Below are 56038 nucleotides of genomic sequence, written 5' to 3' on the forward strand. Positions count from 1 at the left end.
CGACCATTGGCCGGGCTGCTTGCTATGTGAGGTGCTGATGAGCGGACGCAGCGAGCGGGTGTGAGTTAGCGGGGCTCACGCAGCAGATTGGTGAGGGCGCTCGGCAGTTCGGGATAGCTGAAGTGAAAACCGGCCTGTTGCAGCCTTGCTGGTATCACCTTTTGTCCGGTCAGCAGCAGATCTGCCGCTTCCCCCATCACCAGTTGCAGCAGGGGGGCGGGCACGAAAAAGATGTGCGGGCGGTGCAGCGTGGTGGCAAGGGTTTGGCTGAACTCCCGGTTGCTGACCGGATGGGGCGCAGTGCCGTTGAAGATGCCGCTGCACTCTTCGTGATCCAGCAAGAACAGCATGGCGCGCACCAGATCCTGCACATGGATCCAGCTCATCATCTGGCTGCCCGATCCCATGGGGCCGCCGAGTCCGAGTCGGTAGGGGGGGAGCATTTTGGGCAGGGCGCCGCCATCCATGCCAAGCACCAGTCCGATCCGCACGATACAGACCCGGGTTTGGCGGCTCTGGGCCTCTTGCGCCAGGGTCTCCCACTGCTGGCAGAGCTGGTGAGTAAACTCGTCGTTGGGGGAGCGGCACTGCTCATCGAGGGTTTCGGTGCCCTGTCTGCCATACCAGCCGATAGCGGAGGCGTTGATCAGCACCTTGGGCGGCGTGCTGGATAGCTTGATGAGATCCACCAGCTGCTCGGTCAGTAGCCAGCGGCTATCGCAGAGCAGCTGTTTGCGCGACTCGCTCCAGCGTCCGGCGGCGATGGGTTCACCGGCCAGATTGATCACTGCGTCCACGTCATTGAGGTCATCAAGCCGGTCGAGGTTATCCAATACCTTGATATCGTGACCGAGCAGGGAGTAAGCACGGCTCCCCTGCCTGCTCAATACCACGACCTCGTGATTGACCTTGAGATGGGCAACCAGCTTGCGGCCGATAAAGCCGGTTCCTCCGGTAATAAGAATCTTCATCGCTGCATGCTCCTGCTGCCGTTTGCTCAACTTTAATGGTGTGGCTTCCCTTCAACAAGTGAGACGTGCTTCGGGAGTTTTCTGTTTGACGTTTGTTAACTCTATCCTCTTCTTACGACATATTGTTGAACAATAGTTTGAATTGATTGATTTTTGTTGTGTGGATATTTGTTGAACAATCGCTATTATGGCGACCCTTTTCGCCTGTCCACAGAGGCTGTCACCCATTATCCGAGCATCAAAGAGGCCGCCATGCCATTTCGTCGTTTGAAACTTCGCCAGCTTTACTCGAGGATTCTGGTTGCGCTGCTGATGGGGGGCGGGATCCTGCTGCTGGGGGTTATTGCCGTTATCTGGCAGACCGTGACGGAGACAGAGCGTGATGCCGATTCACGGTTGCAGCATGCCCGGATGATGTTTGATCGCTCCATCGGTCATGCCCGGCAGGCGGCCATCAATGTGGAGGGGATGCTTGGTCACTCCTGCAAGGAGGCGGCACAACTGCTGCGCGAGCAGGTGGCCACGGTGCCCGATGTCCGTTCCGCCAATCTGGCTGTCGGCAGCCACATCTACTGCACATCGCTCTATGGTGACTACGATGGCCCCTTCAATCCCGACCGCTATGTGGATGGCAGGTTGCAACTGCTGCCTGGCAATGAGGTCACACCGGATCGCCCCTTGATCGTGCTGCGTCATGAAACTGACAAGGGGAGTGTGCTGATCGGTGTAGATGGCTACTACCTGCGCAATACCCTGGAGATCTCCAGCAAGAACTCCCCGATGGCTCTGGTGGTGGGGCAGAGGGCTCTGTTTGGCTCAGGTCAGGTCGGGGCGGCGCCCTCTCCGACAGAAGAGGGTTATATTGCCCTCGCTTCGGCCGATTTCCCCTATCAGGTCGTCACCCGGGTCACGGTGCATGACTACTGGAGCCACGCATGGCGCTACTCCAGATATACCTTGTTCCTCTCTCCGCTGCTGGCACTGCTGATTGGATTCGGCACCTTCAGGCTGATGGGGCGTAGCAGCTCACCAGCGGAAGAGCTCAAGCGGGCGTTGATCGAGGAGGAGTTTATCCCCTATCTGCAGCCGGTGGTCTCCGGTGAGGATGAGCAGTGGCGTGGCTGTGAGGTGCTGATGCGCTGGCAGCATCCCAAGCAGGGGATGATCTCGCCGGATCGCTTTATTCCGCTGGCGGAAGATAGCGGGCTGATCGTGCCCATGACCAGCCTGTTGATGGCCCAGGTGCGCGACCACTTCTCCCCTTATGCCCGCAAGCTGCCGGCCAAGTTCCATTTTTGCTTCAATATCAGCGCCAAACACTTTCAGGATCTCGACCTGTTGGCTGACTGCAAGGCCTTTCTCGACGCGTTTAAGGACAATCCCGTTGATTTGGGGCTGGAGCTGACCGAGCGTGAACTGCTGGTAGCTGATGAGACAACCGCTCAGATGTTTGCCGAACTGCGCCAACTGGGCGTCTTAATCTCTATCGATGACTTTGGCACCGGTCACTCCAGTCTCACCTATCTGCAACAGTTTCAGGTCGATGCACTCAAGATTGATCGGAGCTTTGTAGAGATGATCGGCACGGATGCACTCTCCAGCCATATCGTTGAAAACGTGATTGATCTGGCGAAGCGACTTGAATTGATCCTGATCGCGGAGGGGGTCGAGAAGCAGTCGCAGGCGGACTACCTGCGGGCGCGCCACGTTGACTATCTGCAAGGGTATCGTTACAGCCGCCCCATCCCGATGAAGCAGTTTTGCAAGACCTTGTTTGGCTGAACGGTTGAATGGGGAGCATAAAAAAACCAGCGATCGCTCGCTGGTTTTTTGTTGGTACGGTTTGGCTTGGGCGATCAGAGCATGCGCTGGAGGGCGCGGGCCAAGCGTTTGACCCCCTCTTCAATGGTCGCTTCATCGACGCAGGAGAAGCTCAGGCGCAGGGTGTTCTTGATCTCGGGGCGCACGTAGAAGGGGGCACCGGGTACGAAGGCCACCTTCTCCTTGATCGCCTCGTCAAACAGCGCCATGGCACTGATGTGGGCTGGCAGAGTCAGCCAGAGGAACATGCCCCCTTCCGGTCGGGTGTAGCTGACGCCGGGCGGGCAGTGACGGGCCAAAGCGGCCTCCATGGCAGCGCGCTGGCGGCCATAGACCTCCTTGATCTTCTCCAAGTGAGCGTCGAGGGAGTTGTCGGTCAGGAAGCGGTGCAGCACCTGCTGGCTGAAGGCGTTGCTGTGCAGATCGGTCGCCTGCTTGGCGATGGTCACCTTCTTGCGCAGCCACTCCGGCATCACCATCCAGCCCAGACGGAAGGCAGGCACCACGGTTTTCGAGAAAGAGCCGAGCAGCACGGTATTGTTTGGCGCCAGCTTGGCAATCGGGGGGAGATGCTCCCCTTCGAAGCGCAGCTCGCCGTAGGGATCATCTTCCACCATCAACAGCTCGTGGCTGATCAGCCGCTCCGCCAGTGCCTCGCGGTTGGAGCGGCTGTAGGAGACACCGCTCGGGTTCTGGAAGTTGGGCACGCCGTAGAGCAGCTTGGCATTGGAGCCGCTTGCCAGCAGCGCATCCAGCGCTGCCAGGTCCAGTCCCTCTTCTTCCAGGGTGATCGGCTTGAAGGTGGGCTGGTAGACAGAAAAAGCCTGAATGGCGCCAAGGTAACCCGGCTCTTCGATGATGAGATCCTGACCCTCGTCGATCAGCACCTTGCCCAGCAGATCCAGCGCCTGCTGGGAGCCGCTGGTGATGAGGATGTTGTCCGGATTGATCTGCATGCCGTGGCGGGCCAGATAGCGGTCGGCAATATACTGGCGCAGCGGGGCGAAGCCCTCGGTCGCCGCATATTGCAGGGCGGCAGCCCCCTGTTCGCGCAGTACATCCTGACAGGCCTGATCGATCGCCTTGACCGGAAACAGGTGAGGATTGGGCAGACCACCGGCGAAGGAGATGATCTCCGGATTGGCGGCAACTTTGAGGATTTCACGGATAAAGGAAGGCTCGACCTTCTCGAAGCGCTGGGCAAAAAACGGCTGCATAGACAATTCTCTCGGCATGTGGGCGGTCGCTCCATTCGACCGCCAGGTTATCCGTTTGTATCAGATTTCAGAAATGAGGCAATGATTGTCACAAAAATCGCCAAAAAAGGGCTGGAACGACTCTACTGCGGATTATATTGGACGGTTAGTCGGTATGGTGATGCCACTGAGGGAGCTGGGAAGTGGATGGCCGGAATATTTGTTGCGCGAAACACTTGCGCCTTGGGCCTATCTTGGGATAATTCGCTCCCCTGTTTTCGCGGGTCGATGAAATGCCGAGCCGCGAGCGGTCCCGCTCGGGATCGGACACAAGATGTATTACCCGGATTGATGAAATAACGAGACCATTATGCCTGTGACCCAAGATGTATTTAACGAAGACGGCAAGTTCATGCGCAAGATCCGCAGCTTTGTCCGTCGCGAAGGCCGCCTGACCAAAGGGCAGGAGAAGGCCCTGGAAGAGCTCTGGCCGGTCATGGGCATCGATTTCGAGCCAAAGCAGCTCGATCTGGTCGCACTGTTTGGCCGTGAAGCACCTGTGGTGCTGGAGATCGGCTTTGGCATGGGCGCCTCTCTGGTAGAGATGGCCAAGAATGCCCCCGAGAAGAACTTCATCGGCATTGAAGTACACTCCCCGGGCGTGGGTGCCTGTCTGGGTACCGCTCAGGAAGCGGGCGTCACCAATCTGAAGGTGATCTGCCACGATGCGGTCGAGGTGCTGGAGCACATGATCCCGAACGGTTCACTCTCCTGCCTGCAGCTCTTCTTCCCGGATCCCTGGCACAAGAGCCGTCACCACAAGCGCCGCATCGTACAGCCTGCGTTTGCCCAGGATATTCGCCTGAAGCTGGCCATCGGTGGCGTGTTCCACATGGCGACCGACTGGGAAAACTATGCCGAGCATATGCTGGAAGTGATGAGCGCCGCCGAGGGTTACGAGAATACCTCTGCCACCGGCAACTGGGTGCCTCGTCCGGACTGGCGTCCGCTGACCAAATTTGAACAACGTGGCCACCGTCTCGGCCACGGGGTTTGGGATCTGATTTTCAAGCGTGTCAGCTAAGCTGGCACGTCAACACACCTAGCGTATCAACTAACTTGAGGAGCTATCATGGCCAATCGTAGCCGCCGCCTGCGCAAGAAACTGCGCGTCGATGAATTCCAGGAAATGGGTTTCGACATCAGTTTCAACTTCCCGGTCGGCACTGCCGAAGAGACCATCGATGCGGTAGTCGATGCGATGATCGATGAGGTTGTTGAACCCCGTAAACTGGCTTTTGCCGGCTCCGGTCACCTGGCCTGGGAAGGGATGATCTGCACCCAGCAACTGGGCAAGTGTACCGAAGAAGACCGCGCTGCCGTCAAATCTTGGCTGGAAGGCAAGGGGATGGAAGCCGTGGTCGTTACCGAGCTGTTCGACCTCTGGTACGGTGAACCGGCCTGATACAAGGCTGCCGCATCTGGCGCCTTGTTGTGGGTAACTGAAAAATCCCGCCGCTGGCGGGATTTTTGTCAGTGGGGATGGGATCTCCACCGCTGTTTTAGTCATGGAATCGCTTATTGCTTATGGTGTTGTCATCCGAATTACTGGCCAGCATCCTTGAAGAGGTGCGCCCGTTGCTGGGACAAGGCAAGGTGGCCGACTACATTCCGGCACTGGCTCAGGTGCCTGCCGATCGGCTGGGTATCGCAGTCTGTACCGTCGAGGGGGAGCTGTTCACCGCCGGTGACGCTTTTGAACCCTTCTCCATCCAGAGTATCTCCAAGGCCCTGAGCCTGACCCTGGCACTCACTCTCTATCAGGAGGAGGAGATCTGGGCCCGTGTCGGCAAGGAGCCCTCCGGCCAGCCCTTTAACTCGCTGGTTCAGCTCGAGTTCGAGCAGGGGATCCCCCGCAACCCCTTTATCAATGCCGGGGCGCTGGTGGTGAGCGATCTGCTGGAGACCCGCCTCACTGCGCCCCGTCAGCGTACCCTCGAGCTGGTGCGCCGTCTTTCCGGCAATCCGGCCATCATGGCGGATCAGGTGGTCGCCCGTTCCGAATATCAGCACTCTGCCCGCAACGCCGCCATCGCCTATCTGATGAAGGCCTACGGCAACTTCGAAAACGAAGTGGACAAGGTGCTGCAAAGCTACTTCAATGCCTGTGCCATTCGCATGAGCTGCGTCGATCTGGCGCGGGCATTCATCTATCTGGCCAACCGTGGTGTGCCACTGGGTGAGAGCGTGCCGCTGCTGCCCGCCCGCACCACCAAGCAGGTCAACGCCCTGCTCGCCACCTGTGGCCTCTATGACGAGGCGGGCGATTTTGCCTATCGGGTCGGCATGCCGGGCAAATCGGGGGTCGGCGGCGGTATCATCGCCCTGATCCCGGGCGAGCTCTGCGTCTGTGTCTGGTCGCCCGAGCTCAATAAAGCCGGCAACTCGCTGGCGGGCACGGCGGCACTGGAGCTGCTGTCCGAGCGGCTGGGTCGCTCCATTTTTTAACCTTGTTCACTATGAATCGAGAAATCACCATGAAACGACATCTTCGCTTCCTGCAGGCCGCGCTGGCGACCTTACTGCTCTGGTGTGCCCTGCCCGCCGTGGCAGGGGAGTTGCCACCGCTCTCGCTGGCCGATGCCAAGGCCAAACAGGCTGTCATCCTGGATACCCGCGCCAGCTACTTCTATCAGGGGTGGCCGATGGAAGGGGAGAAGCAGGGCGGCCATGTGGCGGGTGCCGAGAACCTCTCTGCCGAGTGGAAATACAGCGATGAAGAGTGGCCAAAGGCGCTCGAGATCAAGGGGCTGAAAGCCGATCGTCCGGTCGCTCTGTATGGTGCGCCGCGCGAAGTGGCCGAGGTGGCCCGTCTGCTGCGCAAGCAGGGGATCAAGCAGCTGTTCGAGCTGCAAGGGTGGCAAGCCGCACCGCGCGAGTCGCTGGCACGCTGGCAGCAGCTGGTCTATCCGCGCTGGTTGGCGGATCTGCAAGAGGGCAAGCCGGTTGCCGCGGCGCCCAAGGGCGACTGGAAGCTGTTTGAAGTGGATTGGGGTTCACCCAAGGCCTACCTCATCAGCCACATCCCAGGGGCCGGTTATATCGATACCAACAGCCTCGAAGAGGAGCCGCTGTGGAACAAGGTCTCTGACGAAGCGCTCAAGAAGCTGCTGCTGGATAACGGCATCCGTCACGACACCACCGTCATCCTCTATGGTCGCAACACCATGGCGGCCGCCCGTGCCGCGCATCTGATGATGTATGCGGGGGTGGAAGATGTACGCCTGCTGGACGGTGGCCTGGATGCCTGGTTTATCCAGCACCTGCGCACCGAAACCGGTCTGCCCAACAAATATGAGCCGGTGAAGGAGTTTGGCGTGGCCATTCCCGCTCACCCCGAGTACTACACCACGCTAAGTCAGGCGAAAGAGCTGCTTAAGCAGCCCGATAGCGCGCTGGTCAGCGTGCGTACCTGGGACGAGTTTGTCGGCAACACCTCAGGTTACAGCTACATCAAGCCGAAGGGCGATATCCCGGGGGCCAAGTGGGGTCATGGTGGCGTCGATGCCAACAGCATGAGCGACTTCCACAACCCGGACGGCACCATGAAGCCGGCCCGCGAGATCCTAGCCATGTGGGAGCAGTGGAATATCGAGCCAACCCAGCAGGCGGCGTTCTACTGCGGTACCGGCTGGCGCGCCTCCGAGGCCTTCTTCTACGCTTGGCTGATGGACTGGAAACAGATCAGCGTCTACGACGGTGGTTGGTACGAGTGGAGTTCCGATCCCAAGAACCCGACCGTGACCGGTGAGCGCCAGCCCGCCAAGTCATGATTGCGTTCTTGCGCTTGAAAGAAGAGGCCGGACAGAGATGTCCGGCCTTTTTCATTGCGCTCGCCACCCGGCCAGATAGCGAGGCTAAGTCGCTGATTATTGACGGCGATCCCGCTTTGCTCATCGCGCCATCCCGTGCCGTGCGATTGAACTAGGCTTCAAGAAACATCCTCGTGGTGAGGATGATCGCAGAAGAGGCCGCAATGAAAAAACTGATGATGATCCTGGTGTGTGCCCTGGGGCTGGTGGCATGCAGCTCCCAATACATCATGAGCACCAAGGATGGCAAGATGATCACCACAGAGAGCAAACCCAAGCTGGATGAGAGTACCGGCATGTATCGCTATTACGATCATGAAGGGCGCGAGGTGATGATCAAGAAAGATGACGTGACCCAAATTATGGAGCGCTAAGCGCTCTCTTGCCGCAAGGGCCGCTATCTGCGGCCCTTCTCATTTTCGCCGAAAAGTCGCGCTGTTTTCTCTGTTTATCCCCGCACATTCGCAGCAAATTCAGCCGTGATACAGCTTCCGTTATGGTTTAACCCTTATCATCACACTCCATTTTTTATTGGAGGTGTTATGTCCTTGATGTCTATCTGGAATTCCCGTTTTTCTGCACGCAGCTTGCTGGGTGCTGTCTTGCTGGTGGTGGCGTCAGCCAGCCATGCCGGTGACGATCAGTTCACACTGGGGCGGACTATTTTACTGGGAGCCGGTGATCATGGTGCGACAATTCCTTTGGTGATTTGCCGTCAGACCAAATATATCAAGGTGAAGGCGGAGCGTGATTTGACCCTGGATCGGGTGGTGGTGACCTATGGTGGTGATCGTACCAAGACCATTCGTTTCGATCGGGAAATGAGCAGTGATAAAGAGACCGAGTGGAAATCACTGGGCTCGCGCCGTTGTGTGAAAAAAATCGAAGTGTACGGTAATTCAGAGCGCAGCAAAGCGGGCGTAAAAGTATTCGGCCGCAAATAATTGATGCAGTTTTTCTGCGCAAACAGATGAGTTAAAAATAATGGCGAGCCGTGGCTCGCCATTATTTTTTATGGTCGGGTTCGCTATTTTTTCGGCCGAAACGGCTTGATGACAGTTTCATCGCACTCAAGATACGGCCCTTCCATCAAATCGATACAGTAGGGGATGGCGGGGAAGACTGCATCCAGACATTCGCGGATTGATTTGGGCTTGCCCGGCAGATTGACGATCAGGGTATCGTCGCGCAGCCCGGCAGTCTGGCGCGATAGAATGGCAGTCGGCACAAACTTGAGGGATTCGGCCCGCATCAGCTCGCCAAAGCCCGGCATCATGCGATCACATACCGCCTCGGTCGCTTCCGGCGTGACATCCCGCTTGGCCGGGCCGGTGCCGCCTGTAGTGACGATGAGGCAACACTGCTCCTCATCCGCCAGCCGGATCAGGGTCGCTTCAATCTGATCCTGCTCATCGGGGATCACCAGATAGACAGGTTCCCACTCCGAGGTCAGATAGGCGCTCAGGGTGTCGATGATGGCCTTGCCGGAGAGGTCTTCATAGATACCCGCGCTGGCGCGATCGCTGACGGTGACGATACCGATTTTTGCCTTGCTCATGGTCTGCTCTTGAATGTCCGATAAAAGTGGCAATTAAAATAACATAATCAGTGAGATATGTTAAACCGTCAGGAGATGACGCGGGTCGGTGAGGGAAGAATAAAGTGTCGAATGAAGCAAAATAAGGCCACCCGGATTTTTATTTGCAATAAAAAACAGAAAATCACAACCTAAAATGTATAAGTGTTTTATCTCGCATGAATTTAAAACAATCGCTTGTTTCCAAACACAATTAAAATAGATAGACACCCTCGTAGTGACCATTGTCCAGTTTAGTCGCCAGTGGATGGATTGAACCCTTTTTAGCCGCGTCGTATATACAGATTTATATGGCTGGGACGTGATGGTGTGGTACCGCAGTGTGTTGCCAGCAATAGTCGCCAAGGAGGGCATATGGAGTTGCCTGATTTTGACACCCTGAAGGAGTTGGCTGCGAGTGAGCCCTCCCGGCTGGATGCGATTCTGGAGCAGCAGATCGACCAGTTGATGGCCCGTGCGAGCCCCGATCAGCGGCGCCGTCTGCGCGGGTTGCAGTTCAAGATTGATGGTCAGCGCCGTCTGGCGAAAAACAATCTTGATAGCTGTATCCGGATTACCAACATGATGAGGGAATCTTTTTATTTGATGCGCAGCGAAATGAGCCAGTTCAGAGAAGAGGGGGACCATCCGCCTGAAAGCGATGGCAGTGGTAAAATAATCCATCTGACGGACTATCGACGTCGCAAATAATCTGCAATAACCCCCTTGGTTGATATTTCAGCCAAATCGGTGAAGCCATAATAAAGGGGATTCCTGGCGACCTGATTGTTATGGTTTTTAATGTTAGTCGTAATGTATTTGTGATGTAACTTCTTTTCTCCTTCTTGTAATAACTAATTAGTCAGGTTGTGATAGGGGTGGATGAATAACAGTAAAAGTTAGGCTAATATGGCCGAAATTTTTATTGCTACGACTCGAAGGGATTATGAGAAGTATCACACCAAGACGGGTGTTGTCGCGGGAGCAACAGACAGAGATCACCCGCATTATCGTCAAGGTGGGTCAGATGTTGGCCCAGTTCGGGGCGGAGAGCCGGATCATCGAGCAGACCACGGTGCGGCTGGGGATGGCGCTGGGGCTGGAGAGTGTCGAAATGGCCATCTCTTCCAGTGCCATCGTGCTCACCAGTCTCTATCAGGGGGGTTGCGTCACCACTACCCGGCGGGTGCGCGAACATGGCATCAATATGCAGGTGGTGTGCGAGATCCAGCGGATCTGCATCATGGCGGAAAAAGAGCTGATCGGTGCCCGTGAAGTGCGCCAGCGGCTCGAGGCCATCGTCCCCTTCCACTATCACCCTTGGTTGGTGGTCCCCATGGTGGGGCTCTCCTGTGGCGCCTTTAGCCTGCTGTTTGGTGGTGATTGGCCCATCTTCCTGGTGACCTGTTTCTCGTCTGCCGTGGCGATGCGGGTGCGCCAGCTGATGGCCCGCCATCACCACAGCCCGCTCATCAACTTTGCCGCCACCGGCTTTATTGCCACCTTGCTCTCCTCCAGCGCCACCTTCTTCAACTGGGGTGACCAGCCTTATCTCGCCATGGCGGCCAGCGTGCTGCTGCTGGTGCCGGGCTTTCCGCTGATCAATGCGGTCTCCGACATGGTTAAGGGCTACTTCAACATGGGCTTGGCCCGCTGGGGGACTGCGACCCTGCTGACCATCAGCGCCGCCATAGGTATCATTTTGGCCATGTCGGTCACCGGGATCTGGGGGTGGAAAGTATGATGGATTTGCTCTGGCTACTGGCCAAGGATGCCTTCTGGTCCTCCATCCCGGCGGTGGGGTTTGCCATGCTGTTCAACGTGCCGCCACGGATGCTGAAGTATTGCGCCATGGGCGGCGCGCTGGCCCACAGCCTGCGTACCCTGCTGATCCACTATGGTATGCCCATCGAGTGGGCGACGCTGGCTGCGGCGACCACGGTCGGCTTTGTCTGCGTCTACTGGTCTCGCCGTCTGCTGGCGCCGCGTCCGGTGTTCAGCGTTGCCTCCATCATTCCGATGATCCCGGGCAGTTATGCGTTCAAGACCATGATTGCGGTGGTGGAGCTCAATATCAATGGCGTGACCATGGAGTTGATCCAGAGTGCGGTGGAGAACGGCCTCAAGGCCCTCTTTATCGTCGGTGCCCTCAGTTTCGGTTTGGCGATCCCCTCTCTGGTCGTGTACCGTAACCGCCCAATAATCTGACAGACGGTGAGAGGCCCCATGAAGATTTCCATGATTGCCGCCATGGCCCACGACAGGGTGATCGGCAAGGACAACCAGATGCCCTGGCATCTGCCTGCCGATCTGGCTCACTTCAAGCGTCTCACCCTCGGCAAACCGGTATTGATGGGGCGCAAAACCTTCGAATCCATCGGTCGACCGCTACCCGGACGGCGCAATCTGGTGATCAGCCGCAATCCCGGCTATCAGGCTGAGGGCATTGAGGTGGTGGGCTCCGTCGAGGCGGCGCTGGCGCTGTTGGCAGGCAGCTCGGTGGAGGAGTTGATGGTGATCGGTGGTGGTCATCTCTATGCCGAGATGTTGCCGAGCGCGGATTGTCTCTACCTGACCCGCATCGATCTGGCGGTGGAGGGGGATACCCGCTTCCCTGCTTTTGACGATGGTCAGTGGCAACGCGTTGATTGCGAGAGCCACCCTGCCGATGAGAAGAACCCGCACCCCTATAGCTTTGAGACCTGGCTGCGCCGCTGACGGGCGAATGCTAATGGGCAAATAACAACAAGGGCATCTTCGGATGCCCTTGTTGTTCTGTTGGGTTTTAAAGACGGGATTAGATGCCTGAGCCGTCGTTCTCGCCATTTTCCTCGTGCAAACCGCACTCGCGCTTGAGGCCGAAGAAGCGGGTCTGCTCCTCGCTCATGCCGGGCTCCCACTTGGCGGTGGTGTGGACATCGCCCACCGAGAGATAACCCTGCTCCCACAGCGGGTGGTAGGGGAGGTCGAACTCCTTGAAGTAGTAGAAGACATCCTTGTTGCTCCAGTCGATCACCGGCAGGAACTTGAAGCGGCCGCGCTGGATGCCCAGCACCGGCAGCTTGCCACGGCTGCCGGACTGCTCCCGGCGCAGGCCGGAGAACCAAGTCTGGGCCCCCAGCTCACGCAGGGCACGGTCCATCGGCTCCACCTTGTTGAGCTGGTTGTAGCGGGTGATCCCCTCTCCCCCCTGCTCCCAGAGGAGGCCAAATCGCGCCTCCTGCCAGGCTGGGCTGAGCTCGGCCCGGTAGATCTTCAGGTTGAGCGCGAGGCGCTCGGTCAGCTCGTCGATGAAACGGTAGGTCTCGGGGAAGAGATAACCGGTATCGGTCAGCACTACCGGCACGTCGGCCCGTTCGCGACTTACCAGATGGAGCATCAGCGCCGCCTGAATACCGAAACTGGAGGAGAGCACATGCTCCCCCGGCAGATTGGCCAGGGCCCAGCGCACCCGCTCGGGGGCGCTCATGGTATCCAGCTCCCGGTTGAGGGGCGCGAGTGCCTCGACTTGCTCCTCACGGCTGAGGGCCAGCAGTGCCTGCAGGTCAAGGCGGCCATCTTCAGTGACATTAAGCGGCATAGAAGTCCCTCGCAGAATCGATAACGGGGGCAATTACCCCAACCCGGATCACGAAGTCGCCGAAGCACTCACCCTGATTGCGCTCGGTGGCCCAGCGGCCGATCAGCGCGTCCAGTTCGGCCAGGATCTGCGGCTCGGTGATGTTCTCCTGATAGAGGCGCGGAATGCGGGTGCCTTCCAGGTTGCCCCCCAGATGGAGGTTGTAGCGGCCGGGCGCCTTGCCCACCAGACCCACTTCCGCCAGCATGGCGCGGCCGCAGCCGTTGGGGCAGCCGGTGACCCGGAAGATGATGGCGTCATCCGCCAGCCCATGTTTGGTTAGCAAGCCCTCGATGTCGGTGACAAAGGCGGGCAGCATGCGCTCGGCCTCGGCCATCGCCAGCGGGCAGGTGGGCAGGGCCACACAAGCCATGGACTGCTTGCGCTGCTCGCTTACGCCGTCATCCAGCAGGCCGTATTGGCGTGCCAGCCCTTCGATGCGGGCTTTTTCGCTGGCAGGTACCCCGGCGATGATCAGGTTCTGGTTGGCGGTCAGGCGAAAATCCCCCTGATGCACCTTGGCGATCTCCAGCATGCCGGTTTTGAGCGGCTTGCCCGGGAAGTCCAGCAGGCGGCCATTCTCGATAAACAGGGTGAGGTGATGCTTGCCGTCGATCCCCTCGACCCAACCGAAGCGATCGCCACGGCTGGTGAACTCATAGGGGCGAACCGGCCCGAACTGGATGCCGGCGCGGCTCTCCACCTCGGCCTTGAAGGCTTCGACGCCAACGCGCTCCAGGGTGTACTTGGTCTTGGCGTTCTTGCGGTTGACCCGGTTGCCCCAGTCGCGCTGGGTGCTGACCACGGCGGCCGCCACCTCCAGCACGTGGGAGAGCGGAATAAAGCCAAAATCGCTCGCCTTGCGCGGGTAGGTGCTGGTGTCGCCGTGGGTCATGGCCAGCCCGCCGCCCACCAGCACGTTGAAGCCCACCAGCTTGCCATGCTCGGCAATGGCCACGAAGTTGAGATCGTTGGCGTGGATATCCACATCGTTGTGAGGCGGGATCACCACAGTGGTCTTGAATTTGCGCGGCAGGTAGTTGGAGCCTAGGATCGGCTCCTCGTCCTGCCCCAGTTTTTCACCGTCCAGCCAGATCTCCACGTAGGCGCGGGTCTTGGGTAGCAGGTGTTCGGATATCTTCTTGGCCCACTCGTAGGCCTCCTGATGCAGCTCGGACTCCACCGGGTTGCTGGTGCAGAGCACGTTGCGGTTCACATCGCCGGCGGTGGCTATGCTGTCGATGCCGGTGCTGTTGAGGGTCTGGTGCATCAGCTTGATGTCGCGCTTCAATACCCCGTGGAACTGGAAGGTCTGACGGGTGGTCAGGCGGATGCTGCCGTAGAGGCTGTGCTCTTCGGCGAACTTGTCGATGATCTGCCACTGGGCTGGGGTGATGATCCCACCCGGCAGGCGGGCACGCAGCATGACGTTGTGCAGCGGCTCCAGCTTCTGGGCGGCGCGCTCCGGGCGGATGTCGCGGTCATCCTGCTGGTACATGCCGTGAAAGCGGATCAGCTGGAAGTTGTCGCCGTTGAAGCCACCGGTGAGTGGATCCTGCAGATCCTGCTCAATGGTGCCGCGCAGGAAGTTGCTCTCGCGCTTGAGGCGCTCGTTGTCGGCCAGCGGCCCTTCGACCGGACCCGTTTTTGGGTGAGAAAGAGGTTGTTTACTCATCAATAGACATCCCTTTGATAACGTTTGGCACGACGCAATTCGCTCAAATACTCTTCTGCTTCCTCACGGCTCTTGTGACCGTGTTCGGCAATCACATCCAGCAGGGCCTCCTGTACATCCTTGGCCATCTTGTTGGCGTCGCCACACACATAGAAGTGAGCGCCTGCTTCCAGCCACTGGTAGAGCTCAAGCCCTGCCTCGCGCAGGCGATCCTGCACATAAATTTTGTTGGCCTGATCCCGGCTGAAGGCTAGCGAGATCTTCGACAGCAGCCCCGATTTCACATAACGCTGCCACTCCACCTGATAGAGGAAATCCTGGGTAAAGTGGGGGTTGCCGAAGAAGAGCCAGTTCTTGCCCGAGGCCCCGATGGCTTCCCGCTCCTGCATAAAGGCGCGGAATGGGGCGATGCCGGTACCCGGGCCCACCATGATGATGAGGGTATCGGGATTGGCGGGCAGGCGGAAGTTGTCGTTGTGCTCGACAAACACCCGTACCTTGGCGCCCTCTTCAAGGCGATCAGCGAGAAACGAAGAGGCGCCACCACTGCGCACCGTGCCGTCCTCTTGCGGATAGCGCACCACCCCGACGGTCAGGTGCACCTCCTCTTCCACTTCGCGCTGGCTTGATGCGATGGAGTAGAGGCGCGGGGTGAGCGGGCGCAGCAGGCCAAGCAGCTGCTCGGCAGTGAGCGCGGTCGGGAAGCGCTTCAGTACATCCACAATCTGGGCTGAAGCGACCAGCGCATTGACCTGGGCCTTGTCGCCTGCCAGATCTTTCAGTGCAGCGTTGCCTGATATGTCAGCAAGGCCTGTGATAAAGCCACCGTGCAACCGGGTCAGTTCGAAGTGACCGGTCAGTGCGGCGTGCAAGGTGCCGTGAGCCGTGGCTTCATCGCCAGAGAGGCCGGTCAGGGCCAGCACTTCGCCCACCAGTTCGGCGTCATTGTCGAACCAGACACCGAGGGCATCCCCCGGCTGATAGGTGAGGCCGGAGTCGGCCAGATTGATTTCGATATGGCGGATATCCTTGGTGGAATCCCGGCCGGTGATCTTCTGATTGACCGACAGGCGGGCAGGGAAGGGGTTCTCCTTGCTGTACTGGCTGTGGCCAACCGCCTGCTGCACCGCGCTGGCTACGCTGTTGCTGGCAGCACCGGTAGAGAGGGTCGTGGCAATGGCGTTGAGCGCTTGTTCGCCCCACGACTTGGCTGCATCCTGATAATCCACATCGAGGCTGGCGAGTTCATAAATGCGCTCGGCTCCAGCGGTGGCGAGGAAGTTGTCAAAATCTTTGCCGGTCTGGCAGAAAAATTCGTAGGAGCTGTCACCCAGCCCCAGCACCGCGAACTTGAGGCCGTCCAGCTTGCCGATCTTGCCTTTTTTAAGCTGCTCGAACAGATCGACTGCGCTCTCCGGCGGTTCACCCTCCCCGTAAGTGCTCACTACCACCAGCAGATGGCTCTCTTTCTTGAGCTGCTTGGGTTTGTAGTCGGCCATCGACGCTAGGGTAACGGGTAGGCCACGGGCCTCTGCCTGCGCCTTGATGGCAGTGGAGACCCCTTTGGCGTTGCCGGTCTGGGAGCCGTAGAGAATGGTCAGGCTGCCGCAGGGAGCGACGACTGCTGCGCCTGCGGTCGCAACGGGTTGGACGCCCGCCTGGGAGAGGCCGTAGAGATATCCGCTCACCCAGGTCAGTTGCTGGGTATTGAGGGTCGAGAGTACCTGACCCAGCTGACGTTGCTGCTCGTCAGAGAGGGGGGAGAGGTTGAATGGGGAATCCTTCAATTGCATCACACGCGTCTTCCATGGTCTGATTTTTGGCCAGATTAAAGGGCGTGTTGGATAACAACAAAGAATAAAAATGTCTTCTTTATTCTATTAATGCATTAAAGGGGCAGAGGTACGCCTGTTCCCGCAGCAAAAGAGGGGCGTGGTATAAAGAGCGTTAAATGAGAGCCACTTGATAACACAGGAAGTGCCATGTCGAATATCCGATTGTTTCATGTCAATGCGTTCAGTCAGCAGCCCCTTGGTGGCAATCCCACGGTGGTCGTATTGGGAGCAGCCCTGCCTGATGCCAGCCAGTTGGCGATGGCAGCCGAGTTCAATCTCTCCGAGACAGCCTTTCTGGTACAACTTGGCAGAGCCCATTATCAGTTGCGCTGGTTCACGCCGAAAGTCGAGGTTGATCTCTGCGGTCATGGCACCTTGGCGGCTGCTCATGTGTTGTGGCAGACAGGGGCGGTAGCTGCATACGAGACTATCCGCTTCGAGACCCGCAGTGGTGAGCTGCTGGCCCGGCGCGAAGGGGAGTGGATTTGGCTCGATTTTCCGCGTATCGAAGTGACGCCACTGATGCTGGATCCCGCCTATGCAGCCGCGCTTGGTTGCCAGCCACGACAGACTCTGGCGGCCGGGGCCAAGTTCTTGCTGGAGCTGGCAAGTGAAGAGGAGATCCTCGCGCTTTCGCCTGATTTCCATGCACTGCGCGCTCTGCCGGGATGGGGGGTGATAGTGACGGCGCCCTCAAACGACTCTAACCATGATTTTGTCTCCCGATATTTCGCCCCTTGGGTGGGCGTCGATGAGGATCCGGTTACTGGTTCCAACCACTGCGCTCTGGTGCCCTTTTGGGCCGAACGGTTTGGTAAACGGCAACTGCGGGCCCGTCAGATTTCGGCCCGTGGTGGTGAGTTGCGGCTTGAACTGCAGGAGGATCGGGTACTGATTGCCGGTCAGGCCGTCACATTGTGGCAGGGGGAGTGGCTGCTACCGCCAGCCTCATAAGCGGTAAGCATTCGTCAATTGTTGTGAGCATTATAAAAAAACGCCCCGCTGTGGCGGGGCGTTTTTATGGGCTATCACGCTTGGGATTGACCCAAGGGATTTAGCTGGCTTCTGTGGGCCTTACTTCTGCGGACGCAGGGCCGGGAACAGAATGACGTCACGGATGGTGTGGCTGTTGGTGAACAGCATCACCAGACGGTCGATACCGATACCCTGACCGGCAGTCGGCGGCAGGCCGTGCTCCAGTGCGGTGACGAAGTCGGCGTCGTAGAACATGGCTTCGTCGTCGCCTGCTTCTTTCTGATCAACCTGATCCTGGAAGCGCTTGGCCTGGTCTTCTGCATCGTTCAGCTCGGAGAAGCCGTTGGCCAGCTCGCGGCCACCGATGAAGAATTCGAAGCGGTCGGTTACGTCCGGGTTCACGTCGTTGCGGCGGGCCAGCGGAGAAACGGCAGCCGGGTACTCGGTGATGAAGGTCGGTTGCAGCAGCATGTGCTCCACGGTCTCTTCGAAGATCGCGGTGATCACGTGGCCCAGCTCCCAGCCCTTCATCAGCTCGATGTGCAGACGCTTGGCAACGGCCTTGGCGCTCTCGAGGGTAGCCAGATCGTCCAGGGTCACATCCGGGTTGAACTTCAGGATGGACTCGACCATGGTGAGGCGCTGGAACGGCTGACCGAAATCGATGGTCAGGCCCTCTTCGCCCTCTTTGGCGTAACGGATCTTGGTGTCACCCAGAATGTCCTGCGCCAGGGTGCGCAGCAGCTCTTCGGTCAGGTCCATCAGATCGATGTAGTCGGCGTAGGCCATGTAGAACTCGATCATGGTGAACTCGGGGTTGTGACGCACCGAGATACCTTCGTTACGGAAGTTGCGGTTGATCTCGTAGACACGCTCGAAACCACCGACCACCAGACGCTTCAGATAGAGCTCCGGAGCGATACGCAGGTACATGTCGATGTCCAGCGCATTGTGGTGAGTGACGAACGGACGCGCGGAGGCACCACCCGGGATGACTTGCATCATCGGGGTTTCCACTTCCATGAAGCGCTTTTCGTTGAAGAACTTGCGGATACCGGCAACCACCTGGGTGCGGATCATGAAGGTCTTGCGGGACTCTTCGTTGGCGATCAGATCCAGGTAGCGCTGGCGGCAGCGAGCTTCCTGGTCGGTCAGGCCTTTGTGCTTCTCGGGCAGCGGACGCAGCGCCTTGGTCAGCAGGCGGATATCGGAAACGTGAACGGAGAGCTCACCGGTCTGGGTCTTGAACAGGGTACCTTCGACACCCACGATGTCGCCCAGATCCCACTTCTTGAACTGCTCGTTGTAGAAACCTTCCGGCAGGTCGTCACGGGTGACGTAGACCTGGATCTTGCCGGCCATGTCCTGCAGGGTGGCGAAAGAAGCCTTGCCCATGATCCGGCGGGTCATGATGCGACCGGCAATCTTCACCCGTTTACCCAGGCTCGTCAGCTCCTCGGCGCTTTTGTCGTCGAACTCTGCGTGCAGATCGCCAGAGAGGCTGTCGCGACGGAAGTCGTTGGGGAAAGGATTACCCTGGGCGCGCAGGGCGGCCAGCTTGGAACGACGCTCGGTCATCTCGTTGTTAAGTTCGAGAGTTTGGTCGACTTCCGGAGTGATGGTTTGTTCAGACATGGTGATTCCTGCTTGTTTACAGACCTGATTTCAGGCTGGCTTCGATAAACTTGTCCAAGTCACCGTCGAGCACCGATTGGGTATTACGGGTTTCGACGCCGGTGCGCAGATCCTTGATACGGGAGTCATCCAGCACATAGGAACGGATCTGGCTGCCCCAACCGATATCAGACTTGGTCTCTTCCAGGGCTTGTTTCTCAGCGTTCTGCTTCTGAATTTCCAGCTCGTAGAGCTTGGCTTTCAGTTGCTTCATACACTGGTCTTTGTTTTTGTGCTGGGAACGGTCGTTCTGGCACTGTACCACGACACCGGTCGGAACGTGGGTAATACGCACCGCGGATTCGGTTCGGTTAACGTGCTGACCACCGGCACCAGAGGCGCGGTAGACGTCGATCCGCAGATCCGCCGGATTGATCTCGATATCGATATCGTCGTCGATCTCGGGGTAGACGAACACAGAACAGAAGGAGGTGTGACGACGGCCACCGGAATCGAACGGGGACTTGCGAACCAGACGGTGCACGCCGGTTTCAGTACGCAGCCAGCCGAAGGCATATTCGCCGGTGAACTTGATGGTGGCGGATTTGATACCAGCCACATCGCCTTCGGAGCATTCAATCAGCTCGGGCTTGTAGCCGTGGGCATCGCCCCAGCGCAGGTACATACGCAGTACCATGTTGGCCCAATCCTGCGCTTCGGTACCACCGGAGCCGGATTGAATATCGATATAGCAGTCGGAGCCGTCGTGCTGACCGGAGAACATGCGGCGGAACTCGAGATCCACCAGCTTGGCTTCCAGCTGTTCGGATTCGGCGATGGCTTCGTTGAAGGTCTCTTCGTCTTCCCCTTCCACGGCCAGGCTCACCAGCATCTCGACGTCATCCACGCCCTGGGTCAGGGTGTCGATGGTGCCGACCACGTTTTCCAGCGCAACGCGCTCTTTGCCCAGCGCCTGTGCGCGCTCGGGTTCATTCCATACGTCCGGCTGTTCCAGCTCGGCGTTGACCTCTTCTAGACGCTCTTTCTTGGCGTCATAGTCAAAGGTACCCCCTAAGAAGCTCGGTCCGCTCAGACAGCTCCTTAAGTTTATTTAATACGGGATTAACTTCGAACATCGTGAAAACTCTCAGGGTCGATGTGATTTAAAAACGGGATATTCTAGCCAATTGTGGAAGGAATAAACAGGGTTGCCTTGGCTTGTGCGGCTCATGCCGTCAATTTCTGGTGCACTTTTCTCCACCTCGGTAGAAAATATCGCCCGCAGACCCATTTTCAGGTTCAGTTTTGGCCATTCGGGTCGCTAATGACTACGTGTAGTGTTGTGCAATTTAGGGAAAAACCCGCTCCTCACCTCAATAAGAAGAACACATGATGAAAAACCTGTCACTCAAGCAGAAGATACTGTTGTCAGTGGTGATCGCCCTTTCGTTGGTGATTTTGTTGCTCTCCTGGCAGAGCTATAGCAGCCAGAAGTCCCTGTTGCTGCAAGGCAGCCAGGAGCAGTTGCAACGGCTGGGTACCCAGCAGGCCGAGCGTGTCAGCGACTGGCTCGCCGCCCGTCGCGACGTGATCCAGGCGCTCGGCAACAAAGCCGGTGCCGAACCCCTCAATGCCTTGCAACAGGCACAAGTTTCCGGCCGTTTCCAGCTCACCTATTTCGGTGAGAGCAGTGGCAAGATGAATGACTCCGATCCTTCCATCAACCGCGATGGCTATGACCCGCGCTCCCGTGGCTGGTATCAGGAGGCGATGAGCAAAGGTGGCCTGATTGTCACCAAACCCTATCTCGATGTGGCTTACAACATCATGGTGGTGACCCTGGCCCAGCCGGTTGCTGGCGGGGTAGTCGGTGGTGACCTCTCCATCGCCTCGCTAGTGGAAGACGTGACCAAGATGCAGCTGCCTGCCGACGGTTTCGCCATCATGATGCACAAGGATGGCACCATCATCGCCTACAAGGATGCCGCCAAGGCGATGAAACCGGCCAGCGAGATCGACAACGATCTGACCAATGCGCTGATCGAGCAGAGCAAGTCGAGCAAGGATTTGGTACCAGCTTATTTTGACAGCGAAGGTCGCGACAAGCTGCTGTGGGCGGCTGATATCCCCGACACGGATTGGGAACTGGTGCTGGTGCTGGACAAGGCCGCGCTGGAAGCGCCGCTCTCCTCCCTGCTGATGACCCAGCTGGGGATGGCGCTGCTGGTGCTGGTGGGTAGCATCCTCGCTATCTCCTGGCTGGTCAGCATGCTGCTGGGCCCGCTCACCAAGGTCTCCCAGGCGCTGGCCCGCATTGCCGATGGTAACGGTGATCTGACCCAGCGCATCAAGATCGACGCCAACGACGAAGTGGGACAACTGGCCAACAGCTTCAACCGTTTCGTCGGCAGCCAGCATCAGCTGATCGGCAATATCCGTCAGCTGGCCAACGAGTTGAACGCCGATGCCGAGCGCAGTCTGGTGACCAACCAGGCCGCGGTGGACGAGCTGCAGCGTCAGCAGCAGGAGGTGACCATGGTCGCCACGGCGGTCACCGAGATGGCGAGCGCTACCATGGAGATCGCCGGCAACGCCGAGAACACCGCCGCCGCTGCCCAGCAATCTGCCCAGAGCAGTGAGCAGGGCAAGATGCTGGTCAACAAGACCCGCCAGTCCATCAATGGTCTGGCTGAAGAGGTGGGGCAGGCGACCGAGGTGATCGGCGAGCTGAGCCGTCACGCGCAGGCCATTACCAGCATTCTCTCCACCATTCAGGGGATTGCCGAGCAGACCAACCTGCTGGCGTTGAACGCGGCCATTGAAGCGGCCCGTGCTGGTGAGCAGGGTCGTGGTTTTGCGGTGGTGGCTGACGAGGTGCGTGTGCTGTCTCGCCGTACTCAGGACTCCACCCAGCAGATCCAGTCCACCATCGAGACCCTGCAACAGACCACCGCCCGCGCGGTGAGCCTGATGCAGACCAGTCAGGGGCTGGCGGACAATAGTGTGCAGGATGCCGATCAGGCGGTGCGCGCGCTGGAAGAGATCACCAGCGCCATCTCCCTCATCTCCGACATGGCGGGTCAGATCGCCACTGCCGCCGAGGAGCAGACTCAGGTGACCGGCGAGATCACCCAAAACACCACCGCTATCAAGGATGTGAGTGACGAGATCACCGCCGCCGCCATGCGCGATCTGGATCAGGCCCACAGCCTCAAAGGGCGTGCTGCTGACCTGAACCAGCAGGTGTCGACCTTTATCCTGTAAGGTGCAACTCACTGCCTGTTCCGGCTGAGATAAACAAGCCCCGCCCTCTGTCGAGTGCGGGGCTTTTTGTTGTTCGGGGGGCCGGGTAGTTCGGGTTGCTCGCGGGTCACCCTGGTGCCGGATACGTGCCCCTGCGTCAGCTGGCGAGTAGAGAACAAACAAAGAGCCCACCGAAAGGTGGGCTCTGATCATATACGTCTGACGGAAAGGGAATTACAGGAATGGCATCGCCATAAACAGCTTGATCACCATGGCGTTGATGATGTCGATAAAGAAGGCGCCCACCATGGGCACCACCAGAAACGCCAGGTGGGAGGGACCGAAGCGCTGGGTAATGGCCTGCATGTTGGCGATGGCTGTCGGAGTGGCCCCCAGGCCAAAGCCGCAGTGACCTGCCGCCAGCACGGCCGCATCGTAATTTTTGCCCATCACCCGGAAGGTGACGAAGATGGCGTAGAGCGCCATCGCCACGGTCTGGGCTGCCAGCAGGATGAAGATGGGCAGTGCCAGGCTGGCCAGATCCCACAGTTTCAGGCTCATCAGTGCCATGGCGAGGAACAGCGACAGGCTGACGTTGCCCAGCAGGGAGACTTCTCGATCGCTCACCTCATGCCAGTTCAGCAGGGTCAGGACGTTGCGCAGCAGTACGCCGACAAACAGCACGCAGACAAAGATCGGCAGCTCGAAGGCGCCCCCTTTGAGCGAGGCGGAGAGCAGCTCGCCGCCCTTGAGGCTGATGGCGATCAGCGCCAGCGTTTCGATAACGCTGAAAGTGGTGAGGGGGCGCTCCATATCCGGCATTTCGAAGCCCTGGGGGGCCTCATCCTGATTGTGCTCCTCACCGGGCACCTGCACTTTCTTCACCAGATAGCGAGCCACCGGGCCGCCGATCAGGCCGCCCAGCACCAGACCGAAGGTGGCACAGGCGATGGCGAGTTCGGCGGCGGATTGCACGCCATATTTCTCGGAGAAGGTGGCACTCCAGGCAGCCCCGGTGCCGTGGCCGCCGGAGAGAGTGATAGAGCCGGCCAGCAGCCCCATGTGGGGATCCAGACCGAGCAGGGTCGCCAGACCGACGCCCAGACTGTTTTGTACCAGCAGCAGGCCGGTGACCACCATCAGGAAGGTAACCACCGCCTTGCCGCCGCGTTTCAGGCTGGCGAGATCGGCGGAGAGACCGATGGAGGCGAAGAAGGCCAGCATCAGCGGGGTTTGCAGGCTGGTATCAAATTGCAGCTCCATCTGCAGAGTGGAGCGCAGCAGCAGCAGCACCAGCGCGACCACCAGGCCGCCGGCTACCGGTTTGGGGATGTTGAAGGTACGCAGCAGCCCGACTCGGGTAACCAACACCCGGCCAAGCAGCAATACCAGAGTGGCAGCGACCAGCGTTGCGTAGGAATCAAGTTGTAACATTCAGTACTCCCATGTTGATTGGCTGTGTCTTTCATAGCAAAAGACTTACAGATTCAGCCGGGATGAAAACAGTGTGGCTTATGTGCCAGCAAAGAAGGGGAAACATCTCCCCGCCCCAGGAAAGATGGGGCTTGTGCAGGCCTGAAATGCTCAGGCATCCAGATGAGATTTTAGTAAAATCCGGCGGATTGTAGCAAAAAGCATCGTTTAATTCCATCTTTGTCGTATTAATGCTCGTTTTAGTGGTTTATTGTGACATTTAACACTATGTAGGTAGAGAGCAGAAAAGCCGAAAAGGGTGCATGGAACGGCTGTCATTTAGGGCGCCAGTCTCTATAATTCGCCGGTTTCCGCTGCACGCAGAGGCGCTGGCGGGCGTTGACATTGTGGTTCACCCCGACATGGTTCATGTTCCGGCGGTGTTCACTTCATCAAGAGGAGAGGGTGTGAAGAAGTCTATCTACATTGCCTACACAGGCGGCACCATTGGGATGCAGCGTTCCGATCACGGCTACGTGCCGATGGCGGGCTTTATGGAAGACTGTCTGGCGCGGATGCCCGAGTTTCACCGCCCCGAGATGCCGGATTACCATATCCACGAGTATGCGCCCCTCATCGACTCCTCCGACATGACCCCGGCGGACTGGCAGCGCATCGCCGAAGACATTCGCGACAACTATGAGAAGTACGACGGCTTTGTGATCCTGCACGGCACCGACACCATGTCGTTCACCGCCTCGGCGCTCTCTTTCATGCTGGAAGATCTGCACAAGCCGGTCATCATCACCGGCTCCCAGATCCCGCTGGCCGAGCTGCGCTCCGACGGTCAGCAGAACCTGCTCAACGCCCTCTATATCGCGGCCAACTACCCGATCCACGAGGTGACGCTGTTCTTCAACAACCAGCTCTATCGCGGCAACCGCAGCAAGAAGGTGCACGCCGATGGCTTCCACGCCTTCGATTCGCCCAACTATCCGCCGCTGCTCAATGCCGGGATCGCCATTTCGCTGGAGGCGGGCGAGCTGGGCGTGCCGTCCGAGCGGCCGCTGGTGCTGCATGACATCACCCCCCAGCCCATCGGCGTGGTGACCCTCTATCCGGGGATCTCCAGCGAGGTGATCGCCAATATCCTGCAACAGCCGGTGAAGGCGCTGATCCTGCTCTCGTTCGGGGTCGGCAATGCGCCGCAAAACCCGGCCATGCTGGCGCTGCTCTCCGAGGCCTCGGCCCGCGGCGTCATCATCGTCAACCTGAGCCAGTGCTTGCACGGCAAGGTCAATATGGGGGGTTATGCCACCGGCAATGCCCTGTCGCGGGCCGGGGTGATCTCGGGCTTTGACATGACCGCCGAAGCGGCGCTCACCAAGCTGCACTTCCTGCTGAGCCAGGACTTGCCATCCCACCGTATTCGCGAGTTGATGCAGCAGTCCCTGCGTGGGGAGCTGACGCCCTGAGAAACTGTCCGCGACCTTACTGCGAAGCCGTGATCAAGGCTCATGTGCTGCTCGGAATCCTCATGTATGTATATACACTCCGGTTCCTGCGCTGCTCTTCACCTTGCTGACGTCTTCTCGCTACAGGTCGTGAACAGCTTCTGACCTCCCTACCATGGGGAGAGTGGAAAAAGAGGGGAGCCATCATGGCTCCCCTCTCTAGTTGCGGCCGCAGCTGGTGGCCTGCCGGGTCAAGTTCAGTGGTTGAGGTCGACCCGCACTATCTCTTCCTCATCGCGATACTGACGCTTGAGCTCGCTCTTGCTCTTCATCACAATCTCGCCGTCACGACCTATGTTCATGTGCTCGGGATTGTCGAGGTGCATCGCCTGCCAGGCCATCACGGCTTGCAGGGAGGTGGCCTTCTGCTCGTCGGTCAGGGGCTTGCCATCGGGCCACTTGCCCAGCTCGACTGCGGTCTTGAGCCGCTCGTACACCTCTGCGGGCATCTGCCTGATAGCTTGTAAAAACTCACCCTGTTGAAACGACATCCGGCATTCTCCTTGAACTATTGAGCCATAAACTTCGGGGTCAGCCCGGCAGAGATCCTGGCGGGCTGTGCAGGTAGACCCTATCGGGGTCTATGCAGGTAGATCCTGGCGGACTACGCCAGCCATCTGCTCCATCACCCGCACTACCTGACAACTGTACCCGAACTCGTTGTCATACCATACGTAGAGCACACAGTGATCCCCCTCGGCGATGGTCGCCTGGGAGTCGACGATGCCCGCATAACGGGAACCTACCATGTCGGAGGAGACCAGCTCGCTGCTGGCGCTGAAGTCGATCTGGCGATGGAGGGCCGAGCTTAGCGCCATCTGCTGCAGATAGGCGTTGAGGCTCTCCCGATCGGTAGCCTGCTCCAGCGACAGGTTGATAATTGCCAGCGAGACATTGGGGGTCGGCACCCGGATGGCGTTGCCGGTCAGCTTGCCCTTCAGTTCCGGCAGCGCCTTGGCCACCGCCTTGGCGGCGCCGGTGCTGGTCATCACCATATTGAGTGCGGCGCTGCGACCGCGGCGCTCGCCTTTGTGATAGTTATCGATGAGGTTCTGATCGTTGGTGTAGGAGTGGACCGTCTCCACGTGGCCGTGGCGGATGCCGAACCGCTCCTGCATTACCTTGAGCACCGGGGTGATGGCGTTGGTGGTACAGGAGGCGGCGGAGATGATCCTGTCATCCGGGCCTATCACCTCATGGTTGACCCCGAACACCACGTTCTTCATCTCCCCCTTGCCGGGAGCGGTCAGCAGCACCTTGCCAGCACCGCGCGCTTTCAGGTGCTCGGAGAGGCCTGCTTCGTCACGCCAGACGCCGGTGTTGTCGACGATCAGCGCATCGTGAATGCCGTAAGCTGTGTAGTCGATGTCGGCCGGGCTGTTTGCATAGATAACCTGGATGAAGGTGCCGTTGGCGATGATGGCGCTGCGCTCCACATCCACCTCGATGGAGCCATTGAAGGGGCCGTGCACTGAGTCGCGGCGCAGCAGGCTGGCACGTTTCTCCAGATCTCCGTCGCGACCACCACGCACCACGATGGCGCGCAGACGCAGCGGATTGGCGGCGCCGGTACGCTCGATCAGCAGGCGGGCCAGCAGGCGGCCGATACGGCCAAAGCCGTAGAGCACCACGTCGGTCGGTTGCGGCATCTGGCTGCGGCCAAGGGCCGGCGCCAGTCGCGCTTGCAGATAGTCCTCGATCCCCGCCTCATCCTGATGATCCTGCCAGTAGCCGACTGCCAGCTTGCCAAGGTCAACCTCGGCGGCGGTGGGTTTGAGGGCAACGATGGCCTGAAGCAGGGGGAAGCTTTGCTGGATGGGGAGGGGAGCGCCCTGGTGGCGGCGGACGACCCGGTGGGCCTTGAGGATATCGATGGTGGAGGCGTTTTGCAGCGGGCGGCCGTAGAGGGTGATCTCGACCCCTTGTTGTCGGTAGAGGCGACCAATCAAGGGCTGCATGGCTTCGGCGAGCTCCTGGCTCTCCTGCCACGCTTGCAAGTAGTGCTCGTGGGTCATTGACCAGATCCTTTATTTCACGTTGTTGGTGTAAATAGAAAATTCGTCGAATGCAGATCAGTGTAGGGGTGTATATTTCGTTATATTATTCTGCAATCGCGGCCTTATATGGCGCGCGCATTGTAATGGATATGTAACCGGTTTGCTAGCCGGAGGTGGCCCGTAAAGGCGCCAGTTGTTACCAACCCGCGTTACCAACAAGATGTGAACCATGGCCAATTTCCCCCTGCGACAGACCTTCATCATGCTTTCAGTCGGCCTTGCCGTGGCTGGCTGCAATGACGATCGGATCCACAACATCTGTGGCAATCATCCCGAGCTCTGCCAGGATCTGGTGGACGATGGCTGGTGTCGCTACGAGCGTACCGATGTGATCCGCAGTCGCTTCTATCTCAAGGAAGAGGGGACGGATCGGCGCAAGTACGAGCTGATGCGTAACCTTGAGCGCTATCTCAAATGTGCCGAGCGTTCCACCAGCATTGAGTACAAGAATGCCCGCGAGCAGAAGAGTCCACGGGTCGAGGGCATGCTGGCGGCCGGGGATCAGTTGGCCCAGCTCGATGCGGCGACCCGCAATTCGCAAGATCCCTACCTGCTGCTCTGGCACTGGACCAACAACACCAACGAGCTGGCTCGTCAGCAGTTTATGGCGCTGGAAGGCACCAAGGCGCTGGATGAACCCGAGCTGCAACTGGCGCTCGGCGGTATCTACGCCAAGAGCGACCCCGAAAAGGCCATTGCCACCCTGCAGCACGGCCTCTCCCTCTATCAGGAGGGGGATAAGGTCAACAGCCGTATATTCACCTCCCTCAGCACCCTCTATATGGGCCAGAAACAGTATGGGTTGGCCTATCTGTGGGGCAAGGTGAGCGAATCGTTTCAGGATAGCCCCGAGGTCTCAGCCAAACGTTTTGGCATCTACCACACCCTGAGCAAGACAGAGCAGGATGGCTACGATGTGCGGGCTGCCGAAATTGTCGAGCAGCTCAAGCATGGCAACTATCGGCCCTGAGGCAGTGATGACGACGCTCTCTCCGGCCAGCTGCTGGCCCAATCCGTTCGATCTCTCTTTCGTTCATGGCGAGGTACGTACCGATGGCCGTACGCTGGAGCGCCTCACGGTGCGCGCCGTGGTGCCCCGTGGCGACGAGCTGCTGCTCGTCCACTCCCGGGTCAACGGCGATCTGATGTTCCCCGGGGGCGGCATTGAAGCGGGGGAGAGCCACCATGTGGCGCTCGCTCGCGAGCTGCTGGAGGAGTGCGGTGCCGAGCTGCGGGAAGTGGGGGGCCTGCTTGGCGAGACCCGTGAATATCGCGCCGCCCGCGAGCCGGGGTTCGATGCCTACTGCATCCGCTCGCTCTACTACTTGTGCCGGATTGGCGATCAGCTGGTGGCCCCGCAGCCGCAGCCCTACGAGATCCGCCTTGGCTTCGTGCCCGGCTGGTTTGCCCTCGACGAAGCGCTGCAGACCAACAAGACCCAGCTGGCGGGGCCCTGTCCCCAGTGGACGGCGCGAGAGACCCGGGTGCTGGCCCAGCTGCAACGCTGGCATCAGCAGGGAATCTTCGACCACGGCTACTGAAGTAGATCAAGCCGCAACGGTCAGTGATACCAACAAAAAAGAGCGCCAATGGGCGCTCTTTTTTATTGTGAGGGTGGCGGTTACTTGGCCACTCTGTCGTGCGAGATCATTTGACCTCTTCGCCCTTGGCTTGAAGATCAGCATGGTAGGAGGAGCGAACGAAAGGACCGCAGGCGGCGTGGGTAAAGCCCAGCTCCATGGCGACATCTTTCAGCTCGTCAAACTCTGCTGGCGGCACGTAGCGCTTGACCGGCAGGTGGTGGCGGCTCGGCTGCAGATACTGACCCAAGGTCAGCATGTTGACGCCGTGGGCGCGCAGATCCTTGAGCACCTCGACGATCTCTTCGTTGGTCTCGCCAAGGCCCATCATCAGACCGGATTTGGTCGGTACGTGGGGGTGCATCTCCTTGATGCGGCGCAGCAGCTCCAGCGACCACTTGTAGTCGGCACCCGGGCGAGCGACGCGATACATGCGCGGCGCGGTTTCCAGGTTGTGGTTGAAGACGTCCGGCGGGGTCTCGCGGAACACCTCCAGTGCCTGCTCCATCCGGCCACGGAAGTCTGGGGTCAGGATCTCTATGCGGGTCTGCGGGCTGTGCTCGCGGATCTCGCGGATGCAGTCGGCGAAGTGCTGGGCACCGCCGTCGCGCAGATCGTCGCGGTCCACCGAGGTGATCACCACATACTTGAGGTTCATCTCTTTGATGGTCAGCGCCAGCTTCTTCGGCTCTTCCGGATCGAGTGCCAGCGGGCGGCCGTGGGCCACGTCGCAGAAGGGGCAACGGCGGGTGCAGATGGCGCCCATGATCATGAAGGTGGCGGTGCCGTGGTTGAAACACTCCGCCAGATTGGGGCAGGAGGCCTCTTCACAGACCGAGTGCAGCTTGTTCTTGCGCAAGGTGCTCTTGATGTGTTCGATCTTCTGGCTGGAGGGGGGCAGCTTGATCCGCATCCAGTCCGGCTTGCGAAGGAGTTCTTCGTTGGGATCCGGCATGAATTTCACCGGGATCAGGGCCATCTTGTCGCCATCGCGCAGCTTGACGCCCGGCTCCATACGAACGGGTTTGCTCATGATTCACTCTCGGTGTTTGTTATTGTTTGATAGCCAATCAGGCGAGCCAGCTCGGCCACCAGAATGGATTGCGCCTCGGCCACGCTTTGCGGGCCGCCCAGGGCGCTGGTCTGGGTCATGGCCATACCCGCATAGCCGCACGGATTGATGTGCAGGAAGGGGGTCATGTCCATGTTGATGTTGAGGGCCAGCCCGTGGAACGAGCACCCCTTGCGGATGCGCAGACCCAGCGAGGCCAGTTTTGCCTCCATGCCAAGGTCATTTTTCACATAGACCCCGGGGGCATCGGCCTTGGCATAAGCCTGGATATCGCTTTTGGCGAGGGTATTGATGATGGCTGTCTCCAGCGCGGTCACCAGCTCGCGAACCGAAAATTTGCAGCGGCGGACATCCACCAGTACGTAGAGCACCAGCTGGCCCGGGCCGTGATAGGTCACCTGACCGCCGCGATCGCTCTGCACCACCGGGATATTGCCCGGATTGAGCAGGTGTTCTGCCTTGCCGGCCTGGCCCTGGGTGTAGACGGGATCGTGCTCGACCACCCAGAACTCGTCCGGGGTGTCGCTGGTGCGGTTGTCGGTAAAGGCTTTCATGGCGTCCCATACCGGCTGGTAGGGGCGGCGACCCAGCTGCCTGACAATCAGGCTGGACTGGGCGGGGATCTGGGATGACATGGCGTCCTCGCGGCGTGCTGCGGCCAAAAACAGTCGCCCCGCAGAACGGGGCGAGAGAGAAATTACAGTACGTATTTCACCAGCTCGATCTTGCCAAGGGCGTGGTACATCGCTTCGATGTGCTCCTTGCTCTGGGCTGTCACGGTCACGCGGACCGAGTGGTAGTTGCCCTTGGAGCTGGGCTGGACTGTCGGGCTGTAGGTGCCGGGGGCGTGCTGCTGCAGCACTTCAACCACCATTTCCGGCAGTGCCGGGTCGGCAACGCCGAGTACCTTGAACGGGAATTTGCAGGGAAACTCCAGCAGTTCATCAAACTTGGTATTCATTTACTCACCTTTTGCGTCATCACCGGGATGACTTCATCTTGGATGGCTAGTGGCCGATGGCCCGTGGAGGCCGCCATTTCAAGTCTATATGGGCACGGCTCATAACTATATGGGCGCGGCCCGGACCGGGATCAAGGCCAGGATCGGTCAGACAAGGATGGAAGTGCTGCTTTTTACCACAAATCAGGGTAAGGCGGAACCTGCAGTTTACAGGGTTATTCACTGCCTTTGTCCGTCACAGACAGCAGCGGCGCCTGTTGGCGCCGCTGTTTGGTGAGGATTGTGCGTTGGATTACTTGAACCAGCTGGTGACCAGCAGTACCAGGTAGTCCCACAGACGGCTCATCAAGCCACCTTCCTGCACCTCTTCCAGGGCTACCAGCGGCACCTGCTTGATCTCTTTGTCACCCTGTTTCAGGAACACGGTACCGACGCGCTGACCCTTGGCCAGCGGCGCTTTCAGTTCGCTGTCGAGCTGGAAGTCAGCCTTCAGGTTGTTGCCCTGACCGCGGGTGACCAGCACGGAGACATCTTTGTCGACGCCCAGTTTCACTTCCGGTTTGTCGCCCATCCAGATCTTCTGGGTGACCAGCTCGGTGCCTGCTTTGTACGGGGTCAGGCTCTGGAAGAAGCGGAAGCCGTAGGTGAGCAGTTTTTTGCTCTCGGCGGCGCGGGAGGCTTCGCTGCTGGCGCCCAGTACCACGGCGATCAGGCGCATGCCTTCGTTGTTGGTGGCAGAGGAGACCAGGTTATAGCCGACCTGGCTGACGTGGCCGGTCTTGATGCCATCCACTTGCAGGGACTGATCCCACAGCAGGCGGTTGCGGTTGTGCTGGGTGATGCCGTTGAACACGAAGGATTTCTGGGAGTAGATCTTGTACTCCTCCGGCAGGTCGCGGATCAGCGCCTGACCCAGACGGGCCATGTCGTGAGCGGTACTGTAGTGACCTTCCGCATCCAGACCGTGCGGGTTCATGAAGTGGCTGTCGTTCATGCCGAGCTTGGCGGCCCAGCTGTTCATCAGGCTGGCGAAGGAGTCGGTGCTGCCTGCCAGGAACTCGGCCATGGCGACGCAGGCGTCGTTGCCGGACTGGATGATGATGCCCTTGTTGAGGTCATCGACGGAGACCTGCTTGCCCACCTCGATAAACATCTTGGAGGAGTCGGAGTAGTTCTTGGACCAGGCGTTCTGGCTGATGGTCACCATGTCGGTGCGCTTGATATTCCCCTTCAGCAGCTCCTGGCCGATGATGTAGGAGGTCATCATCTTGGTCAGACTGGCGGGCGGCAGACGCTCTTCGGCGTTCTGCTCGGCCAGCACCTGACCGGAGTAGTAGTCGATCAGAATATGGGCCTTGGCGGAGATCTCCGGCGCGGCGGGAACCACCATGGGCATGGCATTCGGGGTCGGTGTCGGCACCGGCGTATTGGCCTGGGCGGTTACGCTGATCAGTGAGGCCAGAAGAACTGAACGGGCAAATTTGGACATCTTGAAATTCCTGCGAGCCAGATGGGGATAAAATGCGGGCCTAACTATACCAGATGCGCCCGCAGGTTATAGCCCGAGATGGCGATCAGAACTGGTTTTTTATCCATCACTCCCTGTCATCACGCCATAAAACGACGTGATGACAGTGAGTAAGCGGTTAGTCACATCCGCGGCAAAGTGGGGCGATCAGGGCACGATAAAGGCCTGTTCCAGCCCGCCCTGACGTACTTTTTCCAGCACACTTGCCTGCTGGTCGGCGGCGACCGGGCCAATCAGCACCCGGAAAATGGCGCCATGGGCATCGATCCGGTAGGGTACGCCGTAACGCTGGGTCATCACCTTGCCCATCGCCTCGGCCCGATCCCGGGAGCCGCTGGCCAGTACCTGGATCATCTTGCCATCACCACTGCTGGCGGGCGCTGCAGCCTTGGCTGGCGCTGGTTTGACAGGTGCCGCTTTGGCGGGTGTGGCCGCGGGCGCCTTGACGGGGGCGGGTTCGGCGGCGGGAGTGGCCATCGCCAGTGCGGTTGGTTCACCCAGGAAGCCATCTTGCGACAGCGTGTTGGAGGCCGCAGCCGGAGTGGTCGGGGTCATCTCGATGGGCTTCATCGGTTCCATGATCACCATCTGATCCGGGGTGTCGCTGATCAGCTCCAGCCGTACTCGGGCCTCACCGCTATCGACCATCTCCAGCTGCTTGGCCGCTGCGTAGGAGAGGTCGATCAGGCGCGGGCTGTTGAACGGGCCGCGATCGTTGACCCGCACTATGGTTTCCAGCCCGTTGTCCAGATTGGTGACCCGCACATAGCTAGGGATGGGCAGGTTGCGGTGGGCGGCACTGAACAGCTTGCTGTCCAGCACATCGCCGTTGGCGGTCTTCTGGCCGTCCAGATCCGGCGATAGCCAGCTGGCGGTGCCCTCTTCGCTGTAGTGTTTGATGTCGCGCCACACCTCGTGCTTCTGCTTGCCGATCCAGTAGTCCCGGTTGCCGCTGGCACTCAGGGGCTCGGGGCGCGGAATGGCGCCGGTGGCTTGCGGGATCTCGATAACGGGTGGCTTGCTGACCGGTGCTTGCGGCTCGATGGGGGCGCTCTGTTCCGGCTGGCTGCTACAGGCGGCCAGCAACAAGCTCAGGCTGAGCGGGAGGAGTTTGTGACGAAGATGCATACGCTTCCTGAATGGCTTGGCTAAGTTGATACACCGCCATCGCATAGAGTGGGCTGCGATTGTAACGGGTGATCACATAAAAGTTATGCCGTGCGACCCAGTATTCCGGTCCATCGGCTTGGGCAAACGCCAGCAACTTGACCGGCGTCTGTGGGGTCAGCGGCGTGGCGAGCTCAATCCCTGCCGCCGCCAGTTCTGACCACTGTTGTGTTAGCTCGGGCTCAGGCCTGAGTAGAGGTTCGACTGCCATCAACCCGATCTGGGCCGGTTCCACCACGGATTCGCCCCAGCGCCACTGGTGGCTGGCAAAATAGTTGGCCACGCTGCCGATGGCATCGACCGGGTTGGCAAACAGATCCCGCTTGCCATCCCCGTCAAAGTCGACGGCGTAGTGGCGATAGCTGGAGGGCATGAACTGCCCCATACCCATGGCGCCGGCATAGGAGCCCTTGAGGGCATCGAGTTGCCACCCTTCCTCTTTGGCCAGCACCACCAGCTGGGCAAACTCCTTGGCAAAGAAGTCGCTGCGCTCCGGGTAGTGGAACCCCAGGGTGTAGAGGCTATCGAGCACCGGATGACGGCCCATCTGGCGACCGTAGAAGGTTTCTACCCCTATGATGGCCACGATGAGCGAGGCGGGCACCCGATAGGTCTGCTCCGCGCGGGCCAGTGTCTCGGCATGTTGCTGCCAGAACTGCTGGCCGTCACGGATGCGATCCGGGGTAACAAACAGCGGCCGGTAGCGATGCCAGGGCTTGGCCTCCCACGGCTTGCTGATGGTGTCGAGCACCTCCTGCCGTAACTGGGCGCGGGCGACCGCGGCCTGCAGCTCCGCCAGCGGCACCTGCTGCTGGTCGGCGAGCAGGGCCAACCGATCCGGCGACACGGCGGCGGTCGCCATCGTGGTGGCGAGGGAGAGCAGCAATCCAACCCGTCTCATCAGGCGAGCAGTCTTCTATGAGTCTGGATGGACATCAGGATACCGAATCCGGCCATCAGGGTCACCATGGAGGTACCGCCATAGCTCACCAGCGGCAGGGGCACCCCCACCACCGGCAGGATGCCGCTCACCATGCCCATGTTGACGAACACATAGACGAAGAAGGTGAGGGTGATGGCGCCGCCCAGCAGTCGCTCGAAGCTGTTCTGGGCCTGCATCGAGATAAACAGGCAGCGGCTGATGACGTAGAGGTAGAGCACCAGCAGCAGCGCTACCCCCACCAGACCGAACTCCTCGCTGAATACCGCGAAGATAAAGTCGGTATGCCGTTCTGGTAAAAACTCCAGCTGGGACTGGGTCCCTTGCAGCCACCCTTTGCCGAAGACGCCGCCGGAGCCGATGGCAATCTTGGACTGAATGATGTGATAGCCTCGGCCGAGTGGGTCTTTCTCCGGGTCGAGCAGCATCAGCACCCGCTGGCGCTGGTAGTCGTGCATCAGGAAGAACCAGAGCACCGGCATAAAGGCCAGCATCAGCAGGACCGCCAAGCCGATCAGCCACCAGCTGAGCCCCGCCAGGAAGATGACGAAGAAGCCTGAGGCGGCCACCAGAATGGAGGTGCCAAGGTCAGGCTGCGCGGCGATCAGCAGGGTGGGCAGCAGCACCATGATGAGGGCGATCACCACATGGCTGAACTTGGGGGGCAGCGAGTGGCGACTGAGCCAGGCGGCCACCATGATCGGCATGGAGAGCTTCATCACCTCGGAGGGCTGGAACTTCATAAAGCCCAGATCGAGCCAGCGCTGGGCCCCCTTGCCGATATGGCCGAACACGTCCACCGCAATCAGCATCAGCACCACCACGGCGAACAGCGGCACCGACCAGCGGGCGTAGAGGGAGGGGGGCAGCTGGGCCAGGCCGATCATCAGAGCAAAGGCGAGACCGCCGCGCACCAGCTGGCGCACGATGGAGTCCATATCCTGACCGGAGGCGGAGTAGAGCACCACCATGGAGAGGGTCATCACGGCCAGCAGACCGAGCAGCAGGGGCAAGTCGATATGCAGCTTGTACCAGATGCTCTGCTGGCGGGCAGAATTACTCATTGGGAGCGACCTCACTCGGTTGGGACTGCTTTTCCGGTGCCGGTGGCAGTTGCGGATCAGGGGGCAGCAGATAGGCATCCAGCATCTGGCGAGCAATGGGCGATGCAGCTCGACCACCACCACCTCCAATGGAGTTTTCCAGTACCAGAGCTACCACCGCTTTGGGTGCCTCGAAGGGGGCATAAGCAACGAACAAAGCGTTATCGCGATGCTCCGCCTTGACCGTCTTGATGTTGTAAACCTGATTTTCCTTCAAACCGACTACCTGGGCTGTGCCCGATTTGCCGCCTGAGGAATAAGGCGCCTTGGCAAACGAGTGACGGCCACTGCCTTCACTGCCATGGTTGACTCGCCACATCCCATCCTGCGCCACTTTCCAGAAGCTGTCGTTCTTGAGCTTGAGGGCGATATTGGGGTTGATGGGGGCATCGACCACCCCCGCCTGGGAGGCTGTACTCTTGAGCAAGTGCGGGGTGACGTCGTGACCATTCTGGGTCAGGATGCTGATCGCCTTGGCCAGTTGGAGCGGGGTGGCGCTCCAGTAGCCCTGACCGATACCGACAGAGATGGTGTCACCCTGATACCAGGGCTGGCGCCAACGGGCCATCTTCCAGTCACGGGACGGCATGACCCCCTTGGTCTCTTCATAGAGATCGACCCCGGTGTACTGACCGAAGCCAAACTTGGTCATGTAGCTGTGGATCTTGTCGATGCCGACTCGATAGGCGAGATCGTAGAAGTAGGTATCTGCCGAGACCTCGATGGCGCGATAGACGTCGAGCCAGCCATGACCCCAGCGGCGCCAGTCGCGAAACTTCTTGGTGGTACCGGGAATGGAGAAGCTCGGGCCGCCGAAATAGCGGTAGCCCGGGGTAATGGCCCCCTCGTTGAGACCCATGATGGACATCATGGGCTTGACGGTGGAGGCAGGGGCATAAATGCCCTGAGTGGTGCGGTTCACCAGCGGCCGCGCCGGATCGTTGAGCAGCGCCGAGTAGTTGGCGCTGGAGATACCGGTCACGAACAGGTTGGGGTCATAGCTCGGGCTCGACTCCAGGGCCAGGATGGCGCCGGTTTTCGGGTCCATCATCACGATGGCTCCGCGCTGGCCAGCCAGCAGTTGCTGGGCCTTGAGCTGCATCCGGACGTCGATATTGAGGTAGATATCCTTGCCCGGAATAGGCGGCTGGAACTTGAGGGTGCGGACAATCCGGCCGCGGTTGTTCACCTCGACCTCCTGATAGCCCGCCACACCGTGCAGCTCATCCTCGTAATACTTCTCCACTCCCTGCTTGCCGATATCCTTGGTGGCCGCGTAGTTGGCGAGTTTTTCTTCCTTCTCGAGGCGCTCCACGTCACGGGTGTTGATCTTGGCCACATAGCCCAAAGCATGGGTGAGGGTGTCACCAAACGGGTAGTAGCGTTTGAGGTAGGCCTCGATGCTGGCACCCGGGTAGTTGTGCTGGTTGACCGAGAAGAGGGCCACCTGATATTCGGTCAGCTTCTCGTAGAGGGCGACCGGCTTGAAGCGGCGCTGGCGCTTCACTTCGGCGAGGAACTTCTCCTTGGTGCCTTCCGGCAGACCCAGCAGGGTGATCAGCTGGTCGGCGGTTTTTTCGAGATCCTTGGTCTCTTCCGGCACGATTTCCAGACTGTAGACTGGGCGGTTTTCCGCCAGCAGCACACCGTTGGTGTCATAGATGAGGCCCCGTGGCGGTGCCACCGGCACCACGCGGATTCGGTTGGAGTTGGAGCGAGTCTGGTAGGTGTCGTAGGACTCGACCTGCAGATAATAGAGATTGCCCAGCAGCACCAGCATCAGCACGACGATACCGATGTAGGCTACCAGGGTGCGCCGGAAGAACAGATTGCCCTCGGCACTGTGATCGCGCATTTCGATGCGTTGTTTCAGCATGCCTTTACCTCAAGACCCTTGGGGGCAATAAGAGCAGGAACTGCATTGTTCACTCTCTGTGATAGGGGTGAATATGAGAGGTGAGACTCCAGAGACGCATGGCTCACTCTCTATGATACGGATGATTGGTGGTGATGCTCCAGGCCCGATAGAGGCTCTCGGCCACCAGCACCCGCACCAGCGGATGGGGCAGGGTGAGCGGTGACAGTGACCAGCTCTGTTCGGCGGCAGCCTTGCATTCGGGGGACAAACCTTCCGGCCCGCCTACCAGCAGGGCCACATCGCGGCCATCGAGTTTCCACGCCTCCAGCTGGGTAGCCAGCTGCTCCGTGGTCCAGGGCTTGCCCGGAATGTCGAGGGTGACGATGCGCGAGCGCCCCGCAGCCGCCAGCATGGCTTCCCCTTCCTTCTGCAGGATGCGGGGAATGTCGGCATTTTTGCCCCGTTTGCCTGCGCCGATCTCGACGAGTTCAAACGGCATGTCTTTGGGGAAGCGGCGACGATACTCTTCGAAGCCATGCTCTACCCAGGCGGGCATCTTGGTACCCACCGCAATCAACTGGATCTTCATGGTCGTTACACTTGTGCTCTTATTGCGTATTCATTTGAGCGGCACCGCTCCACAGCTTTTCCAGTTGGTAGAAGTCACGGTGTTCATCCTGCATCACATGCACGATCACCGAGCCCATATCTACCAGCACCCATTCACCGCTCAGTTGCCCTTCCACGCTCAGCAGATCCAGACCCGCGTGGCGGGCCTCGCTGGCCAGATGGTGGGCAATGGCGCTGACGTGACGACTGGAGTTGCCGGAACAGATGATCATGGTGTCAGTAATGCTGGATTTGCCGCGTACATCGAGGGTGATGATGTCGCGGCCTTTCATGTCATCGATCTTGTCGATGATAAAGGCATGCAATTCTTGGCCTTGCAATGAGTCTCTCCTGTATTCCGGCGCGCAGCGTTTGCGTCAGGGCGGCGGATTATATCATGGTCACTCCCGTTTCCCATCGGGTGGGGCGGGATTACGACAGGGGCTAGCGGCGGTTGGCGCGGTAGAGCCCCTGTTGATCAATATAGTGCGCAACCGACTCGGGCAAGAGGTAGCGGGTGTCTTGCCCCCCATCCAGCAAGGCCCGCAGTCGGGTGGCTGACAGTTCGATGGGCTGGTTGTCCGCCAGCCAGATATGACCGACCAGACGCTGATGCAGCGCGTTGGCATCCGCGGTGTGATGGCGCGCCAGCAGCTGCGCCACCTCGGTCGGATAATCCGGTTGCCAGCCCGGCCGCACGCTCACCACCAGATGGGCATGGTCGAGCAGCTCCTGCCAGCGGTGCCAGCTTGGCAGGCTCAGCAGGGAATCCATCCCCATCAGAAAACAGAGCGGCGTATCGGGCAGTTCACGACGCAGCTCGATAAGGGTCTCGATGGTGTAAGAGGGCTTGTCCCGTCTCAGCTCCCGCTCATCTACCACAAAGTGGTGGTTCTCTGCCGCCGCCAGTTTGACCATGGCGAGGCGCTGTTCGCTTGAGCAGAACGGATTGGCACGGTGGGGCGGGATATGGTTCGGGATCAGCCGCATTTCGGCCAGCCCGAGAGCATCGCGCGCCTCGATGGCCGGGCGCAGATGGCCGATATGGATAGGATCGAACGTGCCTCCCAGCAGGCCAATGGGCGCTTTCAGCACGGGCTGCTCTCCATCACCAGCGGCAGCGGGGTGCCATCACGAAAGCCGAGGGCAATGGTCTGCAGCATCAGCCACGCCTGTTCGGTATCGAAGCGGCGCTGGGCATCGTCCAGCTGGGCCATCAGTTGCCACAGTTGCTGCAACTTGGCAAACGGCAGGCGGGTCAGTGCTTGCTGAATGAGCTGCTGGCGGCTCTGCCAGATGCGCAGGCGGCTGAAGTGCTCCCCCAGCGGCTGGCCGTTGCGCATCGCCAACGACAGCTCGGTCAGCTGCTCCAGCTCGCGGCAGAGGGTCCAGGCCAGCATCCCTGGCTCGGTACCTTCGGCCCGCAGGGCGGCCAGAATGCGCTGGGCCCGGTTCACCTTGCCCTCCAGCAGGGTATCGACCAGCTGAAACGGGGTGAAGTGGGCGTGGCGGATAATGGTCTCTTGCAGATAGGTGACGCTGATGGGCTGGGGCGGCGAGAGCAGGGTCAGCTTCTCGATCTCCTGACTGGCGGCCAGCAGGTTGCCCTCGTAGGAGTGGCACATGAAGTTGATGGCATCCGGCAGCGCCTTGAGGCCGAAACGCGCAAAGCGGGCGCTCATCCAGCGCGGGAAAAACTTGGGCTCCGGATGGTTGACCGGCACATAGGTGCCAATCTGGTAGAGCTTGTCGAACCAGGCCGCCTTCATCTGGGTCTGGTTGAGGCGACCGCCACTCAGTACCAGCAGCAGGTCGGGATGAAGCTGCTTGCCAATTTCGCTGATGCGGGCAGCGAGATCCTTGTCCACCTTGGCGGGCAGCTCCAGCTCGATGATCTGACGGGCGGAGAAGAGGCTCATGGCCTGACAGGCATCGTAGACCTGATTCCAGTCCAGCCCCTGTTCCACCACGAAGGTGTGGCGCTCATCGAAACCCTGCTTGCGGGCGACCTGACGGATGGCATCGATGGCCTCCAGTCGCAGCAGGGGCTCGTCGCCAAAAACGAGATAGCAGGGCCGAAGCCCTGCTTTGAGGTGGTCACCAAATTGTTCCGGGTAGATCCGCATCAGAAGCTGACCTGACTCAACTGACGGATCACCTGATTGGCCGCCTGCTCCTGCATTTCGCGGTTGAGCTGCTCCTGCTCACGGGAGGAGGCGAGCGCTGCATCCGGCTTGTTGAGGAAGCTGCGGTTGAAGTTGATGGGGAAGACCTGAGTCGGCTTGCCCGGTACCGAGATGGTGAACTGGGTACCAAAGCCCAGCACATATTCGGTGTCCGTCCCCAGTGCGTTGACCGAGGCGACCTGACTGGTGCTGCCTACGCCGGCCAGAGTGAGCACCGGAATGCCCTCCTTGTCGGCCAGGGTCACGCCAGAGGCCTTCAGGCGGGTGGTAACCATCCGGTAGAAGTCGCTCTTGTTGTCGCCCACGACCTTCATGGTCATCAGCTCGCTCGGAATGCCGTTGCCGCGCATGTGAAAGCCGCAGCCTTGCAGCAGCAGACCAGCCAGCACGATGGCCATCCAGCGGGTGAAGATGGTGCCCATAGAAAATCCTCTTTGCATTAAGGGAAAGCGGCGGGCGCAGGGCCCGCCGTTATCATCCGTTTGCTGTCACAGATTGGCAATGATCAGTTGGCAGCCAATTAGTTAGCGACAATGTTGAGCTGTCATGGGCCGGTACGTCGTTACCCATGAGTGGCCACACAGTCAGCCAAGGTCGCCAAATGGTATGACATCAGTTGGCAACCGATCAGTTAGCGACAATGTTGAGCAGCTTGCCAGGTACATAGATCACCTTGCGCACGGTCAGACCGTCGGTGAACTTCTGCACGGAGGCATCGGCCATCGCCAGCTTCTCGACATCGGCCTGGCTGATCTCGGCCGGCACGGTCAGCTTGCCGCGCATCTTGCCGTTGATCTGCACCACCACCAGCTTCTCGGTCTCGACCATGGCCGCTTCATCGGCCACCGGCCAGGCTGCGTGATCGATGTCGTCGCCCTTGCCCAGCATCTTCCACAGCTCGAAGCCGATGTGCGGAGTGATGGGGTAGAGCATAACAACGACAGCTTCCAGCGCTTCCTGCATCAGGGCGCGGTCCTGCTCGTCGTTGCCCAGCTTGGAGAGATTGTTCATCAGCTCCATGATGGCGGCGATGGCGGTGTTGAAGGTCTGACGGCGACCCACGTCATCGCTCACCTTGGCGATGGTCTTGTGCAGTTCACGGCGTACCGCTTTCTGCTCGTTGGTGAGAGCAGCCACATCCAGCGCGGCAACGGCGCCACCGGAAACGTGTTCGAAGGTGACGCGCCACAGGCGACGCAGGAAGCGCTGGGCACCCTCTACGCCGGAGTCGGACCACTCCAGAGTCATCTCGGCCGGAGAGGCGAACATCATGAACAGACGGACGGTATCGGCGCCGTAACGCTCGACCATCAGCTGCGGGTCGATGCCGTTGTTCTTGGACTTGGACATCTTGGTCATGCCGGAGTGGAGCACTTCGCGGCCTTCGTTATCGATGGCCTTGGTGATGCGACCCTTCTCGTCACGCTCTACCTTGACGTCAGTCGGGCTGACCCAGACGTTGCCGCCCTTCTCGTCTTTGTAGTAGAAGGCGTCGGCAAGCACCATGCCCTGGCAGAGCAGGCGCTTGAACGGCTCGTCGCTGTTGACCAGACCCGCGTCACGCAGCAGCTTGTGGAAGAAGCGGGCGTAGAGCAGGTGCATACAGGCGTGCTCGATACCGCCGATGTACTGATCCACCGGCAGCCAGTGGTTGGCAGCCGCCGGATCCAGCATGCCCTTGTCGTAGTCCGGGGAGCAGTAGCGTGCGTAGTACCAGGAGGACTCCATAAAGGTGTCGAAGGTATCGGTCTCGCGGAATGCTTCCTGGCCGTTGTAAGTGGTCTTGGCCCACTCGGCGTCGGCCTTGATCGGGCTCTGGATACCATCCATCACCACATCTTCCGGCAACAGTACCGGCAGCTGATCTTCCGGTGTCGGCACTACGGTGCCGTCAGCCAGGGTCAGCATCGGGATGGGGGCGCCCCAGTAACGCTGACGGGAGACACCCCAGTCACGCAGACGGTAGTTGACGGTGCGCTTGCCCTTGCCGAGCCCTTCCAGCTTGCTGGCGATGGCATCGAAGGCGCCCTGGAAGTCGAGACCGTCAAACTCGCCGGAGTTGAACAGCACGCCTTTCTCGGTATAAGCGGCGTCGCTCACGTCGACGTCGCCATCAACCGGCTTGATCACCGCCTTGATGTCGAGGCCATATTTGGTGGCGAATTCGAAGTCACGCTGGTCGTGGGCCGGAACCGCCATCACGGCGCCAGTGCCGTAGTTCATCAGCACGAAGTTGGCGACCCAGACCGGTACCTTGCGGCCATCCAGCGGGTGAATGGCATAGAGGCCGGTGGCCATGCCCTTCTTCTCCATGGTGGCCAGTTCGGCTTCGGCTACCTTGGTGTTCTTGCACTCTTCGATAAAGGCTGCCAGTTCCGGATTGTTTTCGGCGGCCTGCAGGGCCAGCGGGTGGCCAGCGGCGATACCGACATAGGTGACGCCCATGAAGGTGTCCGGACGGGTGGTGTAGACCTCCAGCTGATCAGCCTGACCCTCGATGGCGAAGCTGATGTTGACCCCTTCGGAGCGGCCAATCCAGTTGCGTTGCATGGTCTTGACCATCTCCGGCCAGCCTTCGAGGTTGTCGATATCGTTGAGCAGCTCTTCGGCGTAGTCGGTGATCTTGATGAACCACTGGGGGATCTCTTTTTGCTCCACCGGGGTATCACAGCGCCAGCAGCAGTTGTCGACCACCTGCTCGTTGGCCAGCACTGTCATGTCGTTCGGGCACCAGTTGACGGAGGAGGTCTTCTTGTAGACCAGACCCTTCTCGTAGAGCTTGGTGAAGAACCACTGCTCCCAGCGGTAGTAATCCGGTTTGCAGGTGGCGACTTCACGATCCCAGTCATAACCCAGACCCAGCATCTTCAGCTGGTTCTTCATGTATTCGATGTTTTCGTAGGTCCAGGGCGCCGGTGCGGTATTGTTTTTGATCGCGGCGTTCTCGGCCGGCAGACCGAATGCATCCCAACCGATGGGTTGCAGCACGTTCTTGCCATTGAGGCGTTGATAACGGGAGATCACATCACCTATGGTGTAGTTACGAACGTGCCCCATGTGTAGTCGACCAGACGGATAGGGGAACATGGACAGGCAGTAGAACTTCTCCTTGTCTACCTTCTCCACGGCCTTGAAGGTTTTCTTGGCATCCCAGTGCTTTTGCACTGCTGGTTCGATTGATTGGGGAACGTATTGCTCTTGCATTGGTGACATCCGGATCTGTGAAATGAATAGATAAATCAGCTGGGAAATCGCAATAGAATACCCATATCCTGCGGCGGCAACAACCGCCAGCATCCGTCAAGCCTGAAGCTGGGCCAGAAAGGGATTTAGCAGAGGAGTAACAGCCATGGACAAACGTCAAAAAGGGTATGAAACCTTCATTGCCGAACTGCAAAAGCAGTGGCAAGAGACAGAGCAGTTCCAGGGGGAGCGCCTCAACCGGATGATTGCCAAGGTGCAGGCCTATCTGGAGGCAGCCAGCGACCTGACTCAGGACGAACTGGCGCTGATCGCCGAGTATGTGAAGCGGGATCTGGGCAACTATGACGAGGGGCGCCATGACGATAGTGCGCAGGTGGAAGAGTCTGCCTTTATGCTGGCCCTCAAAGACACCGCCTGGTCCTGGCTGGCGGATGTGACCGACCGCGCCCAGGTGGAGTGGCGGGAGCTGGCCGACGAGTTGGAGCACAAGGGTGTTTACGAAGCGGGTGACTGGGTAGGGCTCGGGGTCATGGTGTGCGACCAGTGTGGCTGGCGCCATACCGTGCTGCATCCCCAGCAGCTCGATACTTGCCCCGAATGCGGCTGCGCCGAGTATCATCGCGAGCCGCTCTCGCCCTGAGTCATGCCATCAATTCGGACGAGACAACGAGCAAAAAGGCGCCATCAGGCGCCTTTTTCTTGCTTGCAGGTTTCGTTGGGGCGTTTACTTGCCCGCGACGGAGAGGCCGCCAAAACGGATCAGCGGGGCGTAGAAGCCCTTGCCATCGTTGTGGTGCAAGGTATCGCCGACCGCTTCCAGCTCACCCAGCAGGCGGTAGAAGTTGCCCGCCACCGTGATGCCGCGTACCGGCTGCAGGCGAACCCCATCTCGGCAGAGGAATCCTGATGCGCCAAAGGAGAAGTCGCCGCTCACCGCATCGGCACCCGAATGCAGGCCATCCAGCTTGACCAGCTCCAGATAGTCGCCGCTCTGCACTTCCGTTTCGCAGTGGGGGCCCGCGCCAAACACCAGATGGCGAGCGGTCACATCGAGGGCGCTGCGGGCACCGCGAGCGGCCGAGCCGTTGCTGGCGACGCCAAAGTGGCGGGCCGTGGCGCTGTTGTGGAGCAGGGTCTTCAGCTCCCCTTCGCCAATCAGCAGCAGATCCGAGCTGGCCGCCCCCTCGCCATCAAACGCCTTGATGTTCATGCCGCCAGGCATATAGACCCGGCTCTCCAGAGTAAGCCAGCGTGACGCCACGCTCTGGCCGACCTTGTTGCGCCAGGGGTTGATCCCCTGCTGGGCCCACTTGCCCGACAGCACGCCCTGAAAGCAGCCAAACAGGCTGGCAAAGCAGTTGGTACTGAAGATGACGCTGTAGCGACCGCTCGGCACCGCTTCACCGGGCAGCAGACCATCGGCGATGGCGTAGATCTGCTCGATCAGGGCCTGACTATCCAGCTCGTCGAAGCGACGGCCATACTGCCCCTGCGAGTGCATCGACTGGCGGCCATCCCGTTCCACCAGCGCCGAGCTGTAGCAGCCGACGCTGAACTCGCCGTGCTGACAGAGGGTGCCCTGACTGTTGGCGAGCCAGAGCTGGCTCTCACCTTCGAAGAAGCTGTTGTAGGGGGCGCCGCTCACATCGGGCATGGCCAGCATGTCAGATTCCAGGCGCAGGGCCAGAGCGATCTTCTCCTCAACCGGCGTGGTATCAGGCTGATTGATCTCGGCGCAATCTGTGGTGATACGGCTATTGGCCACCGAGATGCGCTGATCCGCATCCACCTTGGCAAAGCGGCTGGCATCGAGCGCATCCTGCAGCATGGCATCCAGCGCCAGCTCATCGAGGGATTCCGAGTAGGCGATGCCGACCCGACCCTCTTTTATCAGGCGAATACCCAGTTGCTGGCTGCTGGTGACCTTGTATTCACCCAGCTCGCCCTTGTCTGCCTTGAGGGAGAAGGCTCTCTCCTGATTGGCGATGATGTCTGCCTCGGCACCAAGGTCGGCCACTTTATCCAGCAGGCGGGTGAGCAGTTGATTCATGTCGATGGTGCTCATCAGGCGTTTCCTCCCACCAGAATATTGTCTACTTTCAGCGCCGGCTGGCCCACCGAGGTGGGGACCGAGCCCGAGACAGAGCCGCACATGCCGGCGGCCAGCGCCAGATTGCGGCCCACCATGGAGATCTCTTTCAGCACCTGCGGGCCGGTACCGATCAGGGTGGCCGACTTGAGCGGTTTGGTGATCTTGCCGTGCTCGATGAGGTAGGCCTCTTGCACATTGAAGTTGAACTCGCCGGTGCCGGGCTGTACCGAGCCGCCCCCCATCTTCTTGGCGTAGATGCCATGTTCGACGGTGGCCAGCATATCGTCGAGGCTGTGGTTGCCCGGTTCGATATAGGTGTTGCGCATGCGCGAGGTGGGGGCGTACTTGTAGGATTCGCGCCGCCCTGAGCCGGTGCGTGCGTAGCCTGTTTTGAGGGCACCCATTCTGTCCACCAGAAAACCGGTCAGGACGCCATCCTTGATGAGCTGGGTATGCTGGGTCGCCATTCCCTCGTCATCGACGTTGATGGAGCCCCAGGCGTTGCCTTGCAGTCCCTCGTCCACCGCATTGACCACCGGATTGGCGATAAGTTGGCCCATCTTGTCGTGGAACACCGACGCCTTCTTGGCCACCGAGGTGGTCTCCAGCAGATGACCGCACGCCTCGTGGAAGATGACGCCGCCAAAGCCGTTCTCCATGATGACCGGCAGGGTGCCGCTCGGGCAGGGAGCCGCACCCAGCTTCACCAGTGCCTGACGGGTTGCGGTGAGGGCCAGCTCGCGCGGATCGATGCGATCGGCATGCTCCCAGCCCATCAGGGCGCCGGGGGCCTCGTAACCGACGCTCTGCTCGCTCCCTTCCATGGCGATGGTCTGGGCCATGATGCGGTTGTAGTGGCGGCGATCGGCCACTTGCACCCCTTCGCTGTTGAAGATCTCCACCTCCTGCTCCCAGCCCAGCACGTTGCCGGAGAACTGGCTCACCTTGTCGCTCTCGGCGCGGGCCGCCGCATCCATGGCGTGCAGATAGGCGATCTTCTGCTCCAGCAGCTTGTCTGCCGACAGGGGCCGCGCCACCGGGTTGCGATCGGTCAGGCGGGTGAAATCGAAGGCGGTGGCGGTCACCACGGGGTCGCGGCGGTCTTTGGCCGCCAGCAGGGTGACGATGCGCAGCAGCTCGTCGCGGTTGGCCAGATTGGTGTAGCCGTAGAGCACCTTGTGGCCGTAACAGAGGCGCACGCCGATACCGAAATCGAGGCCGCCGCTGATGTTCTCTATCTGGCTGGAGAGCAGGCTGAGCTGGCTGCGGCGCTTGCGCTCCACAAACAGCTCGGCAAAATCGGCACCCAGCGCCAGCGCGTGATCGAGCACGTCACGGGCGATGGCGGGGGCCAACAGGGAGAATGGAGTCATAGAATATCCTTTTCTGGTCTGTCCGTTTGCTTCCGACATCCGGCTCTGATTGTTATGGGATGTCGAGTCCATTGTTGCAGACCAGCACAAAAAAGTCGCTATAGCGTCATGCGATGATACCGATTGAGAAAATCGGTGCGATAACTGCGCCCGGCGGCCAGGGCCAGGCGCTCAGGGTCGTTTTGCCAAAACGTGGGAAAGATCAGAGCAGGGCGTGAATTTCGCTCAGGATCTGTTCGACCCACTGCTCGATGCGCGGATCGGTCTGGTCATATTGGTTGGCATCATCGAGGGCCAGCCCGACGAAGTGACGGCCATCGTCGATCAGTGCCTTGGAGGCATCGAATTCGTACCCTTCGTTGGGCCAGTAGCCCACCAGCTTGACCCCTTTTGGCACCAGCTGATCGTGCAGCATGCCGAGGGCGTCCTGGAACCATTCGCCATAACCGAGCTGATCGCCGAGGCCAAACAGGGCCACGATGCGTCCCTCCAGATGGAGATCGGCGATATCTTCCCAGCGGGACTCCCAGTCCTCCTGCAGTTCGCCAAAATCCCAGGTGGAGATGCCGAGGATCAGGATCTCGTAATCCTCCATCCGGTGCAGGGAGACATCCTTGATATTGTGAATATCCACCAGCTCGGGGCCGATGAGGGCGCGGATCTTCTCGGCAGCCATCTCGGTGTAGCAGGTGGTGGAACCGTAAAACAGACCAATCTTCATCGCTCTTCTCTCTGTTGGCGCTTTCTCGCTTGCTGTTGGCGCGTTCTCGCATGCTCGTGTGGGCTGCGCCATGTTGGCAACACGATGGGTAACGTAAGGGGAGGTCGCCAGTCTAGCAGATTGCCATTCGACCTTCACCGCCCGGCAAGGGGCGCGGCAAACGAGCCTTATCTTTCCAATGAAAGTGCCTTGTCTTTCCAAGGAGTTGGCGCGTTACAATGGGCCATCGATCCCCTGATTGCAGCGCACCATGAGCAAGCCTGACCCACATCCCCTGATTGAACCCTTCCTCGACGCCCTCTGGCTGGAGCGGGGATTGTCTGACAACACGGTCAGCTCCTATCGCAGCGATCTGGAGAAGTTCGCCCTCTGGCTCGACGAGCAGGGGAGCTCGCTGCTGCTGGCGGGGATGGACGAGATCCAGCACTACCTCGCCTGGCGGGTCGATCACCAGTTTGCGGCCAGCAGCACCGCCCGTTTTCTCTCGGCCCTGCGCCGTTTCTATCAGTATCTCAACCGTGAGAAGCTGCGCAGCGACGATCCGACCGTGCTGCTGGAGGGGCCCAAGCTGCCGAAAAAACTCCCCTCCGATTTAAGCGAAACGGAAGTGGAGGCTCTGCTGAGTGCGCCGCTGGTGGACGACCCGCTGGAACTGCGGGACAAGGCGATGCTGGAGCTGCTCTACGCTACCGGGCTGCGGGTCTCCGAGCTGGTGGGGCTCACTGCCGAGCATGTCAGTTTGCGTCAGGGCTTGGTGCGCGTAGTGGGCAAGGGCAACAAGGAGCGGTTGGTGCCCATGGGCGAGGAGGCGATGCACTGGCTGGAGCGTTACTACCGGGAGGCCCGCACCCTGCTGCTCGGTGGTACCAGCTCGGACGTGGTGTTTCCCTCCAAGCAGGCCCGTATGATGACCCGCCAGACCTTCTGGCACCGCATTAAGCTTTACGCGCAGCGGGCCGGGATTAACGGCGAGCTATCCCCCCATACCTTGCGCCACGCCTTTGCCACCCATCTGCTCAATCACGGCGCCGACCTGCGGGTTGTGCAGATGCTGCTGGGTCACGCGGATCTCTCCACTACCCAGATCTACACCCATGTGGCCAACGAGCGACTCAAGGCGCTGCACGGGGAGCATCACCCCAGAGCTTGAGTGGCTGGCCTCCCAAAAACAAAAAACCGCCAGCAGGCGGTTTTTTTATCTCTACACGACAGGAGATGGCGCTTATTTCCCTTGTTGGGATTTCAGCAGATCACGGATCTCGGTCAGCAGCTCCTGATCCTTGGTCGGGCCTGCCGGGGCGGCGGCTTCCTCTTCCTGCTTCTTCTTCAGGGTGTTGATGGCCTTCAGTCCCATGAAGATGGCAAAAGAGATGATCAGAAAGTCGATGATGGTCTGGATGAACTTGCCATAGGCGATGACCACGGCGGGTGTTGCACCTTCTGCGGCCTTCAGAGTGACCGCCAGGTCGCTGAAGTCCACGCCGCCCAGGATCAGGCCGATGGGCGGCATGATCACGTCACCGACAAAAGAGGAGACAATTTTGCCGAAGGCGGCACCAATGATGATACCGACCGCCATATCGATGACGTTGCCGCGGGCGGCAAAGGCTTTGAACTCTTGAATCAGACTCATTATTTCCTCCGAAATTAAACAAGATAGCGCGTTGATTACCCTTGCCAAAGGGCGAACTCTTGTCAGGAAAAACAGAGGCTAAGCCGCGTTGTTCCTGTCGTCCTGACTAGCTTGCGGGCGTTATGAGTCCTTGGCAATCGGGGGGAGCCATTTTTTTGGTACAAAGTGATATTAATTTTTTGGTAATTAGCTGGTTGAATGATGAGCTGTGCTGCTGTAGTTTGCTGGGTCGATTCATTCATACCACGTGAGTAAACAAGTGAAGTATTTACTACTGGGAATGATGCTTTTGTGCACATTTGCTGCCAGAGCGGGGATGGATACCCAAGCCTTGAAACAGACCATCACAGCCCGGCTGGGGGTCCCCGTCTATCTGGTTGAACCGACCCCGATCGCGGGGTTGTATATGCTGGGCACCTCACAGGGGGTGCTCTACAGCGATGCCAAAGGGGATTATGTGGTGCAGGGGGTCATGCTGGATATGACCCGCGACATGAAGAACCTGACCATCTCGGGTATGCGCGAGCAGCGCCGACTTGGCTTGGCACAGGTGGCCCATGCCCCCATCGTGCTCAAGGCCAGGGATGAGCGTCACCGGGTCGCTCTGTTTCTCGGCGAGCAGGACGCCAAGCGTCGTCAGCTCTCCGGCACCTTGCAACACCTGCAGGCATCCGGGGTGAGCGTGGCTCTCTATCCGGTGATTGATCACGCCGAACGGGCCGCCGACTGGTGCAGCGATCCCCTACTGCAAAATGATCCGTTAAAAGCCTATTTGCCTCAAACGGCATGTAGTGAGACCCTTATCCAAAATATTGGCCTGAGCCAATGGTTGGGGGTCAAGGTACTGCCGGCCTGGGTCTCCTCCGACGGGGATCTGGTGCGCGGGTATCAGAGCCCCGAACAGCTGCTCAAGATACTGGATCATATTGATGTCCCTGCAAATCCGTCGTCGTCCGCGAGTTGATGATTCCCATCTGCCTGCCACCCTGCATCCCCTGCTTCGCCAAATCTTCGCCAGCCGTGGCGTAGAGGATCCCGCCCTGCTGAAGCGCAGCGCCAGCCAGCTGTTGCCGCCCCAGCGTCTCTATGGCATGGAACAGGCGGTGCCGCTGCTGGCGGATGCCCTGACTGCCCAGAAACGGATCCTTATCGTCGGCGACTTCGACTGCGATGGTGCCACCAGTTCGGCCCTGTGTGTGCTGGCCCTGCGCGCCATGGGTGGCCGCCATATCGATTTTCTGGTGCCCAATCGCTTCGAGTTTGGCTACGGCCTCACCCCCGAGATTGTCGAGCTGGCGGTGGCGCGCGGCGCCGAGTTCCTGATCACGGTGGATAACGGCATCTCCAGCATCGCCGGGGTGGCGGCAGCCAAGGCGGCCGGCATGCAGGTACTGGTTACCGATCACCATTTGCCGGGTCAGGAGCTGCCTGACGCCGATGCCATCGTCAACCCGAACCAGCATGGTTGCGATTTCCCCTCCAAGTCGCTGGCCGGGGTGGGGGTGGCCTTCTACCTGATGGCGGCCCTCAACACCCATCTGCGTCAGCTCGGCTGGTACGAACGGCAAGGGTTGCGAGCCCCCAATGTGGCGGATTACCTCGACCTGGTGGCCCTCGGCACGGTTGCCGACGTGGTGGCGCTCGATGGCAACAACCGCATCCTGGTCCATCAGGGGTTGCAGCGGATCCGGGCCGGGCGCTGTCGCCCCGGCATTCAGGCGCTGGTGGATGTGTCGGGCCGCGATGGTCGCCGCCTCACCGCCGCCGACCTCGGTTTTGCGCTGGGGCCACGCCTCAATGCGGTAGGGCGCCTCGATGACATGTCCCTCGGGGTCGCCTGTCTGCTCTGCGATGATCTCAATCTGGCGCGCCAGCTTGCGGCCGAGATGGACAGCCTCAATCAGGAGCGCAAGGAGATCGAGCAGGGGATGCAGCAGGAGGCCCTCGCCACCCTGGAGCAGATCCGGTTTCGCGATGGCGAGGTGCCGTCGGGCATAGTGCTGCACCGCAACGAGTGGCATCAGGGGGTGGTGGGGCTGGTGGCCTCCAAGGTGAAGGAGAAGTACTACCGCCCGGTCATCGCCTTTGCCGAGAGTAGCGAGACTGAACTCAAGGGCTCCGGTCGATCCATCCCCGGGGTGCACCTGCGCGATGCGCTGGAACTGCTCGATACCCGCCATCCCGGCCTGATGGGCAAGTTTGGTGGTCACGCCATGGCGGCGGGGTTGACCCTGCCCAAGGCCAACATCGAGGCGTTCGGTCGGGCCTTTGAGGCGGTCATTAGTGAGCTGGTGACACCGGAGCTTTTGACCGGGGTGTTGCTCACCGATGGCGAGTTGTTGCCGGACGAGCTCAACCTCGAGCTGGCGGAGCTTATTCGCGCCTCCGGCCCCTGGGGTCAGGCCTTCCCCGAGCCGCTGTTCGACGGCGAGTTCGTGCTGGTTCAGCAGCGGCTGGTGGGGGAGAAGCACCTCAAGATGATGCTGACAACCGATTCCGGTCATGCTGTGGATGCCATCGCCTTTGGCGTCGATCTCAAGCGCTGGCCCGATGCCTCGGTCAAGCGGGTGCGGCTTGTCTACCGGCTTGACGTCAACGAGTGGCGCGGCAACCGCAGCGTGCAGCTGCTGGTGGAGCATCTGGAGGCGGCCGGTCTCTGAGCCGGTAGCATCGCTGCTCTATCGCCGCTTTATCACAGATAGCGCTGACAACGGCCACCCTCGGGTGGCCGTTTTTGTTGGCGGATCTCTGGAAAAGGGCGTTGACCTGTCTATAGCTTCACAGTTTAAGCTCGTCTCTATCGGGTCACCTGAGGGCCCGCACCGTGAGTGATTGCCATGAAAATATCCGAACTGGCCCGCCGCTGCGGTCTCGCCCGCTCCACCCTGCTCTATTACGAGAAGCTGGGGGTGATTGCCGGCACCCGGGCCGCCAACGGTTATCGCCACTATGACGAGGGGGATCTGCAGCGACTGCAGATGGTGCAGGCCCTGCAGGCAGGTGGTCTCAGCCTCAAGCAGTGCCTCGCCTGTCTGGCTGGCGAGATAGATCAAGCGGCATTGCAGGCCCGGGTCAGGGAGCTGGATGAGGAGCTGGCGCGGATGCAGCGCGCCCGGGATCTGTTGGCGGATCTGGCAGGGCTGCGCCCGCGCTCCGGTGAGGAATTCAAGGCCTGGCAGCTGCAACTGCAGCGCGAGGCACCTGAGGCCTACTTCGCGTGGGTGATGAAACAGGGTTTTAGCGAGAAAGATCGCTACCACTTGCAATGGTTGAGCAAAGACATGAATGAACATGAGCGTTACATCAAGGACTTTATCCAGCTGCTGGATGGCATGAGTTACTGGGGGCCGGGGGATCGCGCCTTCACCCAGCAGCAGTTTGCCGCCTTGCCCATCCGGCCGTGCCGGATCCTCGACATGGGCTGCGGGCGCGGGGCCTCGACCATGGCACTGGCTCAGGTGACCGATGCCGACATTGTGGCCATCGATCTGGAAGAGGAGGCACTGGCCGCCGTGGCGCACTCCGCCCGTGCTGCGGGCTTTGAGCATGTCTCCACCCTCTGCGCCAACATGGCGGCACTGCCGGACGATCTGGCCCCGGCCGACCTCATCTGGGCAGAGGGGAGCGCTTACGTGATGGGGGTTGCCAATGCGCTGAAGGCGTGGCGTCCGCTACTCGCGAGTCCGCAGGCTTGCATCGTGCTCAGTGATGCGGTCTGGCTGACCGATAACCCGCCCGAGGAGGCGTTGGCATTCTGGCAGCAGGATTATCCCGCCATGCAGACGCTGGCGGGCCTGCTTGAGACGGTACAAGCGGCAGGCTACCGCTGTCTGTCACACACTCCGTTGCCGATGAGCGCCTGGAACAACTATCTGGATCCCATCGAGGTCAATCTGGTGCGCTATCGTGACGAGCTGGGGGAGAGTGCCGCCTGGCAGGACTTGAGCCGGGAAGTGGCCATCCACCGCCAATATCTGGGCAGTTACGGCTATGTGATCTGCTGCCTGCAAAAAGATGCGTGATTAGCTGTCGTAAAAAAACGAGGCGCCTGCGGGCGCCTCGTTGTTTATCAGGGATGGTGGATGGCCATTACAGCTCGCGGGCCCAGGGGTGAGCCTTGGGGCGCAGCGCCAGCGCCAGACCCAGCAGCAGCACGGTCAGACCGTAGAGGGGCCAGCTGCCAAAGCGCATATAGGGGGTCTCACCGTGGGCGGGACGCACCTCGCTGCGCAGCACGCCCGCTTCAAACTGCGGGATCTGGCCGATGATGCTGCCGTCAATCTCGGTAACGATGGTGATGCCGGTATTGGTATCCCGTAGCAGCGGACGAGCTAGCTCCAGCGCGCGCATCCGGGCGATCTCCATATGTTGCCAGGGGCCGATGCTGGTGCCGAACCAGGCGTCGTTGGAGACGGTCAGCAGGAAGTCGGTATCGGTATTGACGTTGCGGCGCACCTCTTCCGGGAAGATGATCTCGTAGCAGATGGCGGCGGCAAACTTGAGCCCCTTGGCGATCAGGTTTGTCTGTACTTCGTCACCCCGGCTGAAAGAGGACATCGGCAGGTTGAAGAAGGGGGCGATGGGGCGCAACAGATCTTCAAACGGCACGAACTCGCCGATGGGCAGCAGGTGGTACTTGTTGTAGCGGTTGGAGTGGTTGTAGAAGTAGGACTCCTTGCCATCCGCATCCTGCACCCCCATGCCGAGCACGGTATTGTAGAAGCGCTGTTGCTGCTCGTCGTAGTGAATGATCCCGGCCAGCAGGCCGGTATCGTTCACCTTCATCGCCTTGTCCAGATTCTCCAGATAGGGGCCCATCGCCTTCTCGATGGCCGGGATCGCCGACTCCGGCCAGATGATGATGTCAGCATCCTGATTCTCGCGGCTCAAGTCCTGATAGGTGCGCACCGTGGGGGCCAGCGCCTCCGGATCCCACTTGAGGGACTGGGCAATATTGCCCTGCACCAGTGCCACCTTGACCGGCTCGCCACGGGTCACCCAGTTGAGCTGCATCAGACCGTGGGCACCGGCCACCAGCAGGGCAGGCACCGCCAGCCACAGTGGCGAGCGGGACTTCCACACCAGCCAGATAGCGGAGGCGGACAGCAACAGGGCTAGGGTGATGCCCTGCACCCCGAGAATGGGGGCAAAGCCCTTGAGGGGGCCGTCGATCTGACTGTAACCAAACCAGAGCCAGGGGAAGCCGGTCATCACCCAGCCGCGCAGCCAGTCAGCCACCAACCACAGGGCCGGGAAGGCGAGCAGCCAGCGGCTCCAGTGACGGCCGCCAAAGAAGCGGGCAAAGACCCAGCAGGCGAGCGTCGGGTAGAGTGCCAGATAGGCGGAGAGCCCGGCCAGCAGCACGAAGGCGACCGGCAGCGGGATGCCGCCAAACTCGGTCATGCTGACATGGATCCACCATAGCCCCGGCAAAAAGAGTCCCATGGCGTAGCCAAAACCGCGCCAGGCGGCCTGTTTCGGCGTGGCTTTGTCCAGCAGGGCGTAGAGGCCAAGCAGGGAGGGGATCACCAGCGGCCAGTAGCCGAAGGGGGAGAAGGCCAGCACGGCGATGGCACCAGAGGCCAATGCACTGAGGCTTAACAGAATTTTGGAAGTAACAGGGGATAATCTCACGGGCGATGGTGCTCGTCTTGGTGTGCAACTGGGGTCGAATGGCCGGTATCTTAACCTGTAAGCGGGGCAACGGCGAGCCTCGATGCCGGTGGCAGAGAGCACAACGCCCCGAGGTCGGGGCGTTGTTTCACACATCGAGCGGATCTGCCTATTGCGGCTCGGATTGCGCCGCCGCGTGGTGTTCGGGGATCTTCACCTGCAGCTGCTGCAGACGACGCCGGTCGGCATGCATCACCTTGAAAAGGTAGCCATCCAGCTCGATCTCCTCGCCCTTCTTGGGCAGGTGGCTGAAGGCGTGCATCACCAGACCACCCACCGTATCTACCTCTTCATCACTGAATTTGGTGCCGAAGAAGTCGTTGAAATCCTCGATCTCGGTCAGGGCGCTGATGGAGAAGACCCGCTTGCTGAGGCGGCGGATCTCGTCCGGCTCATCCTCGATGTCGTCAAACTCGTCGTCGATCTCGCCAACGATCAGTTCCAGTATGTCTTCGATGGTCACCAGACCGGAGACGCCACCAAATTCGTCGACCACAATGGCCATGTGGTAGCGCTCTTCACGGAACTCCTTGAGCAGACGGTCAACCCGTTTGCTTTCCGGCACGATCACCGTGGGGCGCAAGATTTTCTCGAGCTGCAGCGGCTCGCTGGCGTGATGGCCGCCAAACCCGAAGGGGAGCAGATCCTTGGCGAGCAGAATGCCCTCCACATGATCCTTGTCCTCGTTGATCACCGGGAAGCGGGAGTGGCCGGACTCGATGATCACCGGCAGGATTGCATCCACCGGTTGGGACTTCTCGATGGTCACCATCTGGGAGCGGGGGATCATGATATCGCGCACGCGAAGATCGGCGATCTCCAGCACCCCCTCGATCATGTCCTTGGTGTCCTGATCGATGAGGTCGCGCTCTTCGGCATCGGCTATCACGTCTACCAAATCATTGCGGTCTTTTGGCTCGCCCTGGAAGAGTTGGCTGAGTTTGTCGAGCCAGGTTT

The 56038-nt window shown here is 59.9% G+C and carries 52 protein-coding genes (1 of these 52 cut by a window edge); 21 read left to right on the forward strand and 31 right to left on the reverse strand.

Annotated features, from left to right (window positions below; translation table 11 throughout):
- Window positions 1–65 precede the first annotated feature (65 nt).
- Entirely contained in the window at window positions 66–971 is a 906-nt protein-coding gene (locus AB5Y82_RS18520) for a TIGR01777 family oxidoreductase (RefSeq protein WP_201942380.1), read from the reverse strand.
- A gap of 252 nt (window positions 972–1223) precedes the next feature.
- Here AB5Y82_RS18520 and AB5Y82_RS18525 point away from each other — a divergent pair, with 252 nt between their 5' ends.
- Complete coding sequence (locus AB5Y82_RS18525) at window positions 1224–2753, forward strand: EAL domain-containing protein (protein ID WP_368174369.1); 1530 nt, start codon at window positions 1224–1226, stop codon at window positions 2751–2753.
- A gap of 74 nt (window positions 2754–2827) precedes the next feature.
- Here the strand turns inward: AB5Y82_RS18525 and AB5Y82_RS18530 are convergent, their stop codons facing one another.
- A complete protein-coding gene (locus AB5Y82_RS18530) occupies window positions 2828–4009 on the reverse strand; it encodes a PLP-dependent aminotransferase family protein (RefSeq protein WP_368174370.1) in 1182 nt (393 codons plus the stop codon).
- A 349-nt stretch (window positions 4010–4358) separates the two neighbouring features.
- On the opposite strand from AB5Y82_RS18530, the gene trmB reads away from it, so the two are divergent.
- The 6 genes from trmB to AB5Y82_RS18560 all read left to right on the forward strand — a co-directional run bounded on the left by trmB (window position 4359) and on the right by AB5Y82_RS18560 (window position 8804).
- Window positions 4359–5072 (forward strand): tRNA (guanosine(46)-N7)-methyltransferase TrmB, encoded by a 714-nt coding sequence (gene trmB / locus AB5Y82_RS18535; RefSeq protein ID WP_111901753.1) that lies wholly within the window; start codon window positions 4359–4361, stop codon window positions 5070–5072.
- 48 nt (window positions 5073–5120) lie between these two features.
- The gene (locus AB5Y82_RS18540; RefSeq protein WP_005348158.1) at window positions 5121–5453 is read left to right on the forward strand and encodes a YggL family protein; all 333 of its coding nucleotides are present in this window, start codon (window positions 5121–5123) and stop codon (window positions 5451–5453) included.
- A 122-nt stretch (window positions 5454–5575) separates the two neighbouring features.
- The gene (gene glsB, locus AB5Y82_RS18545) at window positions 5576–6496 is read left to right on the forward strand and encodes a glutaminase B (protein ID WP_368174371.1); all 921 of its coding nucleotides are present in this window, start codon (window positions 5576–5578) and stop codon (window positions 6494–6496) included.
- Between the two features lie 29 nt (window positions 6497–6525).
- Window positions 6526–7821, forward strand: a complete 1296-nt coding sequence (locus AB5Y82_RS18550; protein WP_368174372.1) for a sulfurtransferase — start codon at window positions 6526–6528, stop codon at window positions 7819–7821.
- Between the two features lie 203 nt (window positions 7822–8024).
- Complete coding sequence (locus AB5Y82_RS18555; protein WP_005335219.1) at window positions 8025–8234, forward strand: YgdI/YgdR family lipoprotein; 210 nt, start codon at window positions 8025–8027, stop codon at window positions 8232–8234.
- 168 nt (window positions 8235–8402) lie between these two features.
- On the forward strand, window positions 8403–8804 hold the full coding sequence (locus AB5Y82_RS18560) for a DUF2541 family protein (RefSeq protein WP_111901755.1): 402 nt from the start codon (window positions 8403–8405) through the stop codon (window positions 8802–8804).
- A gap of 83 nt (window positions 8805–8887) precedes the next feature.
- On the opposite strand, the gene mog is transcribed toward AB5Y82_RS18560, so the two are convergent.
- A complete protein-coding gene (gene mog / locus AB5Y82_RS18565; RefSeq protein WP_111901756.1) occupies window positions 8888–9418 on the reverse strand; it encodes a molybdopterin adenylyltransferase in 531 nt (176 codons plus the stop codon).
- Between the two features lie 393 nt (window positions 9419–9811).
- Here mog and AB5Y82_RS18570 point away from each other — a divergent pair, with 393 nt between their 5' ends.
- From AB5Y82_RS18570 to folA, 4 genes are all read left to right on the forward strand, one after another.
- Window positions 9812–10147: a DUF3135 domain-containing protein gene (locus tag AB5Y82_RS18570; RefSeq protein ID WP_159144257.1), complete on the forward strand. Its 336-nt coding sequence runs from the start codon at window positions 9812–9814 to the stop codon at window positions 10145–10147.
- A gap of 235 nt (window positions 10148–10382) precedes the next feature.
- Complete coding sequence (locus AB5Y82_RS18575; RefSeq protein WP_005348133.1) at window positions 10383–11180, forward strand: threonine/serine exporter family protein; 798 nt, start codon at window positions 10383–10385, stop codon at window positions 11178–11180.
- Complete coding sequence (locus AB5Y82_RS18580; protein WP_026035076.1) at window positions 11177–11644, forward strand: threonine/serine exporter family protein; 468 nt, start codon at window positions 11177–11179, stop codon at window positions 11642–11644. The genes AB5Y82_RS18575 and AB5Y82_RS18580 overlap by 4 nt, the downstream gene beginning before the upstream one ends.
- A gap of 18 nt (window positions 11645–11662) precedes the next feature.
- Window positions 11663–12154, forward strand: coding sequence for a type 3 dihydrofolate reductase (folA, locus tag AB5Y82_RS18585; protein WP_111901260.1), 492 nt, complete (start codon window positions 11663–11665; stop codon window positions 12152–12154).
- A 79-nt stretch (window positions 12155–12233) separates the two neighbouring features.
- Here folA and AB5Y82_RS18590 read toward each other — a convergent pair whose 3' ends face one another.
- Genes AB5Y82_RS18590 through AB5Y82_RS18600 form a run of 3 tightly spaced genes read right to left on the reverse strand, consistent with a single transcriptional unit; the run spans window position 12234 to window position 16523 of the window.
- Window positions 12234–13016, reverse strand: a complete 783-nt coding sequence (locus AB5Y82_RS18590; RefSeq protein WP_159144256.1) for a phosphoadenylyl-sulfate reductase — start codon at window positions 13014–13016, stop codon at window positions 12234–12236.
- Entirely contained in the window at window positions 13006–14730 is a 1725-nt protein-coding gene (gene cysI, locus AB5Y82_RS18595) for an assimilatory sulfite reductase (NADPH) hemoprotein subunit (RefSeq protein ID WP_159144255.1), read from the reverse strand. Before cysI ends, AB5Y82_RS18590 begins: the two co-directional genes overlap by 11 nt.
- A complete protein-coding gene (locus AB5Y82_RS18600) occupies window positions 14730–16523 on the reverse strand; it encodes an assimilatory sulfite reductase (NADPH) flavoprotein subunit (RefSeq protein ID WP_201296205.1) in 1794 nt (597 codons plus the stop codon). The genes cysI and AB5Y82_RS18600 overlap by 1 nt, the downstream gene beginning before the upstream one ends.
- A gap of 189 nt (window positions 16524–16712) precedes the next feature.
- Between AB5Y82_RS18600 and AB5Y82_RS18605 the strand changes: the two genes are divergently transcribed.
- On the forward strand, window positions 16713–17519 hold the full coding sequence (locus AB5Y82_RS18605; RefSeq protein ID WP_368174373.1) for a PhzF family phenazine biosynthesis protein: 807 nt from the start codon (window positions 16713–16715) through the stop codon (window positions 17517–17519).
- A gap of 120 nt (window positions 17520–17639) precedes the next feature.
- Here AB5Y82_RS18605 and lysS read toward each other — a convergent pair whose 3' ends face one another.
- Together lysS and prfB are read right to left on the reverse strand one after the other, a co-directional pair.
- Window positions 17640–19175, reverse strand: a complete 1536-nt coding sequence (lysS, locus tag AB5Y82_RS18610; protein ID WP_005335201.1) for a lysine--tRNA ligase — start codon at window positions 19173–19175, stop codon at window positions 17640–17642.
- Between the two features lie 16 nt (window positions 19176–19191).
- Window positions 19192–20290, reverse strand: a protein-coding gene (gene prfB / locus AB5Y82_RS18615) for a peptide chain release factor 2 (protein WP_100645262.1) whose coding sequence is annotated in 2 segments (ribosomal slippage) — window positions 19192–20214 and window positions 20216–20290 — 1098 coding nt in all. Because the reading frame shifts where the segments join, the coding sequence is not laid out codon by codon here.
- Window positions 20291–20546: 256 nt separating this feature from the next.
- On the opposite strand from prfB, the gene AB5Y82_RS18620 reads away from it, so the two are divergent.
- Window positions 20547–22418 (forward strand): methyl-accepting chemotaxis protein, encoded by a 1872-nt coding sequence (locus AB5Y82_RS18620; protein ID WP_043822498.1) that lies wholly within the window; start codon window positions 20547–20549, stop codon window positions 22416–22418.
- A 213-nt stretch (window positions 22419–22631) separates the two neighbouring features.
- On the opposite strand, the gene gltS is transcribed toward AB5Y82_RS18620, so the two are convergent.
- A complete protein-coding gene (gltS, locus tag AB5Y82_RS18625) occupies window positions 22632–23831 on the reverse strand; it encodes a sodium/glutamate symporter (RefSeq protein ID WP_005348115.1) in 1200 nt (399 codons plus the stop codon).
- A 446-nt stretch (window positions 23832–24277) separates the two neighbouring features.
- Here gltS and ansA point away from each other — a divergent pair, with 446 nt between their 5' ends.
- Window positions 24278–25285 (forward strand): asparaginase, encoded by a 1008-nt coding sequence (ansA, locus tag AB5Y82_RS18630; RefSeq protein WP_005335195.1) that lies wholly within the window; start codon window positions 24278–24280, stop codon window positions 25283–25285.
- Between the two features lie 236 nt (window positions 25286–25521).
- Here ansA and AB5Y82_RS18635 read toward each other — a convergent pair whose 3' ends face one another.
- Window positions 25522–25815, reverse strand: a complete 294-nt coding sequence (locus tag AB5Y82_RS18635) for a YeaC family protein (RefSeq protein WP_011707127.1) — start codon at window positions 25813–25815, stop codon at window positions 25522–25524.
- A gap of 90 nt (window positions 25816–25905) precedes the next feature.
- Complete coding sequence (locus AB5Y82_RS18640; RefSeq protein ID WP_139460546.1) at window positions 25906–27339, reverse strand: glyceraldehyde-3-phosphate dehydrogenase; 1434 nt, start codon at window positions 27337–27339, stop codon at window positions 25906–25908.
- A gap of 211 nt (window positions 27340–27550) precedes the next feature.
- Between AB5Y82_RS18640 and AB5Y82_RS18645 the strand changes: the two genes are divergently transcribed.
- Together AB5Y82_RS18645 and AB5Y82_RS18650 are read left to right on the forward strand one after the other, a co-directional pair.
- Window positions 27551–28351 carry a DUF2989 domain-containing protein gene (locus AB5Y82_RS18645; protein ID WP_005335192.1) on the forward strand — a complete coding sequence of 267 codons (801 nt, stop codon included), beginning with the start codon at window positions 27551–27553 and terminating at the stop codon, window positions 28349–28351.
- A 7-nt stretch (window positions 28352–28358) separates the two neighbouring features.
- The gene (locus tag AB5Y82_RS18650) at window positions 28359–28922 is read left to right on the forward strand and encodes an NUDIX domain-containing protein (RefSeq protein WP_058059287.1); all 564 of its coding nucleotides are present in this window, start codon (window positions 28359–28361) and stop codon (window positions 28920–28922) included.
- Window positions 28923–29028: 106 nt separating this feature from the next.
- Here AB5Y82_RS18650 and lipA read toward each other — a convergent pair whose 3' ends face one another.
- The 14 genes from lipA to leuS all read right to left on the reverse strand — a co-directional run bounded on the left by lipA (window position 29029) and on the right by leuS (window position 43589).
- Window positions 29029–29994: a lipoyl synthase gene (lipA, locus tag AB5Y82_RS18655; protein ID WP_005335190.1), complete on the reverse strand. Its 966-nt coding sequence runs from the start codon at window positions 29992–29994 to the stop codon at window positions 29029–29031.
- Window positions 29991–30668: a lipoyl(octanoyl) transferase LipB gene (lipB, locus tag AB5Y82_RS18660; RefSeq protein ID WP_040066806.1), complete on the reverse strand. Its 678-nt coding sequence runs from the start codon at window positions 30666–30668 to the stop codon at window positions 29991–29993. Before lipB ends, lipA begins: the two co-directional genes overlap by 4 nt.
- A gap of 62 nt (window positions 30669–30730) precedes the next feature.
- Window positions 30731–30994, reverse strand: coding sequence for a DUF493 family protein YbeD (ybeD, locus tag AB5Y82_RS18665; protein ID WP_005335178.1), 264 nt, complete (start codon window positions 30992–30994; stop codon window positions 30731–30733).
- Between the two features lie 292 nt (window positions 30995–31286).
- Complete coding sequence (locus tag AB5Y82_RS18670) at window positions 31287–32483, reverse strand: D-alanyl-D-alanine carboxypeptidase family protein (protein WP_005335176.1); 1197 nt, start codon at window positions 32481–32483, stop codon at window positions 31287–31289.
- A gap of 186 nt (window positions 32484–32669) precedes the next feature.
- Complete coding sequence (locus AB5Y82_RS18675) at window positions 32670–33650, reverse strand: septal ring lytic transglycosylase RlpA family protein (protein ID WP_124928714.1); 981 nt, start codon at window positions 33648–33650, stop codon at window positions 32670–32672.
- Complete coding sequence (gene mltB / locus AB5Y82_RS18680) at window positions 33592–34590, reverse strand: lytic murein transglycosylase B (RefSeq protein WP_368174374.1); 999 nt, start codon at window positions 34588–34590, stop codon at window positions 33592–33594. The genes AB5Y82_RS18675 and mltB overlap by 59 nt, the downstream gene beginning before the upstream one ends.
- Window positions 34590–35693: a rod shape-determining protein RodA gene (rodA, locus tag AB5Y82_RS18685; RefSeq protein WP_005335170.1), complete on the reverse strand. Its 1104-nt coding sequence runs from the start codon at window positions 35691–35693 to the stop codon at window positions 34590–34592. Before rodA ends, mltB begins: the two co-directional genes overlap by 1 nt.
- Window positions 35686–37608 (reverse strand): penicillin-binding protein 2, encoded by a 1923-nt coding sequence (gene mrdA, locus AB5Y82_RS18690; protein WP_139442252.1) that lies wholly within the window; start codon window positions 37606–37608, stop codon window positions 35686–35688. The genes rodA and mrdA overlap by 8 nt, the downstream gene beginning before the upstream one ends.
- 103 nt (window positions 37609–37711) lie before the next feature.
- Complete coding sequence (rlmH, locus tag AB5Y82_RS18695) at window positions 37712–38179, reverse strand: 23S rRNA (pseudouridine(1915)-N(3))-methyltransferase RlmH (RefSeq protein ID WP_005335166.1); 468 nt, start codon at window positions 38177–38179, stop codon at window positions 37712–37714.
- Window positions 38180–38198: 19 nt separating this feature from the next.
- Entirely contained in the window at window positions 38199–38540 is a 342-nt protein-coding gene (rsfS, locus tag AB5Y82_RS18700; RefSeq protein ID WP_005335165.1) for a ribosome silencing factor, read from the reverse strand.
- A gap of 103 nt (window positions 38541–38643) precedes the next feature.
- Entirely contained in the window at window positions 38644–39294 is a 651-nt protein-coding gene (gene nadD, locus AB5Y82_RS18705; protein ID WP_151286085.1) for a nicotinate-nucleotide adenylyltransferase, read from the reverse strand.
- Window positions 39288–40325 (reverse strand): DNA polymerase III subunit delta, encoded by a 1038-nt coding sequence (gene holA, locus AB5Y82_RS18710; protein ID WP_042054737.1) that lies wholly within the window; start codon window positions 40323–40325, stop codon window positions 39288–39290. The genes nadD and holA overlap by 7 nt, the downstream gene beginning before the upstream one ends.
- A complete protein-coding gene (lptE, locus tag AB5Y82_RS18715) occupies window positions 40325–40807 on the reverse strand; it encodes an LPS assembly lipoprotein LptE (protein WP_151286086.1) in 483 nt (160 codons plus the stop codon). Before lptE ends, holA begins: the two co-directional genes overlap by 1 nt.
- A gap of 205 nt (window positions 40808–41012) precedes the next feature.
- Window positions 41013–43589 carry a leucine--tRNA ligase gene (leuS, locus tag AB5Y82_RS18720; RefSeq protein WP_368174375.1) on the reverse strand — a complete coding sequence of 859 codons (2577 nt, stop codon included), beginning with the start codon at window positions 43587–43589 and terminating at the stop codon, window positions 41013–41015.
- A gap of 145 nt (window positions 43590–43734) precedes the next feature.
- Here leuS and AB5Y82_RS18725 point away from each other — a divergent pair, with 145 nt between their 5' ends.
- The gene (locus tag AB5Y82_RS18725; protein WP_279461712.1) at window positions 43735–44229 is read left to right on the forward strand and encodes a zinc ribbon-containing protein; all 495 of its coding nucleotides are present in this window, start codon (window positions 43735–43737) and stop codon (window positions 44227–44229) included.
- An 84-nt stretch (window positions 44230–44313) separates the two neighbouring features.
- On the opposite strand, the gene AB5Y82_RS18730 is transcribed toward AB5Y82_RS18725, so the two are convergent.
- From AB5Y82_RS18730 to fldB, 3 genes are all read right to left on the reverse strand, one after another.
- Window positions 44314–45654 carry a TldD/PmbA family protein gene (locus tag AB5Y82_RS18730; RefSeq protein WP_368174376.1) on the reverse strand — a complete coding sequence of 447 codons (1341 nt, stop codon included), beginning with the start codon at window positions 45652–45654 and terminating at the stop codon, window positions 44314–44316.
- Window positions 45654–47054 carry a TldD/PmbA family protein gene (locus AB5Y82_RS18735; RefSeq protein WP_201932343.1) on the reverse strand — a complete coding sequence of 467 codons (1401 nt, stop codon included), beginning with the start codon at window positions 47052–47054 and terminating at the stop codon, window positions 45654–45656. Before AB5Y82_RS18735 ends, AB5Y82_RS18730 begins: the two co-directional genes overlap by 1 nt.
- A 202-nt stretch (window positions 47055–47256) precedes the next feature.
- Entirely contained in the window at window positions 47257–47775 is a 519-nt protein-coding gene (gene fldB, locus AB5Y82_RS18740) for a flavodoxin FldB (RefSeq protein WP_005348069.1), read from the reverse strand.
- A gap of 250 nt (window positions 47776–48025) precedes the next feature.
- Between fldB and xerD the strand changes: the two genes are divergently transcribed.
- Window positions 48026–48925 carry a site-specific tyrosine recombinase XerD gene (gene xerD, locus AB5Y82_RS18745; RefSeq protein ID WP_368174377.1) on the forward strand — a complete coding sequence of 300 codons (900 nt, stop codon included), beginning with the start codon at window positions 48026–48028 and terminating at the stop codon, window positions 48923–48925.
- A gap of 72 nt (window positions 48926–48997) precedes the next feature.
- On the opposite strand, the gene mscL is transcribed toward xerD, so the two are convergent.
- The gene (gene mscL / locus AB5Y82_RS18750) at window positions 48998–49408 is read right to left on the reverse strand and encodes a large-conductance mechanosensitive channel protein MscL (protein ID WP_047438040.1); all 411 of its coding nucleotides are present in this window, start codon (window positions 49406–49408) and stop codon (window positions 48998–49000) included.
- Window positions 49409–49724: 316 nt separating this feature from the next.
- Here mscL and AB5Y82_RS18755 point away from each other — a divergent pair, with 316 nt between their 5' ends.
- The 3 genes from AB5Y82_RS18755 (at window position 49725) to AB5Y82_RS18765 (ending at window position 53430) form a co-directional block, all read left to right on the forward strand.
- The gene (locus tag AB5Y82_RS18755; protein WP_005335146.1) at window positions 49725–50372 is read left to right on the forward strand and encodes a disulfide isomerase DsbC N-terminal domain-containing protein; all 648 of its coding nucleotides are present in this window, start codon (window positions 49725–49727) and stop codon (window positions 50370–50372) included.
- Entirely contained in the window at window positions 50338–52068 is a 1731-nt protein-coding gene (gene recJ, locus AB5Y82_RS18760) for a single-stranded-DNA-specific exonuclease RecJ (protein ID WP_368174378.1), read from the forward strand. The genes AB5Y82_RS18755 and recJ overlap by 35 nt, the downstream gene beginning before the upstream one ends.
- Window positions 52069–52245: 177 nt before the next feature.
- Window positions 52246–53430 (forward strand): MerR family transcriptional regulator, encoded by a 1185-nt coding sequence (locus AB5Y82_RS18765; protein WP_368174379.1) that lies wholly within the window; start codon window positions 52246–52248, stop codon window positions 53428–53430.
- A 67-nt stretch (window positions 53431–53497) separates the two neighbouring features.
- On the opposite strand, the gene lnt is transcribed toward AB5Y82_RS18765, so the two are convergent.
- On the reverse strand, window positions 53498–55042 hold the full coding sequence (lnt, locus tag AB5Y82_RS18770) for an apolipoprotein N-acyltransferase (protein WP_323893086.1): 1545 nt from the start codon (window positions 55040–55042) through the stop codon (window positions 53498–53500).
- Window positions 55043–55190: 148 nt separating this feature from the next.
- A protein-coding gene (gene corC / locus AB5Y82_RS18775; RefSeq protein ID WP_005354092.1) for a CNNM family magnesium/cobalt transport protein CorC crosses the window boundary here: on the reverse strand, window positions 55191–56038 show its 3' portion. It continues 37 nt past the right edge of the window; the window shows 848 of its 885 coding nt (coding positions 38–885); the start codon falls outside the window, past its right edge; the stop codon is at window positions 55191–55193.

It is taken from the genome of Aeromonas sp. s13 (genome assembly GCF_040907905.1).
Lineage (GTDB): Bacteria > Pseudomonadota > Gammaproteobacteria > Enterobacterales > Aeromonadaceae > Aeromonas > Aeromonas veronii.

Coding starts and splice junctions, on each gene's coding strand:
- AB5Y82_RS18520 (WP_201942380.1), bottom strand. CDS start 971: ATGAAGATTCTTATTACCGGAGGAACCGGCTTTATCGGCCGCAAGCTG.
- AB5Y82_RS18525 (WP_368174369.1), top strand. CDS start 1,224: ATGCCATTTCGTCGTTTGAAACTTCGCCAGCTTTACTCGAGGATTCTG.
- AB5Y82_RS18530 (WP_368174370.1), bottom strand. CDS start 4,009: ATGCAGCCGTTTTTTGCCCAGCGCTTCGAGAAGGTCGAGCCTTCCTTT.
- trmB (WP_111901753.1), top strand. CDS start 4,359: ATGCCTGTGACCCAAGATGTATTTAACGAAGACGGCAAGTTCATGCGC.
- AB5Y82_RS18540 (WP_005348158.1), top strand. CDS start 5,121: ATGGCCAATCGTAGCCGCCGCCTGCGCAAGAAACTGCGCGTCGATGAA.
- glsB (WP_368174371.1), top strand. CDS start 5,576: ATGGTGTTGTCATCCGAATTACTGGCCAGCATCCTTGAAGAGGTGCGC.
- AB5Y82_RS18550 (WP_368174372.1), top strand. CDS start 6,526: ATGAAACGACATCTTCGCTTCCTGCAGGCCGCGCTGGCGACCTTACTG.
- AB5Y82_RS18555 (WP_005335219.1), top strand. CDS start 8,025: ATGAAAAAACTGATGATGATCCTGGTGTGTGCCCTGGGGCTGGTGGCA.
- AB5Y82_RS18560 (WP_111901755.1), top strand. CDS start 8,403: ATGTCCTTGATGTCTATCTGGAATTCCCGTTTTTCTGCACGCAGCTTG.
- mog (WP_111901756.1), bottom strand. CDS start 9,418: ATGAGCAAGGCAAAAATCGGTATCGTCACCGTCAGCGATCGCGCCAGC.
- AB5Y82_RS18570 (WP_159144257.1), top strand. CDS start 9,812: ATGGAGTTGCCTGATTTTGACACCCTGAAGGAGTTGGCTGCGAGTGAG.
- AB5Y82_RS18575 (WP_005348133.1), top strand. CDS start 10,383: ATGAGAAGTATCACACCAAGACGGGTGTTGTCGCGGGAGCAACAGACA.
- AB5Y82_RS18580 (WP_026035076.1), top strand. CDS start 11,177: ATGATGGATTTGCTCTGGCTACTGGCCAAGGATGCCTTCTGGTCCTCC.
- folA (WP_111901260.1), top strand. CDS start 11,663: ATGAAGATTTCCATGATTGCCGCCATGGCCCACGACAGGGTGATCGGC.
- AB5Y82_RS18590 (WP_159144256.1), bottom strand. CDS start 13,016: ATGCCGCTTAATGTCACTGAAGATGGCCGCCTTGACCTGCAGGCACTG.
- cysI (WP_159144255.1), bottom strand. CDS start 14,730: ATGAGTAAACAACCTCTTTCTCACCCAAAAACGGGTCCGGTCGAAGGG.
- AB5Y82_RS18600 (WP_201296205.1), bottom strand. CDS start 16,523: ATGCAATTGAAGGATTCCCCATTCAACCTCTCCCCCCTCTCTGACGAG.
- AB5Y82_RS18605 (WP_368174373.1), top strand. CDS start 16,713: ATGTCGAATATCCGATTGTTTCATGTCAATGCGTTCAGTCAGCAGCCC.
- lysS (WP_005335201.1), bottom strand. CDS start 19,175: ATGTCTGAACAAACCATCACTCCGGAAGTCGACCAAACTCTCGAACTT.
- AB5Y82_RS18620 (WP_043822498.1), top strand. CDS start 20,547: ATGAAAAACCTGTCACTCAAGCAGAAGATACTGTTGTCAGTGGTGATC.
- gltS (WP_005348115.1), bottom strand. CDS start 23,831: ATGTTACAACTTGATTCCTACGCAACGCTGGTCGCTGCCACTCTGGTA.
- AB5Y82_RS18635 (WP_011707127.1), bottom strand. CDS start 25,815: ATGTCGTTTCAACAGGGTGAGTTTTTACAAGCTATCAGGCAGATGCCC.
- AB5Y82_RS18640 (WP_139460546.1), bottom strand. CDS start 27,339: ATGACCCACGAGCACTACTTGCAAGCGTGGCAGGAGAGCCAGGAGCTC.
- AB5Y82_RS18645 (WP_005335192.1), top strand. CDS start 27,551: ATGGCCAATTTCCCCCTGCGACAGACCTTCATCATGCTTTCAGTCGGC.
- AB5Y82_RS18650 (WP_058059287.1), top strand. CDS start 28,359: ATGACGACGCTCTCTCCGGCCAGCTGCTGGCCCAATCCGTTCGATCTC.
- lipA (WP_005335190.1), bottom strand. CDS start 29,994: ATGAGCAAACCCGTTCGTATGGAGCCGGGCGTCAAGCTGCGCGATGGC.
- lipB (WP_040066806.1), bottom strand. CDS start 30,668: ATGTCATCCCAGATCCCCGCCCAGTCCAGCCTGATTGTCAGGCAGCTG.
- ybeD (WP_005335178.1), bottom strand. CDS start 30,994: ATGAATACCAAGTTTGATGAACTGCTGGAGTTTCCCTGCAAATTCCCG.
- AB5Y82_RS18670 (WP_005335176.1), bottom strand. CDS start 32,483: ATGTCCAAATTTGCCCGTTCAGTTCTTCTGGCCTCACTGATCAGCGTA.
- AB5Y82_RS18675 (WP_124928714.1), bottom strand. CDS start 33,650: ATGCATCTTCGTCACAAACTCCTCCCGCTCAGCCTGAGCTTGTTGCTG.
- mltB (WP_368174374.1), bottom strand. CDS start 34,590: ATGAGACGGGTTGGATTGCTGCTCTCCCTCGCCACCACGATGGCGACC.
- rodA (WP_005335170.1), bottom strand. CDS start 35,693: ATGAGTAATTCTGCCCGCCAGCAGAGCATCTGGTACAAGCTGCATATC.
- mrdA (WP_139442252.1), bottom strand. CDS start 37,608: ATGCTGAAACAACGCATCGAAATGCGCGATCACAGTGCCGAGGGCAAT.
- rlmH (WP_005335166.1), bottom strand. CDS start 38,179: ATGAAGATCCAGTTGATTGCGGTGGGTACCAAGATGCCCGCCTGGGTA.
- holA (WP_042054737.1), bottom strand. CDS start 40,325: ATGCGGATCTACCCGGAACAATTTGGTGACCACCTCAAAGCAGGGCTT.
- lptE (WP_151286086.1), bottom strand. CDS start 40,807: ATGGGCACCATCTTCACCCGCTGGATGGCCATCGTGCTGGCTGGTCTG.
- leuS (WP_368174375.1), bottom strand. CDS start 43,589: ATGCAAGAGCAATACGTTCCCCAATCAATCGAACCAGCAGTGCAAAAG.
- AB5Y82_RS18725 (WP_279461712.1), top strand. CDS start 43,735: ATGGACAAACGTCAAAAAGGGTATGAAACCTTCATTGCCGAACTGCAA.
- AB5Y82_RS18730 (WP_368174376.1), bottom strand. CDS start 45,654: ATGAGCACCATCGACATGAATCAACTGCTCACCCGCCTGCTGGATAAA.
- AB5Y82_RS18735 (WP_201932343.1), bottom strand. CDS start 47,054: ATGACTCCATTCTCCCTGTTGGCCCCCGCCATCGCCCGTGACGTGCTC.
- fldB (WP_005348069.1), bottom strand. CDS start 47,775: ATGAAGATTGGTCTGTTTTACGGTTCCACCACCTGCTACACCGAGATG.
- xerD (WP_368174377.1), top strand. CDS start 48,026: ATGAGCAAGCCTGACCCACATCCCCTGATTGAACCCTTCCTCGACGCC.
- mscL (WP_047438040.1), bottom strand. CDS start 49,408: ATGAGTCTGATTCAAGAGTTCAAAGCCTTTGCCGCCCGCGGCAACGTC.
- AB5Y82_RS18755 (WP_005335146.1), top strand. CDS start 49,725: ATGGATACCCAAGCCTTGAAACAGACCATCACAGCCCGGCTGGGGGTC.
- recJ (WP_368174378.1), top strand. CDS start 50,338: ATGTCCCTGCAAATCCGTCGTCGTCCGCGAGTTGATGATTCCCATCTG.
- AB5Y82_RS18765 (WP_368174379.1), top strand. CDS start 52,246: ATGAAAATATCCGAACTGGCCCGCCGCTGCGGTCTCGCCCGCTCCACC.